General features: G+C 37.0%; 53 protein-coding genes, 1 riboswitch and 2 other annotated features (2 of these 56 cut by a window edge). Of the genes, 29 read left to right on the top strand and 24 right to left on the bottom strand.

Going from position 1 to position 57,671, the window contains the following annotated elements:
• The 8 genes from HWQ49_RS10455 to HWQ49_RS10420 all read right to left on the bottom strand — a co-directional run.
• Positions 1-1,602, bottom strand: partial view of a b(o/a)3-type cytochrome-c oxidase subunit 1 gene (locus HWQ49_RS10455; RefSeq protein ID WP_188207562.1) — the 5' portion only. It extends 27 nt beyond the left edge of the window; only the first 1,602 of its 1,629 coding nucleotides appear in the window; its start codon is at positions 1,600-1,602; the stop codon falls past the left edge of the window.
• Positions 1,603-2,076: a cytochrome c oxidase subunit II gene (locus HWQ49_RS10450; RefSeq protein ID WP_188207561.1), complete on the bottom strand. Its 474-nt coding sequence runs from the start codon at positions 2,074-2,076 to the stop codon at positions 1,603-1,605. It lies immediately after the preceding gene.
• 30 nt (positions 2,077-2,106) lie between these two features.
• Positions 2,107-2,280 carry a cytochrome c oxidase subunit 2A gene (locus tag HWQ49_RS10445; RefSeq protein ID WP_188207560.1) on the bottom strand — a complete coding sequence of 58 codons (174 nt, stop codon included), beginning with the start codon at positions 2,278-2,280 and terminating at the stop codon, positions 2,107-2,109.
• Between the two features lie 185 nt (positions 2,281-2,465).
• Positions 2,466-3,152, bottom strand: a complete 687-nt coding sequence (locus HWQ49_RS10440) for a Crp/Fnr family transcriptional regulator (RefSeq protein ID WP_188207559.1) — start codon at positions 3,150-3,152, stop codon at positions 2,466-2,468.
• Between the two features lie 89 nt (positions 3,153-3,241).
• Positions 3,242-3,874, bottom strand: a complete 633-nt coding sequence (locus HWQ49_RS10435; protein ID WP_188207558.1) for a trimeric intracellular cation channel family protein — start codon at positions 3,872-3,874, stop codon at positions 3,242-3,244.
• 30 nt (positions 3,875-3,904) lie between these two features.
• Positions 3,905-4,111: a hypothetical protein gene (locus HWQ49_RS10430; RefSeq protein ID WP_188207557.1), complete on the bottom strand. Its 207-nt coding sequence runs from the start codon at positions 4,109-4,111 to the stop codon at positions 3,905-3,907.
• 279 nt (positions 4,112-4,390) lie between these two features.
• Positions 4,391-4,567 carry a hypothetical protein gene (locus HWQ49_RS10425; protein WP_188207556.1) on the bottom strand — a complete coding sequence of 59 codons (177 nt, stop codon included), beginning with the start codon at positions 4,565-4,567 and terminating at the stop codon, positions 4,391-4,393.
• Positions 4,568-6,523 (bottom strand): aconitate hydratase, encoded by a 1,956-nt coding sequence (locus tag HWQ49_RS10420; protein ID WP_188207555.1) that lies wholly within the window; start codon positions 6,521-6,523, stop codon positions 4,568-4,570.
• Positions 6,524-6,785: 262 nt separating this feature from the next.
• Between HWQ49_RS10420 and HWQ49_RS14850 the strand changes: the two genes are divergently transcribed.
• The 3 genes from HWQ49_RS14850 to HWQ49_RS10405 all read left to right on the top strand — a co-directional run bounded on the left by HWQ49_RS14850 (position 6,786) and on the right by HWQ49_RS10405 (position 9,442).
• Positions 6,786-6,893 carry a putative holin-like toxin gene (locus HWQ49_RS14850; RefSeq protein ID WP_188207554.1) on the top strand — a complete coding sequence of 36 codons (108 nt, stop codon included), beginning with the start codon at positions 6,786-6,788 and terminating at the stop codon, positions 6,891-6,893.
• Between the two features lie 146 nt (positions 6,894-7,039).
• On the top strand, positions 7,040-7,594 hold the full coding sequence (locus HWQ49_RS10410) for an LOG family protein (RefSeq protein ID WP_188207553.1): 555 nt from the start codon (positions 7,040-7,042) through the stop codon (positions 7,592-7,594).
• A gap of 132 nt (positions 7,595-7,726) precedes the next feature.
• On the top strand, positions 7,727-9,442 hold the full coding sequence (locus HWQ49_RS10405; RefSeq protein WP_188207552.1) for an aromatic amino acid hydroxylase: 1,716 nt from the start codon (positions 7,727-7,729) through the stop codon (positions 9,440-9,442).
• A gap of 145 nt (positions 9,443-9,587) precedes the next feature.
• Here the strand turns inward: HWQ49_RS10405 and HWQ49_RS10400 are convergent, their stop codons facing one another.
• Together HWQ49_RS10400 and HWQ49_RS10395 are read right to left on the bottom strand one after the other, a co-directional pair.
• Positions 9,588-10,283 carry an aspartate/glutamate racemase family protein gene (locus HWQ49_RS10400; RefSeq protein ID WP_188207551.1) on the bottom strand — a complete coding sequence of 232 codons (696 nt, stop codon included), beginning with the start codon at positions 10,281-10,283 and terminating at the stop codon, positions 9,588-9,590.
• Positions 10,284-10,336: 53 nt separating this feature from the next.
• Positions 10,337-11,245 (bottom strand): cysteine hydrolase family protein, encoded by a 909-nt coding sequence (locus HWQ49_RS10395; protein ID WP_188207550.1) that lies wholly within the window; start codon positions 11,243-11,245, stop codon positions 10,337-10,339.
• A 173-nt stretch (positions 11,246-11,418) separates the two neighbouring features.
• Here HWQ49_RS10395 and HWQ49_RS10390 point away from each other — a divergent pair, with 173 nt between their 5' ends.
• Positions 11,419-11,628 carry a YfhD family protein gene (locus HWQ49_RS10390; RefSeq protein ID WP_188207549.1) on the top strand — a complete coding sequence of 70 codons (210 nt, stop codon included), beginning with the start codon at positions 11,419-11,421 and terminating at the stop codon, positions 11,626-11,628.
• 30 nt (positions 11,629-11,658) lie between these two features.
• Here HWQ49_RS10390 and HWQ49_RS10385 read toward each other — a convergent pair whose 3' ends face one another.
• On the bottom strand, positions 11,659-11,841 hold the full coding sequence (locus tag HWQ49_RS10385) for a hypothetical protein (RefSeq protein WP_188207548.1): 183 nt from the start codon (positions 11,839-11,841) through the stop codon (positions 11,659-11,661).
• Positions 11,842-12,093: 252 nt separating this feature from the next.
• Here HWQ49_RS10385 and HWQ49_RS10380 point away from each other — a divergent pair, with 252 nt between their 5' ends.
• The 7 genes from HWQ49_RS10380 to HWQ49_RS10350 all read left to right on the top strand — a co-directional run bounded on the left by HWQ49_RS10380 (position 12,094) and on the right by HWQ49_RS10350 (position 19,307).
• The gene (locus HWQ49_RS10380) at positions 12,094-13,155 is read left to right on the top strand and encodes an amidohydrolase family protein (protein ID WP_188207547.1); all 1,062 of its coding nucleotides are present in this window, start codon (positions 12,094-12,096) and stop codon (positions 13,153-13,155) included.
• A gap of 12 nt (positions 13,156-13,167) precedes the next feature.
• Complete coding sequence (locus HWQ49_RS10375) at positions 13,168-13,527, top strand: Rieske (2Fe-2S) protein (protein ID WP_188207546.1); 360 nt, start codon at positions 13,168-13,170, stop codon at positions 13,525-13,527.
• Between the two features lie 21 nt (positions 13,528-13,548).
• Positions 13,549-14,550 carry an NAD(P)/FAD-dependent oxidoreductase gene (locus tag HWQ49_RS10370; RefSeq protein ID WP_188207545.1) on the top strand — a complete coding sequence of 334 codons (1,002 nt, stop codon included), beginning with the start codon at positions 13,549-13,551 and terminating at the stop codon, positions 14,548-14,550.
• Positions 14,551-14,567: 17 nt separating this feature from the next.
• Positions 14,568-16,037, top strand: a complete 1,470-nt coding sequence (betB, locus tag HWQ49_RS10365; RefSeq protein ID WP_188207544.1) for a betaine-aldehyde dehydrogenase — start codon at positions 14,568-14,570, stop codon at positions 16,035-16,037.
• Between the two features lie 680 nt (positions 16,038-16,717).
• Complete coding sequence (locus tag HWQ49_RS10360; RefSeq protein ID WP_188207543.1) at positions 16,718-16,906, top strand: DNA modification system-associated small protein; 189 nt, start codon at positions 16,718-16,720, stop codon at positions 16,904-16,906.
• Between the two features lie 9 nt (positions 16,907-16,915).
• The gene (gene dndD / locus HWQ49_RS10355; RefSeq protein WP_188207542.1) at positions 16,916-18,931 is read left to right on the top strand and encodes a DNA sulfur modification protein DndD; all 2,016 of its coding nucleotides are present in this window, start codon (positions 16,916-16,918) and stop codon (positions 18,929-18,931) included.
• A 7-nt stretch (positions 18,932-18,938) separates the two neighbouring features.
• A complete protein-coding gene (locus tag HWQ49_RS10350; protein WP_188207541.1) occupies positions 18,939-19,307 on the top strand; it encodes a hypothetical protein in 369 nt (122 codons plus the stop codon).
• 31 nt (positions 19,308-19,338) lie between these two features.
• Here the strand turns inward: HWQ49_RS10350 and dptH are convergent, their stop codons facing one another.
• The 3 genes from dptH to dptF are packed head-to-tail and all read right to left on the bottom strand — an operon-like array spanning position 19,339 to position 28,343.
• On the bottom strand, positions 19,339-24,612 hold the full coding sequence (gene dptH / locus HWQ49_RS10345) for a DNA phosphorothioation-dependent restriction protein DptH (protein ID WP_188207540.1): 5,274 nt from the start codon (positions 24,610-24,612) through the stop codon (positions 19,339-19,341).
• A complete protein-coding gene (dptG, locus tag HWQ49_RS10340) occupies positions 24,593-26,002 on the bottom strand; it encodes a DNA phosphorothioation-dependent restriction protein DptG (protein ID WP_188207539.1) in 1,410 nt (469 codons plus the stop codon). Before dptG ends, dptH begins: the two co-directional genes overlap by 20 nt.
• A 4-nt stretch (positions 26,003-26,006) precedes the next feature.
• Complete coding sequence (dptF, locus tag HWQ49_RS10335) at positions 26,007-28,343, bottom strand: DNA phosphorothioation-dependent restriction protein DptF (RefSeq protein ID WP_317450926.1); 2,337 nt, start codon at positions 28,341-28,343, stop codon at positions 26,007-26,009.
• A 205-nt stretch (positions 28,344-28,548) separates the two neighbouring features.
• On the opposite strand from dptF, the gene dndB reads away from it, so the two are divergent.
• Genes dndB through HWQ49_RS10310 form a run of 5 tightly spaced genes read left to right on the top strand, consistent with a single transcriptional unit; the run spans position 28,549 to position 34,731 of the window.
• Positions 28,549-29,649 carry a DNA sulfur modification protein DndB gene (gene dndB / locus HWQ49_RS10330; RefSeq protein WP_188207538.1) on the top strand — a complete coding sequence of 367 codons (1,101 nt, stop codon included), beginning with the start codon at positions 28,549-28,551 and terminating at the stop codon, positions 29,647-29,649.
• Positions 29,646-31,211, top strand: a complete 1,566-nt coding sequence (gene dndC / locus HWQ49_RS10325) for a DNA phosphorothioation system sulfurtransferase DndC (RefSeq protein WP_188207537.1) — start codon at positions 29,646-29,648, stop codon at positions 31,209-31,211. Before dndB ends, dndC begins: the two co-directional genes overlap by 4 nt.
• A 23-nt stretch (positions 31,212-31,234) precedes the next feature.
• Positions 31,235-33,217, top strand: coding sequence for a DNA sulfur modification protein DndD (gene dndD, locus HWQ49_RS10320; protein WP_188207536.1), 1,983 nt, complete (start codon positions 31,235-31,237; stop codon positions 33,215-33,217).
• Positions 33,218-33,613, top strand: a complete 396-nt coding sequence (dndE, locus tag HWQ49_RS10315; protein ID WP_188207535.1) for a DNA sulfur modification protein DndE — start codon at positions 33,218-33,220, stop codon at positions 33,611-33,613. It abuts the gene before it with no gap.
• Positions 33,613-34,731 carry a cysteine desulfurase family protein gene (locus HWQ49_RS10310; protein WP_188207534.1) on the top strand — a complete coding sequence of 373 codons (1,119 nt, stop codon included), beginning with the start codon at positions 33,613-33,615 and terminating at the stop codon, positions 34,729-34,731. Before dndE ends, HWQ49_RS10310 begins: the two co-directional genes overlap by 1 nt.
• A gap of 74 nt (positions 34,732-34,805) precedes the next feature.
• On the opposite strand, the gene HWQ49_RS10305 is transcribed toward HWQ49_RS10310, so the two are convergent.
• From HWQ49_RS10305 to HWQ49_RS10295, 3 genes are all read right to left on the bottom strand, one after another.
• Positions 34,806-37,214 carry a heavy metal translocating P-type ATPase gene (locus HWQ49_RS10305; RefSeq protein WP_394810773.1) on the bottom strand — a complete coding sequence of 803 codons (2,409 nt, stop codon included), beginning with the start codon at positions 37,212-37,214 and terminating at the stop codon, positions 34,806-34,808.
• Between the two features lie 12 nt (positions 37,215-37,226).
• Positions 37,227-37,559, bottom strand: a complete 333-nt coding sequence (locus tag HWQ49_RS10300; RefSeq protein WP_188207532.1) for a metal-sensing transcriptional repressor — start codon at positions 37,557-37,559, stop codon at positions 37,227-37,229.
• Positions 37,560-37,634: 75 nt separating this feature from the next.
• On the bottom strand, positions 37,635-38,252 hold the full coding sequence (locus HWQ49_RS10295) for an NAD(P)/FAD-dependent oxidoreductase (protein ID WP_188207531.1): 618 nt from the start codon (positions 38,250-38,252) through the stop codon (positions 37,635-37,637).
• A gap of 216 nt (positions 38,253-38,468) precedes the next feature.
• Here HWQ49_RS10295 and HWQ49_RS10290 point away from each other — a divergent pair, with 216 nt between their 5' ends.
• Positions 38,469-39,011, top strand: a complete 543-nt coding sequence (locus HWQ49_RS10290; protein ID WP_188207530.1) for a hypothetical protein — start codon at positions 38,469-38,471, stop codon at positions 39,009-39,011.
• Positions 39,012-39,015: 4 nt separating this feature from the next.
• Here HWQ49_RS10290 and HWQ49_RS10285 read toward each other — a convergent pair whose 3' ends face one another.
• The 4 genes from HWQ49_RS10285 to HWQ49_RS10270 all read right to left on the bottom strand — a co-directional run bounded on the left by HWQ49_RS10285 (position 39,016) and on the right by HWQ49_RS10270 (position 42,823).
• Positions 39,016-39,669, bottom strand: coding sequence for a permease prefix domain 1-containing protein (locus tag HWQ49_RS10285; protein ID WP_188207529.1), 654 nt, complete (start codon positions 39,667-39,669; stop codon positions 39,016-39,018).
• Positions 39,656-40,006 (bottom strand): PadR family transcriptional regulator, encoded by a 351-nt coding sequence (locus HWQ49_RS10280; protein ID WP_188207528.1) that lies wholly within the window; start codon positions 40,004-40,006, stop codon positions 39,656-39,658. Before HWQ49_RS10280 ends, HWQ49_RS10285 begins: the two co-directional genes overlap by 14 nt.
• A gap of 666 nt (positions 40,007-40,672) precedes the next feature.
• Positions 40,673-42,106 (bottom strand): aldehyde dehydrogenase family protein, encoded by a 1,434-nt coding sequence (locus HWQ49_RS10275; RefSeq protein ID WP_188207527.1) that lies wholly within the window; start codon positions 42,104-42,106, stop codon positions 40,673-40,675.
• Between the two features lie 69 nt (positions 42,107-42,175).
• Positions 42,176-42,823, bottom strand: a complete 648-nt coding sequence (locus HWQ49_RS10270; protein WP_188207526.1) for an HD domain-containing protein — start codon at positions 42,821-42,823, stop codon at positions 42,176-42,178.
• Positions 42,824-42,904: 81 nt separating this feature from the next.
• Positions 42,905-43,007, top strand: a riboswitch (TPP riboswitch).
• An 83-nt stretch (positions 43,008-43,090) separates the two neighbouring features.
• Here HWQ49_RS10270 and HWQ49_RS10265 point away from each other — a divergent pair.
• Genes HWQ49_RS10265 through HWQ49_RS10250 form a run of 4 tightly spaced genes read left to right on the top strand, consistent with a single transcriptional unit; the run spans position 43,091 to position 46,654 of the window.
• The gene (locus tag HWQ49_RS10265; protein WP_188207525.1) at positions 43,091-43,678 is read left to right on the top strand and encodes a Ykof family thiamine-binding protein; all 588 of its coding nucleotides are present in this window, start codon (positions 43,091-43,093) and stop codon (positions 43,676-43,678) included.
• 13 nt (positions 43,679-43,691) lie between these two features.
• Positions 43,692-44,300, top strand: coding sequence for an ECF transporter S component (locus HWQ49_RS10260; protein WP_188207524.1), 609 nt, complete (start codon positions 43,692-43,694; stop codon positions 44,298-44,300).
• A complete protein-coding gene (locus tag HWQ49_RS10255; protein ID WP_188207571.1) occupies positions 44,284-45,888 on the top strand; it encodes an ABC transporter ATP-binding protein in 1,605 nt (534 codons plus the stop codon). The genes HWQ49_RS10260 and HWQ49_RS10255 overlap by 17 nt, the downstream gene beginning before the upstream one ends.
• Positions 45,872-46,654, top strand: a complete 783-nt coding sequence (locus HWQ49_RS10250; protein ID WP_188207523.1) for an energy-coupling factor transporter transmembrane component T family protein — start codon at positions 45,872-45,874, stop codon at positions 46,652-46,654. Before HWQ49_RS10255 ends, HWQ49_RS10250 begins: the two co-directional genes overlap by 17 nt.
• Positions 46,655-46,689: 35 nt before the next feature.
• Here the strand turns inward: HWQ49_RS10250 and HWQ49_RS10245 are convergent, their stop codons facing one another.
• Positions 46,690-48,447, bottom strand: coding sequence for a glycerophosphoryl diester phosphodiesterase membrane domain-containing protein (locus HWQ49_RS10245; protein WP_188207522.1), 1,758 nt, complete (start codon positions 48,445-48,447; stop codon positions 46,690-46,692).
• Positions 48,448-48,711: 264 nt separating this feature from the next.
• Positions 48,712-48,965, top strand: a binding site (T-box leader).
• A gap of 258 nt (positions 48,966-49,223) precedes the next feature.
• Positions 49,224-49,509 (top strand) — a binding site (T-box leader).
• 58 nt (positions 49,510-49,567) lie between these two features.
• On the opposite strand from HWQ49_RS10245, the gene trpE reads away from it, so the two are divergent.
• From trpE to HWQ49_RS10205, 8 genes are read left to right on the top strand one after another with little or no spacing between them, the layout of a single operon-like run.
• Positions 49,568-50,944: an anthranilate synthase component I gene (gene trpE, locus HWQ49_RS10240; RefSeq protein WP_223155122.1), complete on the top strand. Its 1,377-nt coding sequence runs from the start codon at positions 49,568-49,570 to the stop codon at positions 50,942-50,944.
• On the top strand, positions 50,945-51,556 hold the full coding sequence (locus HWQ49_RS10235; protein ID WP_188207520.1) for an anthranilate synthase component II: 612 nt from the start codon (positions 50,945-50,947) through the stop codon (positions 51,554-51,556).
• Entirely contained in the window at positions 51,528-52,559 is a 1,032-nt protein-coding gene (trpD, locus tag HWQ49_RS10230) for an anthranilate phosphoribosyltransferase (protein WP_188207519.1), read from the top strand. The genes HWQ49_RS10235 and trpD overlap by 29 nt, the downstream gene beginning before the upstream one ends.
• Positions 52,556-53,335 carry an indole-3-glycerol phosphate synthase TrpC gene (trpC, locus tag HWQ49_RS10225; protein ID WP_188207518.1) on the top strand — a complete coding sequence of 260 codons (780 nt, stop codon included), beginning with the start codon at positions 52,556-52,558 and terminating at the stop codon, positions 53,333-53,335. The genes trpD and trpC overlap by 4 nt, the downstream gene beginning before the upstream one ends.
• 48 nt (positions 53,336-53,383) lie before the next feature.
• Positions 53,384-54,022, top strand: a complete 639-nt coding sequence (locus tag HWQ49_RS10220; RefSeq protein ID WP_188207517.1) for a phosphoribosylanthranilate isomerase — start codon at positions 53,384-53,386, stop codon at positions 54,020-54,022.
• Positions 53,998-55,188: a tryptophan synthase subunit beta gene (trpB, locus tag HWQ49_RS10215; protein WP_188207516.1), complete on the top strand. Its 1,191-nt coding sequence runs from the start codon at positions 53,998-54,000 to the stop codon at positions 55,186-55,188. Before HWQ49_RS10220 ends, trpB begins: the two co-directional genes overlap by 25 nt.
• Before the next feature lie 17 nt (positions 55,189-55,205).
• Positions 55,206-55,994, top strand: a complete 789-nt coding sequence (gene trpA / locus HWQ49_RS10210; RefSeq protein WP_188207515.1) for a tryptophan synthase subunit alpha — start codon at positions 55,206-55,208, stop codon at positions 55,992-55,994.
• Positions 55,995-56,021: 27 nt separating this feature from the next.
• A complete protein-coding gene (locus HWQ49_RS10205; protein WP_188207514.1) occupies positions 56,022-56,762 on the top strand; it encodes a sulfite exporter TauE/SafE family protein in 741 nt (246 codons plus the stop codon).
• 194 nt (positions 56,763-56,956) lie between these two features.
• Here HWQ49_RS10205 and HWQ49_RS10200 read toward each other — a convergent pair whose 3' ends face one another.
• Positions 56,957-57,343 (bottom strand): hypothetical protein, encoded by a 387-nt coding sequence (locus HWQ49_RS10200; protein ID WP_188207513.1) that lies wholly within the window; start codon positions 57,341-57,343, stop codon positions 56,957-56,959.
• A gap of 183 nt (positions 57,344-57,526) precedes the next feature.
• Positions 57,527-57,671, bottom strand: the 3' end of a protein-coding gene (locus HWQ49_RS10195) for a nuclease-related domain-containing protein (protein WP_188207512.1). Its footprint extends 254 nt past the window's final position; 145 of the gene's 399 nt are visible here — the last part of the coding sequence; its start codon lies beyond the right edge, outside the window; it ends in the stop codon at positions 57,527-57,529.

Raw genomic sequence — 57,671 nt, 5'->3', positions numbered from 1 at the left:
TGGAGGGGAATGCTGAATAATATCAATCACAGGGATCGTATATGCGAATAAGATTAACACGATGGCAATACCAATCCACAACTTCCAATTCTCTAGAAGCTTAGGCATCTTCTCTTCACGCATAGATTCACCAATTGGAAACTCTTCTTGACCTTTTGGTGCAAAGAATGCCAAGTTGATAATAATTCCAATGAATAAAAAGATAGAGAATAATAAAAGGGTTCCTCCGACAGCCATAGCTAACTCATAGCTTCCCCAAGAAGCTGCAACTTCATGACCACTATAACTAGTTTCTTGTGTACGTCTTGGGTTACCCGACAATCCTGAGAAGTGCATAGCCGCTGACATAATTGACATACCTACAGTCCAAAGTACTGTCTGATAAATGCCAAGACTGTTTAAACGATTCGTTAATACACGTCCTTTTAAATGAGGAATAATCCAATAGCTAATACCAAAGAACGTTAGAATAACAGTAGCACCAATCGTAATATGGAAGTGCCCTGTGACCCAAATAGTGTTATGGATAACTTGGTTCATTTGGTGACTGGCATTAATAATTCCCCCGGTACCAGCTGGGATAAAGAATAACATACCGATGAACGGTGCTAAGAAACGAACATCCTTCCATGGTAACTTCTTGACCCAACCAAATAATCTTGTTGCTCCTTTTTCTCTACCCGTAATTTCGAAAGTTGCAAACATCGCAAACGCAGTCATTAATGATGGTAGAATGACCGCAAAAGTTAAGATTACTTGAACAAATTTCCATCCTTCACTAATACCTGGCTCCAACAACTGGTGGTGGAAACCAACAGGAATAGAGAATAGGATAAACAATAGAAACGCCAAACGCGCTAACGAGTCACTAAAGATTTTCCCACCGATGATTTTTGGAACCATGATATACCATGCCATATAAGCTGGAAGTAACCAGAAGTAAACAAGTGGGTGTCCAAAATACCAGAATAACGTACGACTTAATGCAACATTAATTGTTTCTGACCAACCTAAAGACCAAGGGATAAACTGTAGTACAACTGCTAGAACGACTCCAACGGTTGCGATAATCCATAGAACTAAAGTTGCCACGGTCATAAATGCAAATAAAGGACTTTTACTTCCTTTATTCTCTTTGCGCCAACCATTATACTGAGCAATAAGTGCATAAGATGCGAAATAAGTTCCGATAATGATTAATGCTAAAGCTATATAGAAAAATGGATGCGCTTGTAATGGAGCATAAAATGTATATAATACAGTTGCCTGATTAGCAAGTATTAAAATAACAGCTGTAATCGTACCAATCGTCATTAATAAGTAGCCGATCCATGCTGCTTTACGGCGACGATTTGTAAATGAACCTGTTGTTTTGGATACCCCCGCATAGAGGAAACCAAATATGAAAAAAGTTGTAAAGACTAAAGCCAACAACACACCATGTGCCGTTAGGACTTGATAATAGTTAAGCTCAACTGGTAATGTAATAGACTCACTACGTACAAGTGTTTGTAGTAGACCAAACGAACCACCAATAAGTAAAGCTATAAACGCTGTATAAAAATGATATAAACTTAACTTGGAATCTAGTTGATTAACCATTTATATAACCTCCAATTCTGCGCTCATATAGTGGTGACCCGTGCCACAATATTCATTACATAAAATCAAGTAACTGCCCTTTTCCTCAAAAGTATAAGTCATTGAGTTAACATGTCCTGGAGTCGCCATCATGTTGACCGTCGTCCCCGCAATTTCAAAACCATGAACAACATCTACTGAAGTAATTTTAAAATGGACTGTTGCTCCTTGTGGAATTTCGATTTCATTAGGTGTAAAACCATAAGATTCTAAAACCATCACTAATTCATACTCATTTTCACCAATTTGATGTAAACCTGGGTCATCAAATGGCTCTGTTTCATGAACTTTCTCTGGGTCCACAACCGTCAAATCACTTGGCGCCCCGTGATGATTGTCTGAAGCAAAAGCTTGAATTCCTACAGTAGTTAAAAATGCAATAAGTGTGATAAATCCAATTATTAACCAAAGCTTTTCAAGTTTATGAATGTGCATCAAACCACTCCCTTTATCAGTTCTCTATGTTTACATAAAAATAAAAAAGATTGCTAACCACGAAAGTACAATGAAACCACCTACAGCTAAAACCGCAATAAATGTAGCATGCAATTTGTGCTCTTCATGATGATCTTGCGATTGACCCTGTACTTGATTAGTTGATTGACCTTGTGATTGTTTCGGTTTAACCTTTGTGCTCATAAGCAATCCTCCTATCTACTTCACTTATTCTAATAACATATTACGAAAGACCTAAGTGATAAAATGTGATATAGATCACATTTTCACCGTGAAAGATTGACGTTTCAGTGAAGTAGTTCACAGTTTTTGAAAAAAATTAGACAAAAAAAGAACACTTTCCTTTGAAAGTGCTCAGAACCATTTATTTAGAATTCATATGTTTGCAATTTTTCTAAATCATGAATGATAATTTTCCTTCGGTTATAACTCATAATATCTTCTTTCTTAAGCCTATTAAAAGTACGATTGACAGATTCACGTGTCACACCAATCATATTGGCTAGATCCGTATTGGTAATCGGTATATTAACATAAACAGACGAATCTTCACGTTCCTCTCCTAATTCCTCTGACAACCGTATGAGTGTTGAAACGGTTCGTTGTGAAACAGTTTGTGTACTCATATGTTGGATCCGTTCTTGTAAAGCTAGTAGTTTTTTTCCTATCACTCGCATCACTTTAATGGATATTTGTGGTTTTTGTAACAGTAACAATTCAAAACCTTCAATAGGAACCACAATTAACTCTGCATCTGTTAATGTCAAAGCAGTCGCAGGGTAGGGAGTGTCATCAAAGAAACCAACGTGAGGAAACATTTCATTTGATTTTAGCAGATTAATCACTTGCTCCTGCCCATCTTCACTAACCTTATAGATTTTGATTAAACCGGAGACCACAAAGTAAACAGCCGTACGTTCTTCACCTTCATTAAATATCCGCTTCCCCCTCGAAAGAGATCTCTGATGTGAGATTTTGCCAACTTCTAATAACTCCTCATACGATAAGTCCTTAAAAATAGGAAATTGCTTAAAAAATTCAATCGAGCAAGCCATTAGTTCCGCCCCCTTATTCACTACTACTCCTTTAACACAATTATAAAATAAACAAAAGCGGGGCAACGTTGGTAATTATTAAAATTTTATTACTTTCTACTTATTCGTTTAACAAATTTTAGCCAATCGGCCCGACTCGGCAATCTCCAATTATAAACGTACGAGACCATGCGAAGAGTAATAATTATCACTAATAACGCCATTAATTCAAGCATCGTCTCGGCGAAGCCTAATCCAATCACTAAAGCACCGAGTACTGCCCACATTGCGTATATTTCCTGGTGTAGGACGAGTGGCTTACGACCTGCTAAAATATCCCGCAGCATTCCACCACCTGTCCCCGTTAATACACTGCCTACGATGACAGCTGGCAACGGATACCCAGCAGAAACAGCAAACAAAGCACCTTGAATCGCAAAAGCCGATAAGCCAATCGCATCGAAGAATGCACCCCATCTTTCCCAACCTCTGAAGAACCAATGGAACGGGATGAAAAATAAAAGCGTCAAGGTGATAAAGGCAATCAGAAACAGCATGCTCTGCTCCCATACTTCAGATACTGGAAGCCCTAACACAACATGCCGGATTAGCCCCCCACCAAATGCGGTTGTAAAACCTAATAAATAAACACCAAACAAATCATACTTTTCATCTAAAGCAACAATCGCTCCACTTATAGCAAAAGCCATTGTACCAATAATATTTAGAATTTCCCATGTCAACTCAGTCACCTCAAATTAGGACCATCCTAATCACACTTGTAAGTAATGTTCAATATCTTGAATCCGTTTCCCGGTTGTTTGAAATTCCGTAACTTGAATTTCATAACCTTCGTATAAGGGGAATTTTTCTTTAAATAAATTAAGAATCTTTTTTAGTTGCGTTTTATTTTGAATGCTCTGTGCATCGGTTGAGAAAAGACGATTACCTTTCTGAACGATCGTAATTTCGTAGTACATATGTATCCACTCCTTTAAATTCGATGATGTTTTTTAAGCCTCTTATTTCCTAATTTTCCCATCCCCACCAAGGCTTAAATTGCCGAATATAACCTGTTCATACATTCTGCTATCCACCAAATTTTTCCCTTTTCCTTTATCATTCGCTAGAATGTATGATAAATCCTTCTTTATAAAATATAAAAAAACATATAAAGACAAAACACACCCATCGTGATATTTAGTTATCACGATGGGTGTGTTGTTTATTTATGGGCTTTAGAACAGCCTATTCTTTACTTAGTCCAATATTCGATTGATATCATCAACATCACTAACCTGGTCTTGCTCATTACTTTCTAACTCGGAAACATATCCGTCGCCTCTACACACCGTACATGTGTAGCGCCACTCTTCATCATCCATGAGTAAGCCATAACCATCACATGCTTTACATCTGAATTCTTGTGATCCCATTTAGACACCACTTTCCTGTTTGTTTTTAATCCAATTGATAATTCCACCTGCTAATATTATGTCCAGGTGTCGTTCAGTTAAATCATGTCTGACACGAATTTTTTCTGATTTGTCTTTTACACCAACTTCGAATTCATGGTGGTGACGAATGGTCTCTCTTACATTTTCAAACTGAAGAACGTCCCCTTGCTCTAGTTTGTCATACTCACTTTCATCAACAAAAGTTAACGGTAGAATGCCAAAGTTAATTAAGTTTTGTAAGTGAATACGAGCAAAGTCTTTAACAACAACCGCTTTAAGCCCTAGATACCTTGGTGCTAAAGCTGCGTGTTCACGGCTTGAACCTTGGCCATAGTTATACCCAGCTACGACTGCATGACCACCTTCATCTCGTTGCTTCATCGCTGTTTCGTAATAATTATCATCCACAATTTCAAATGTGAACGTACTTATCTTCGGTAAATTACTGCGGTAAGGTAAAACCTTTGATCCACCAGCTAAGATCTCATCTGTAGAAATATTGTCACCCATCTTCAGTAATATGGGTACTTCAAAGTTATCTTGTAAAGCCTCCATACTAGGGATAGAGCTAATATTCGGCCCCTTCTCAAGCTCAAGACCACGAGCTGTAGCTGGATCTACAGGAGACTCTAGCATCCCTGGATCATTTTCCACTTTATCCGCATCTTTAATACGAGGATACTTCATAGCTAATGTTCTCGGGTCAGTAATTTCACCTGTTAATGCAGATGCAGCTGCTGTTTCTGGGCTACACAAGAACACACTATCCTCCCTTGTACCTGAACGACCTGGAAAGTTACGTGGAGTCGTTCTTAGGCTATTACGCCCTGTTGCCGGAGCTTGCCCCATACCGATACATCCATTACAACCAGCTTGGTGAAGTCTTGCTCCAGCAGAAAGCAAACTTGCTATATGCCCTTCATTTACTAATTGTGTCAACATTTGACGTGAAGATGGGTTAATATCAAAGGATAGCCCTTCAGCAATTTGTTTACCTTTAACAATTTCTCCAGCCACTGCAAAATCACGGTAACCAGGATTAGCTGATGATCCGACATAAGACTGGTAAATTGGCTCACCTGCTATCTCACTAACTGGTACAACATTACCCGGACTTGATGGTTTAGCAATTAACGGCTCAAGCTCTGATAAATTAATTTCCTCGTGTAAATCATAAGTTGCATCGTCATCAGCTTTAATTTCTTTCCAATCATCCACTCGACCTTGGGATTTAAGGAACCTCTTTATCTCCTTATCAGATGGGAAAACCGTTGCAGTTGCACCTAATTCAGCACCCATATTAGCAATGACATGACGGTCCATAGCCGATAGCTCATCTATACCAGGACCATAATACTCGATTACTTTGCCAACTCCACCTTTAACATCATGACGACGTAACATTTCTAGAATAACGTCTTTGGCACTGACCCAATCAGGTAACTCGCCTGTTAGTTTCACACCCCACACTTTAGGCATTTTAATATAATAAGGTTCACCGGCAATGGCCATCGCGACATCAATACCACCAGCACCCATAGCTAACATTCCCATACAACCATTGGCACAAGTATGACTATCTGAACCTAATAACGTTTTTCCAGGCTTAGCAAGTTTCTGCATATGCACCGGGTGACTTACCCCATTACCTGGTTTACTATAGTAAAGCCCAAACTTTCTAGCTGCACTTCTTAAAAATAGATGGTCATCAGCATTTCTGTAGTCCTCTTGGATCACATTATGATCGACATACTGAGCAGAAGCCTCTGTTTTCGCCTGTTCGACCCCCATCGCTTCTAACTCCAACATCACCATCGTTCCAGTTGCATCTTGTGTTAAAGTTTGATCAATTTTTAATCCAATCTCCTCACCTGGGTTCATATCCCCAGAAACTAAATGTTCTTGGATCAATTTTTGTGTCACATTTAAACTCACAAGCATGACTCCTTTCTTATTAATAATGATCGTACATATTACGTTTTCAAACGTACTATGTAAAAAATACCCACTAGTCAAAACCCACTAAACGTTGGGATTTATTCCTTACCATTCTTATATTGCTCAGTTGTCACTTTTTTACGCAAAAAATAGACCGTTCGATACATTTTCTCTAGGTTCAGTTTACGAACATATGTTCTTATTCTATAATGTAGACAACTTTATTTTGATAGCACTGACTATAGAGGTGGTGAGTTTAGTGGAAACATACGGGTATATTTTAATCGCGATTGCTTTTGGGTCATTCATTGTAGCGTTACTATCACTTATCGTTCAAATCATCCAAGCAATTAACAAAAAGAAGTAGTTCCTAATTATGAGGTTAGGAACTACGACTTTTTTCTTCCCTTTTTTTAGAATTCATTTAAAATAAAGGTCATCATACAGTAACTACATATTCACACTAGTTAATGAATATTTATATCTACAAACTAAACAGAATGGAGTTTTTATATGAAAAGGGTTGCCGTTTACTGTGGGTCTAGAGAAGGGAAAAACCCTATTTATATGGAGAAAGCAAGAGAACTCGGGAAGTGCCTAGCACAAGAAGGGATTGAGTTGGTTTACGGTGGCGCAGTCGTCGGATTGATGGGAGCTGTAGCTAAGGGTGTTATGGACCATAACGGAGTTGCTATCGGAGTCATTCCTGAAAAATTAAAAACCGTGGAAGTTGCTAACCATCAATTAACTGCCTTACATGTAGTCAAAACCATGCATGAACGAAAAGCAATGATGGCTGATATGGCTGATGCCTTTATCGCGTTACCTGGTGGTGCTGGAACATTAGAAGAACTGTTTGAAGTCATTACTTGGGCACAAATTGGCTATCATCAAAAACCATGTGCATTGCTTAATGTCAATAACTACTACACCCCTTTATTATCCCTTTTTGATCATATGATAGAACAAGGATTTGTTGACGAACAACACAAACAACTAATCCTCCATGACCATGATCCGAAAACTTTAATTCAAGGCATGTTAAAAACGACCCCTCAATCAGAATAACTAACTTATTTAATTATCGAAAAAAACTTGAATTAAATGGATATCCGTGTTAAGTTAACTAATAACTTTAATAAATAAAAGCGTTTAAGCGTGTTAGTATAAAAGCGCTAAAATTAAGAGAGGGGATTTAATATGGTAGAGAAGAAAGTAGTGCCCAAACATTTAAGAAAGTACACAGCAGAGCAGCACTATGATTATTATTCAGCAATTAACCATTCTGTTTGGCGCTACGTCATGCGTCAAAATCATCATTTACTGAAGGATACAGCGCATGAAGCATATACTGATGGGTTAAAAGCTTCATCAATTTCAATTGAAAAGATCCCAAATGTCGATGAAATGAACGAAAGCCTTGCACCATTCGGATGGGGAGCCGCAACCATTGATGGGTTTATTCCTGGAGTAGCCTTTTTTGAATTTCAGGCTAAAGGTATTCTACCTGTTGTTAATGAAATTCGTAAACTGGAAAACGTACTTTACACTCCAGCACCAGATATAATCCACGAAGCAGCTGGTCACGCCCCCATTCTAGCTGACCCTGAGTATTCTGCCTTTGTTAAACGCTTTGGGGAAATTGGTATGAAAGCTCTTGCTACCAAGGAGGAGCATGACCACTTTGAAGCCGTGCGTACCTATTCCAATCTTTTAGAAAAAGGAGATGCAACAGAAGACCAAATTGAGGCTGCGAAACAAAAAGTTAACGAATGCGAAGGCAAAATTACTGATCTATCAGAGGCTCAAATCGTTGGTCGCTTCTATTGGTGGACTGTTGAATTCGGTTTAGTAGGTGACTTAGATGATCCGAAAATCTACGGAGCAGGTCTCTTATCCTCTGTCGGTGAAGGGGCTAATGCCTTAAGTGATCAAGTGGAGAAGATACCGTTCGACATGGAGAAAGTAATCAACACTGGTTTTGATATCACGAAACCACAACCACACCTCTTCGTATGTAAAGATTTCAAACAGCTACTAGATGCAGCTGAAGAATTTGCCAAGACAATGTCATTTGTAAAAGGTGGAACAGAAAGCTTAGATAAAGCAGTGAGGTCCGCTAACACAGCAACCGCTGTTTATAGCTCAGGATTACAAGTAACAGGTGTTTTCAATGAGATTTTAAAAGACGAACACGGAGAAGCTAAGTACTTAAAAACGAATGGAAAAACAGCCCTTGCAGTCGACGATCAACAACTTGAAGGACACAGCACTGATACACATGCCGATGGTTTTGGCTCCCCAATTGGATGGCTTAAAGGAATTGAATCCCCTCTTGAAGATTTAACTGAGTCGGAACTAAGTGACCTCGGAATAATTACAGGTGAGCGTGCTGAATTAATTTTTGAATCGGGAGTTCAAGTGTCTGGCCAGGTCAATGAGATCGTTCGTCACCAAGATAAAGTTATCTTAATCTCATTTACCGACTGCTCGGTTAAAGACGGAGATGATATTCTGTTCGCACCTGAATGGGGTACGTTTGATATGGCTGTCGGTTCTGAAATCCTATCTGTATTTGCTGGTGCAGCAGATGGTGAAAATTATCACACGGCTGAAGAACAAGAAACACCGATCCCAGAACCTGAACAATTAGAGCTTAACGAATTATACTCACAAGTACGTACCATACGTGAAAACGGAACAACTGATTTACAAAATCAACTCGAACCTATAGCTAAAGAACTACAAGATAAACACCAAAAAGACTGGTTATTACGATTAGAAATCTTTGAATTACTTAAAAATAACTCACCTCACTCCTCTCTAATAGATCGAGTTAAAACAGAACTTGAATCATTAAAAAATGAAAATGAAGAATTCGAAACTTTAATTGAACGTGGATTAAAAATTGCTTAAAACTTTTTAAAAGAGGAAAGCGCTAAGTTGCCTTTCCTCTTCTTAGTTTATCCACTTAAGATTTCAAACGAACAACAGACATTGATCGAAAACAATATAATAGCTTTCCATAACGACATAAGACTAATTATGAGGTAAGGAAAGATTAAGATGACATAAGAGCTTCATTCACAGCTGCTTTAGCATGAATGTCTGTCGTATCAAAGACTGGTATCTCCAAGTCCTGTTGACTAATTAATAATCCAATTTCCGTACACCCTAAAATAACAGCTCCTACACCTTCAGATCTTAGATGATTAATCACTTTTAAATAAAATGCTTTCGAACTTTCCTTAATTTCGCCTTGAACCAACTCTTTAAAAATTATGTCATTAATTCGATTACGTTCATCCAAATTAGGCACAGTAACTTGTAGCCCCTGATCAAATAACCTTCCTTTATAAAAGTCTTGCTCCATCGTATACTTTGTACCTAATAATGCCACGTGATTAATTCCTACTTTCCTAATCTCTTTTGCTGTTGCGTCTGCGATATGTAAGATCGGAATCGACACTGCTTTTTCCATAGTCTCGATTACTTTATGCATCGTATTAGTTGCCATAACCAGAAAACTAGCACCTGCACGTTCTAGTGATTGTGCAGCATCACTAAGAATAGCCCCAGCTTTTTCCCAATCCCCACTTGATTGATACTTTTCAATCTCATCGAAATCGACACTATAAATGATACATCTAGCAGAATGCAGCCCTCCTAATTGCTGATTCACTTCTTGATTGATCAATTTGTAATATGTTGTTGTCGATTCCCAACTCATTCCCCCAATAATTCCTATTGTTTTCAACAACCATTCTCCTTTCACCAACAATTTCGCATCATTTCCCGGGAAATTGACAATTATAATTTTAACTTCGTCGAATCAAACAACTGTATGCCGTATTGTTCAATTAAATGGAGCCATTCCTGATTCGATTCATGTTCATATCCTGGAATACAGCTCATACAATCCGTTAACACATAAATATTCTCCGTAAAATAACGCTGATTAGAAAAGTGCTCAGCAATTTGTTTAACGGATTCAATGACACAGTGAGATTCTGCTTCACCACCGATTACAACTTTATCGAACCCACTAATGTATTGCAGTAGTTCATAATCTGTCTGATCATCTGGGCTGAACTCAGGTTTTACAATTCCATACTTCTCACTTAATAAATCCTTACCCTTGACAATTTTCTTGATCGGTACTCCTTTTACAAAGGAATGGAAATGGATCATCCGAGAGAATTGGCTCTCTAAAGCTGCCCCTGGAGTACCCTCAATACAGTGGTAAGGCCATATGCATAATTGCTTTTGCCCCTTCTGTTCTAACCCTTTAACATATTGTAAGCTTTCCGACTGATTCTGAATCGCCTGCCACTTACCATTTTCTACATCTTCTAATGAGATCACCGTTAATGGTTCAGGATGCTTTCCATTTTGATCCACCCACCACGATGGGTGAAATATTTGCTTTAGATAGTGTGTATCCAAAGAAACAGCTATATGGGTAATACGATCAAAGTTTTGATAAATAAAATGGTTAATATTCATAATATCTTCATGGGCACCAGGAACTCCGAGTGCGCCATTATCCATAAAGTCATTTTGAATATCAATCCCTAAAAACAGCACTTTTTCAGAATCATTTTTAATCACTTGACTATTCTCTCTGTCAGCTAACCCTTGAATTTCATTTAAATCAACCTTCTCATACCAACCAATCTTATCCGAATTGACAATTTGGTTAAATGAAGTATTAAGCATTGGACACACTCTCCCTTTACTTCTTACTTAATAACAATTATAACGAAAACCAAAATATATTCATACTATTCGAAATTAACTGTCATTCGGTTAAAATTGTCATCCAAACCACAACATAATTAACTAAATCACATCACATACTAACATCGAATACTCACAAATGAGGTGACAACATGGGAAGAGATGAACACAAACGTAAGAGCAGAAATCCACTGGCTCAAACGCCAGATAACCAACTGTCAGATGGTATAGACGTTGAATTCGCAGAAGACTTGGCTGATAGCGCTGACCTAGAAGCAATCGCAAGAAGTCAAGCTGCTGATGAACGCAACAGACAACACCAACATCATAAAAAAAGAGCAGACGACGCGGAAGAATTATAAAAAAAGTGATCGCCTTTGGGCGATCACTTTTTAGTATAAACCTTTTGTTCTCATCGCAATTTTCACACGTTCTTTTGGATCCCAACAATTGAACTGGTAAGTCGGTTTCGTGTCATACCCTAACCTTTCACAATAGATCCTGCGCCCAGTCCCCTCTTGTTTTTCAATTCGAAAATGCTTACAAGTCGCACAACAATGAAATCTGTTAGACATCTCCAATCCCCCACCAAAACTGAACATAATTAATTAAATTATAATGGAATTTTTAGCTTTTGACTATGTATAGAAAGGTTTTACTCCCTAAAAATCAATTTTTTAAAAATCTATCACTGACGATTACTGAGCTTCACTGAGCTTCACTGAAGCATCTAAATGGCCGTCATCGCTTCTCAGACAGTTTTGTCATTCAAAATGATACTGGTACAATTCCAATATTCAAAATATTCATGAATGGGGGAATACACTTTGTCAAACAGTAAAATTCCACTTGTTGACACAGATATCCATGAACGAGTTCAATACCAAGAGATCCTCGAGTATCTTGATGAGCCGTTTAAACATTACATTCAAAACTGCCACTGGATGCAAGAAAAACACATGCCCTATACACAACCATCTGTTGCTGGGGTTGACCGGGCTGATGCCGTCGTACCAGACGGGAGCCCAGCTGGTTCAGACCTAGCATTTATGCAAGAACAATTACTAGATGATATTGGACATGAATTCGGTATTTTAACAAGTGCATTAGACCCATCGCCATCATCAATGCATGGCTGGCATGAGATGGCAACTGCACTGGCTACAGCCTACAACGATTGGCAAATTGAAAATTGGTTAGAAAAAGATGAGCGATTGTACGGATCTGTTCATATTGCCGCGCAAGATCGTGATGGAGCTATTAAGGAAATTGAAAGGGTTGGCTCTCATCCCAAAATGGTTCAAATTCTTCTTCCTATTGATGACATTATGTGGGGAGACCCGTACTATCACCCAATTTTCGAAGCTGCAGAAAAACACCATTTAATGATTGGTATGCATCATAATGAACCACCTGTTTATTACGGAAAATGGCCAAGGTACTTTATTGAGTGGCACACATTAATATCGACGGCACATATGAAACAAGTTACCAATTTAATTTTTAATGGCGTTTTCGATAAGTTCCCTAACCTTGGACTCATGATGATTGAAGGGGGATACACATGGATTCCACACTTGATGTGGAAGATGGATCAACAATACAGAGATTTACGACATGAAGTTCCCTGGCTAAAAAGAAAACCAAGTGACATTTTCAAGAATCAAATTAGAGTGACAACTCAACCAGCTGAAGAGTTGACAAAAAAAGAATTCATGTCTCTTATAGATCAAATGGGTACAGATGAAATACTTTGCTTCTCGACCGACTATCCACATTGGGATTATGATTCACCTACACGCGCTTTACCAAATTTAGACCCTGAACTGAAGAATAAAATCTACTCAGAGAACGCCAAAGCCTTTTACCCTAAACTACCAAATGAATAGGAGGGAAGATATATGAGAGAACAAGTCGTTTGTAAAACCACAGATCTAAAACCTGGAGACATGAAATCGTCCTACTTTGGTAAGCAAAATGTGCTCATTTGCCGAACACTTGATGGCGAATTTTACGCCTTTTTAAATCAATGTACTCACCAAGGTGCTCCTTTAGATAAAGGAATGATATGTGGGGCAACTACCCATACGAGTACGCCAGGGGATTATCATTACTGCCGAAAGGGTGAAATCATCCGTTGTCCATGGCACGGACGTGAGTTTGATATAAAGGATGATGGTAGAATGCTAGCTAACCCAACTAAAAAATTACCTAGCTTCAAGGTAAGAACAGAACATGATGATGTCATTATTTACAAATAAGTAACAAGTAGGTGATAACATATGAACGATTCAGAGCAAATTGTTGACTCGGTGATTATTGGGGCCGGTCCGACCGGTCTATTTACCGCTTTCTACGGTGGCATGCGAGAAATGTCTGTTAAGGTCATTGATAGCTTACCACAAGTTGGTGGTCAACTAATGGCATTATATCCTGAAAAATATATCTATGATGTTGCCGGCTTCCCCAAAGTACTAGCCAAGGATCTTGTTAACCAGCTTGAAGAACAAGCGAAGCAGTTTGACCCTGAAATCTGCCTTGAGGAAAATGTCGAAAACATCGAAAAGTTAGATCAAAACCTGTTTAAAATAACGACGACTAAAGATATCCACTACTCGAGAACAGTAATTATCACTAGTGGTGCTGGTGCCTTTCAACCAAGACGACTTAAACTTGGAGAGGCTTCTAAATATGAAGGAAATAACTTATTTTACTCCATTACAGACCTCCTTTCATTTAAAGGGAAAAATGTATGTGTTACTGGAGGTGGAGACTCTGCAGTGGACTGGGCACTCATGCTCGAAAATATCGCAAATGAAGTAACCCTAGTTCACCGAAGAGACCAATTTAGAGCACATGAGCATAGCGTGAATCAACTAAAGGAATCTAGTGTTCAAATTAAAACGCCTATGATCATCGATGAGTTAATAGGCAATGGTCATCGGATTGAAGAGGTTTTAGTAAAAGAAAACAAAGGTGACAATATTGAAAGATTGAAAGTAGATGCTTTAATTGTAAATCACGGTTTCCTCTCTAGTCTCGGGGCAATTAAAGAGTGGGGATTAAACCTAGAGAAAAACTCAATCGTTGTAAATGAAAAAATGGAAACCAATATTTCCGGTATCTATGCGGCTGGTGACATTACCACACACCCAGGTAAAGTTAAACTAATAGCTTCTGGATTTGGTGAAGCATCAGCAGCCATTAGTCAGGCAAAGCATTATATAGACCCTAACCAAAAGGTCCAACCACCCCATAGTACCAGGGTGTTAGGTGGTGCATAAGGAAGGAGCTCAATCAGATGGAAACTAAAAGAATGTACATCAATGGAAGTTGGGTAAAAGCCACTTCTGGAAAATCACGAGATATCATAAATCCGTTTAACCAAGAAGTCATTGCAACAGTTGCTGAAGGTGATGAGTCCGATGCAATATTAGCGATCGATGCAGCAAGAACAGCATTCGACAGAGGAGAATGGGCATCAATGCCGGTAACTGATCGCAGCACATTAGTTAGAAGAATAGCTGAGCTCATTGAGAGAGACAAGGAAGTATTAGCTAACCTAGAAACTTTAGATACAGGAAAAACAGTCATCGAAAGTCGCGATGATATGGATGACATCGCGAGTGTTTTTCGCTATTATGCAGAAGTTGCCGATAAAGACGGTGGTGAATTAATCGACTCCCCCATCCCAAATTCGATAAGCAAAGTCGTTCACGAACCTGTTGGTGTTTGTGGACAGATTACACCCTGGAACTATCCATTATTACAAGCATCTTGGAAATTAGCTCCCGCTTTAGTTACTGGCAATACACTTGTCATGAAACCAAGTGAAATCACTCCTTTAACAACGATTAAAATATTTGAACTAATCGATGAAGCGGGAGTTCCAGCCGGGGTCGCTAACCTCGTATTAGGGGCAGGTAGCACAGTTGGTGCAGAGCTTTCTAATAATGAAGATGTCGATTTGATTTCATTTACTGGAGGTATAGAAACAGGTAAGAAAATCATGCAAGCAGCTAGTCGTAACGTTAAAAAACTAGCCCTTGAGCTTGGTGGGAAAAACCCAAACGTCGTCTTTGCCGATGCAACCTTTGATACAGCCGTTGACCAAGCTATGAATGCTGTTTTCTTCCACGCAGGGCAAATTTGCTCAGCAGGAACAAGACTAATCGTTGAAGACACTATTCACCACAAATTTGTTGATGCATTAGTTGAACGAGTTAGCAACATTAAAATCGGTAATGGTTTCGATGAAAATACACAAATGGGTCCATTAATTTCAGCTGAACATCTAGCAAAAGTCGAAAGTTATGTAGAATCAGGTAAATCTGAAGGTGCAAAACTAGTAGTTGGTGGGAGACGACCTACCAACCCCGAATTCCAAAACGGATTTTTCTATTTACCTACTATCTTTACAGATTGTACGACCGATATGGACATCGTACAAGAAGAAGGATTTGGTCCAGTTATTACCGTTGAAACGTTTTCAACAGAAGAAGAGGCAATCATGCTAGCAAACGACTCCATTTATGGACTTGCTGGTGGAGTATGGACAAATGATTTGGCCAAGGCAGAACGCTGCGTTGCTAAAATGCGCATGGGGACAGTATGGATAAATGATTTCAACCTGTACTTCCCACATGCACCCTGGGGTGGCTTTAAACAATCAGGAATTGGTCGCGAACTAGGAAAATTAGGTCTAGAAGAATATCGGGAGACAAAACACGTATTTCATAACTTGAAACCTAAACCGATTAATTGGTTTTAAGTTATCTCAAAGAGATCGCAGTTATTTGCGATCTCTTTTTGAATAGTGTGTTTGCCCATAAAACAGATGGATGAAGGCTTTTTATGTTAACTATTCATTTTCTATAGAAGAGAGTATAAACGAGTCCACTCCCTTTAAAGAGTAGACTCGTCAAATCGTTTAAACACGAAGCACTTTGAATTGACCACCACCAAATAATGCCTTTGTATAATCAATCTTCGCGTTCGTGAAATATGGAGCGTCTTTAGGACTGACTAAAAACTTGATTCCATCTATTTCAGTGATCTCATCATTATCTTTTTCTGACTCTTCCAGAGCCAGTCGTAATTGTGGTCCTCCTCATCCAACACCCATAGATAGTCGGATGATCGGTTGTTCACCTTGATCAATCATGAATTGTACTTCTTCTTTGACTTGATTGATTGCCGCTTCAGTTACTTTAACCATTTTGTCTAACCTCCCTTGGACAGTAGCATAATATGACCTAGTTATATATTCCACGGTATATTGACTTTTTATCACATCTTTCTTTTCAAATGGAGCAACTGAAATAATCCAACAAACCCTAATTTCATACAAATATTATATATAGATTCCATTTTTTAAATAAGTATCCTATAATTATTCTTTTATTTATTGTAAAATATCTATAGTGATAAATTTTAAAAAAGGTGATTATAATGAAGGAAATCGAACGCAGAGAAATAGAGATACTTGCAAATATCTGTTATAAAAATGACGTACCATTAAAATTAGGTAAGGACCTATTGAAAACAGCCAAAAACCTATCCTATGAAAACCATAGCGATCGTGCCAGAGTTAAAGAGTATCAAGACCTTATCTATTTTCACTCAAAAAAATCAAATTAAGGTGATGTTATGATCTTAAAAAAGCTAATATTTGATAACTACAAGACGTTTTATGGGTATCAAGAAATTGATTTAAGTATCCCTAAAGAAGTTAGGGATGAAGAAGGAAAAAACATTATTCTCCTAGGTGGATTAAATGGTGCTGGTAAGACAACAATATTAAAGGCGATAATTTATATACTTTTTGGAAAAAGAGGTATGTCAGAAACAGAGCACAAAAGGCTATTCTCAAATGTAATTAATAATACATTCTTTGATGAGGGTGGTCGAGAAAGTTCCGTGATCCTTGCTTTGGAAACTGATTCTGGTGAAGAGTGGCAGTTAAAAGCCAAATGGTACTTTGATCAGTATAAAAGATTAACACGTGAAGAAAGAGACTTAATTGTTACAAGACCTGGTTCAAGAATGAACAAAAAAGCTAAGATAGACAATATTGAAGTTTACAACAAGTTTATTGATAAAATTATCCCTTATCACGCTGCACCATTTTTTATTTTTGATGGTGAAGAGATAAAAGAAATTATACTACGACAAAATAGTAGTGAAATGAAAGAAGCTATCCACAAAATTACTGGTATGGAATCTTATACTCAACTAATCACCGATTTGAAATCACTTCAGAAAACATTTGAAAATAAATTAGCCAGCTCAGCAAATAATTCAAAAATTAAAAAGTATCAAGAGGAAATTTCTGAGATAGATAAAAAAATCGAAAAGCTTGAAGCACAGAAAGAAAAGGTTGACTCAGAGGGAGAACAACTAAAAAATAAATTAGAGAAGGAAAAAGAGCAGAGAAATGAAAAAATTTCTCTTAATAACAATTCCAGAGAAAAGTTTGTAAAAAAACAATCACAAAAAGAAACCGAACTTGACTTAGCGAGGCATGAGCTTAACCAGCTTTATAAGAATAATGTATTAAGCATTATTTTATCAAGGAAAATCAATAAACTCCAGCAGCAATTGAATCTTGAAAATGAAGTGAAGCGAAAGAGACTAATTGAAGAAACGTCATTAGCACCTTACAGGGATTTTATGAAACAACTATTAAATAAAAACATAAAGCCTCCCTTGACCGAGAGTCAACTTAATCAAATAAAAGAATTAGGCCAGGAAATATGGGTGAAGGAAAATAATATTGATATTAATACTTCTGAGGGTTTCGAAGAAATCCATGACCTTTCCAGTAAGGACCAAAATATACTTATAAATTATAAAGCAGCAGACAAAACCCTTATTACTAACCATATTAATAAAATCGAAAAATTAGAAAGAGACCTCAGGGAACTTGAGGTTGAAATTAGAAATGCCCCTACTGAAGTTGATATTTCAAAAGAAAATGAGAGAATTGACTCTCTAACAAAATTAATAGGCGAAAATAACCTTAAACTACGTTCTGTAAATATAAAATTAACCAAAACAAAGAATGAGAAATCAGAAATCACTAACAAATTAACTCGATTATCAGGAAAAGAATTAAATGTTGAGGAAATAAATGATCAGTATAAATTACTACAAAAAACCATTAGTACAATGGAAGAATATATAGAAGAAGTAACCACAATGAAAGCACGTTTTATTCAAGAAGAATTTTCAAGCATGCTTAATAAACTTTTTAGAAAGCAGGATGAATTTGGGAAGATCGATTTCGACATTGATTCCTATACCATCAGATTGTACAACGACAAAATGCAAGAAATTAGCATTCAAGACAGATCTGCCGGAGAGATGCAAATGATCTCATCTGCATTAATATGGGCATTAACAAAGGTTTCAGACCTTACATTACCTATTGTTGTTGATACTCCATTGGGGAGACTTGATAGTCATCATCGTCAACAATTGATTAACCACTATTATAAGAATTTAAGTGACCAAATCATTATATTGTCAACAGATACAGAGATAACAAGTGAGTATGTTAAATTAATGGAGGACCACTCATATAAACAATATATGTTGGATTATGATGAGGAAAAGAAATATACCATTATACGAGATGGGTATTTCGATTTCATAACGGAGTGATAATACGATGTCTAACCGAAGAATGAAACTATCAGTAAAAGGGAAAGAGCTATTGGACCTAATAATGGAAAACCTTGAAGTAGAACGACCATTGGCTATAAAAATAGCATTAGCTAAAGGTTTACAAAACTCAAATAAAGAAGTTCCGCAGAGTTTCTTAGATGGTAAACAAGGCTGGGTTATACCTGATAACATAATTAAGGATAATGAATTTTTACTTTTTAAGCATTTAATCTTTGAAGAATTGAATCAATCAACTGACGATGAATCATTACATGATATTATGAGTAATTATATCGAAAAAGGTTTACGAGATATTTATGAAGTTTACCAACAAAAAACATCAATGGAAGATCTAAAAATAGCCATTTTGTAATATAAAAGAACCCCACGATTGTGGGGTTCTTTTATATTCTGTCAGAAAGTGGTGTAATATTCACTACATTAATTGTTGGATTAGTAAGTTCACCGTTTGCTTTCAAGATCGGTCCATGAACTATACATTGACCTTTTCTCAGGTCAGAAAGCTTATGTTCCCACTGTTTTTTCTCATGTGGTTCTTTAGATAAGCTTGAAGCAATATTAGAGAGTTCTTGTTCTGGAGGAGCAAAGTAAACTTTTTGCGATGAGTTCTGCAGCCTTGCTAATTCATCTGCATTTAATTGTGATTTTAGAAATTGTGTTGCATACCATCCAGACCAACCAAATTTCCTGCCTTCAGTCAAAATCCTTGCTGATGGAGATTTTTCTGTATGATCAAGGTTTTGAGCTTCATCCATAATTACAGGCATTGGATTTTCTTTATCACCAAATTGAACTGAATAGTTCCATAGGTCCCAAAGAATAAATTCAGTTATCATTAATTGTACATCTCTTGGGAAAGCCGTTAATTGAATAATGAATACTTCTCCATCACTGCTGATAATATCCTCCCAATTAATTGTATCATTATGACTAAAAGGGTTACGATCAAGTAAAGGCCTTATTTGAGATAGAGCTGTTTTTGAATAATTAGATCCGTCATTCTCTAATAATTCTTTTAGCCTTTCTAGGTTCATCTGTTCTCCATACAACTCTAACCCACTAAGAGTTGCATCATAGATTGCATTTTGTTGTTGTATTCCTAAAGAACTATATACAGCAGAGAATACACTTTTAATACGTTCAGCTACATCAGTGTCAGATTCAGGAAGTTCAATACCACCGATATCACGAACATTCTTAGAAAATGGGTTGATAGGGAATTTCTCATTATAAACTATCTTTTGTTTTATTTTATGACCAAGGTATTCAACAAACTCTGGTTCTAGCTGATTAGGTAAGAAACCTTCAGTATAATCAATAACGATACTTGGAATTCCCCTTTTTGCCTTTTCTAACAACAAACACTGCATAAAGTAAGTTTTTCCTTGGCCTGATTTACCTGATATTAACAAGTGTCTATTAGCTAACCCTTTATTTCCATACTCCCAATATATATACTTGTTTGAATTTTCTGCCTTTCCTATTAATAATCTTGTATCATGTAAATGAAGTCTCTTACCAGTTATACTGTCATCAATAGTTGAGTGAATTTCCTGTTCGTCCATTTCGTTTGTTTCGGATTCATTTGATATTCTGTTTTCATTATTAGATAGTGAGACATTCTCTTTAAAATTAATATCAACTTTTTCTTCTAGCTCCACCTTAGATTTAATTTCTCCTACTAATTCTGAACTCTGACCCTCCACATGACCAGACCTGTAATCTTTAGGATTTTCACTGTTTATACCTTCTCTTTTACCCTCTGGTCTATAGTTGTATGAAATCATATCCTCTTTAATAAAGTCATTAGGTTGCTCTTGAATCCAATGTCTCATATCTTTAATTGGATAGACTAACCCATTATACCCATCATATTCTGTTAAATTTATCTGTAATACATCATCATTAAGGTCTGCACTACGATAATGCGCATCCTTTTGGAATGATAATATAGCGCCATCTCCTATATGCTCCTTCAACTTATTTGATACAACATATTCATCTTTATTTAGTTTTTCAATGACATCATCGCTTAATCCATAACCCTTTTCATTCCAAAATTCACTTTGGTCTAGCTTTTGAGAATTAGAAATTAATAATTGAGTAAAGAAGTTTCGGTAAAATCTTCCCTTAAAAGTTTCTCCCATTTCATCTGTTAAGGTATTCATTAAAAGTGATTTTGTTTGTTTCACTTGATTCTTTGCTTTATCTAAAACTGCCCCTCTGTTAATTCCGATTTTGACCTCTACTGGATAAAAGTGTAATGACAGTTGTCCCTCTTCTTCTTCAATACCAATAAGAAGTAAATCATCACTATGACTTCCTTTTACTCCTAAATTTTTAGCAGTAAATATTCCCTCTGACTTATTAAGGCTAACTGTTCCTGCCACCCTTAACACTTCTTCTAAAGATATAGGGATCCATAATATGTTAGGATGATCGAGATAAGAGACAGAGTATTTAATTGCAGATATGATACTTAACTTCTCTCGATCGAGGTGACCACTACTTCCTATAATTCGTAATAACCATTCACCATTAAATGTATTAAAAGCTTTAATCGTGTTATGGACGTTTTCATTTGTACCTTCTACATCTTTTTGTTTTAAAAATTCCTTAATAACTGCAAAATACTGATCAGACTTATCCGTAACAGTTATAGCATCATATCGACTAGAAGAGGAATATTGATCACTATAATGAATAACAACCAAATTACCATCATAGTTATTGAAATAATCTAAATCTATCGTAGGATCTAAAAATGTTACCCAGTAGGAAGCTTTAAAAACTTTCTCCAATTCTTTATCATCCGTATTTGATGTTCTAGAAAAGATAACCTCGCCTTTGCGATAACTATCATTCCCACTATTACGAAGATTAGCTGCGAGTTCATTCACATAATAAGCAGTCGTTGTTAGAGGATTGTCATCAGTAATACTATAGGTTTTCGTTCCGAAACCACTTCTATAGGTTTCCTCATCTTTCATCGAAGGAACACTTGAATAAATTCCATCAATTGCAATACCGGATTTCATATCTTTCATTGGTTGCACAGCTTTATGTTCTTGTGCATTCATTTTATAAAAGGAAATATGAGAATATCGATACTCAGTTTTTGGATCTCTTTTAAAGAAAAAAAGTTTTTCCCTAATCATACGCAATACATCTTCTGATTCATATTGGTCTGACTTCAGTTTAATGTCAAAATTATCCTCAAACTCAGATACTGTTTCTGTTCTAGCATATAAATCAAAAGAGCTCTCCAATAGCTTACTTTTGTACAAGGTAACCTCTATTGGTTTTAGGCTTTGAGGGCCATAATCATCAATAACATCAATCATCCATTGCAGCAATCCTCTTATCACCTCATAGTCATTAGAAATATTGATAACGTTTATTTGTAATGGAGCTTGCGACTTTTCAATAAACAAGTAAGAGAAATGCATTTTAAATTGATTAATCTTATCTTTCACAACTTTAGCCAAATACTGATTAGCATCAGAAACTGTGACTTCACTCACCGGCTTGAATATCATCCATTCTGCTGCAGCATTTTGATGATCTGGTTTATATAATACCTCTTTATCATCATAGATAAACGGTATCAATGAATTAGGTGAAAGACGACTAATAATGCTATTTTCAAGTTCTTCAGATCCAAGTAAATCAAAATATTTTAATTTATAAGCAATCATTAGTGGGTGGAGTGGAGAAAAATAAACTGCTCCATTAGTTTGAATAGTACCCAACTTAAACAAATCTAGTCCCTTTTTGCCTGCGGCAACTCCATTCTCAAACGACTCAATTTCTTTTTGGTACTGATTAATATATTCTATTGCACGTTCCTTAAGATCCTCTGTCACTGTACTTAAACTAGGAATTGAATTTCTACTTTTAAAGTAAGTAATAAAACGGCTATATGACTCTCTTAGATTTTCACTTAATTTAATATCGATAGGCGAAAGCTGGTCTGAGTCAAAATATCCTGCTTTAATACCCCATTCAACCATTTCCTGCTCCCACTCAAAATATGATCTATACTCTGAGTGAAAGTAGAATTCTTGATTTTCTAGTATTAAACGGTTATTTTCCCTAATCCATTGAAAGTCCCTTCCATTTTCGCGAATAAGTTTCCATATTCTTTGTCCGGTAATTGGGGTGGAATCTGGTAATTCGTTTCTAAAAAGAAACGGAATAGGAATATTGTTAAAACGTATCTTTAAGTACAATTCATCATTATCATTAAAGACTTCCGGCTCAGGTACTATAGTTAACTTATCATCTTCCGTGTATTCTACTTCTTGGTCTTGCTCTGTAACCTCTACTACACTCTGGTTCATGCCATCGCCGAAAATCAATTCGCTGTCTTCATAATTAATATCAATAACTTCTTTTTTGTGATCTACAAGATATTTCGATTTATAGTTATCAATATCAATTGGATAGATTGGAAGAACAGCAATGTTCAGTTCTACACCAAGAGACGCCTTATTATCATGCTTATAGGTATATTTTACAAACACTGGCTTACTTTTAGGTGGTTTTATTGTGCCAACTATATTTTTTTTCTTAGTTTCAACATCAACATACTTTTGTGATTTTTTGTCTATTTTTAAAAAGGAGTTCTCCAAGCTTGATATATTTCCACTTAAGTTAAATGTAGTAGTAATTTCTATTTCAGGTAGTAGTTCAGGATTGAATATAACAATGTGTCGTTTTCTCTTACCAGCAGCATTATCATTAAACGGCTTATCCCAGTACTTAAGCTTATCTTTTACTTTTAGTTCTTCAACTTCAACTTTCAGTTTCTTGTTTAACCTTTTATACTCTTCATGAAACCTGTCTACCTTTGGAAATAAGGTTTGATGCCAATCTTCTTTTTCTAATTGATTTACACCTAAAGGTGAAAACATATTCTCTAATTCATCTTTATCTAACCCATAATCATGAACCCTTTTAACATAATCAAACAACTCTCTATTCATTTGCAACCTTTTTTTCTGTTCATTTCCAGGAAAACTTCCAAGGTCTGGGTCTCTAAAAATACCAAATTTATAATACTCGCTGTCATCAATAAAACCCTTTTCTAAAGTAGAAAAAATATCCTCAAATTCAAAGAAAGTGGTCTGTTGAAAAGGCTGATCTTTCATTAAGCTATCTAGGTTTTCCCGTAATATAATCCTATCCACTTTTTCTAATGTACTACTCTCTATTTCTTCTTTTAAGTTCTTAAAGAGCTCCTGAGGATGCAGTGGCATTCCTTCTTTTTCAAGGTCACTACTTCCTCCTTTAATTGAATCTAATTGCTCTGAAACAATACTAATGAGTGAAGTGTTCTTAAATTTCTCTTCTTTTTGTTCACCAACTAAATTTCTTAATGTAACCAAAAAGTCAGGCTTTACATTCTCTGAAGTATGTGCAACAACTAGTTTATGGTCACTAAATTGAATAGCAAAGGTTTTATACTCTTCACCGAGCTCATGTTTATAAGTAAATGGTACTGTATCTGTAACGTTTAAAATTGAGTTAATTAACTGTTCGACTTCTGAATCGCTATCTAACTGTAAATAATAACGTTCTCCAGATTTTACGTTAATATTTTTAAAATAATCTAATAGTACCGTAACAATGTAATTATAGAATTGGTTTGACATATTGCGCATCACCACTATCACTTTTTTTATCCAAAATATTGAGATTATCTAGTAAGCCTACAACTTCTTGTTTTGAATTATTATCTAACCTAATTCCCCTTTTTTCAAATTCACTAAAAAGCACATTTAAAGGGATCCTATTTTCCTTAACAGATACCGCAGTTAATAGAAGTAAAAAATCATGTTTAATATTAAATACTTGACCTAAACTACCTCTACTCTTTATAAATTGGTCGACTCCAAGGTCTTCTATATTGCCTCCAAATTTCTTACTTACATCTGTACTTGTCCCCTCTTTTAAACAGTCAAATAACCCTTTAAAATGTTCTTCCAAATTATTAGCCACAATTTTACGATTCACTTTAAATATTTCCTTATACTCCTCCATCCATCCCTCTAAATCGTTTAAAAATTGACCTTCGTCTAATTCCCCATCATTGACTAACCTTTTTAGATCACTATAGGTTAGTAAATCAATCTCTTTACGTTGGTCAATTTCTTCTTCGTTAGTGTTTGCACGGTTGTGACTTAACTGAGATAAGGTATGAATGTGCGGGAATAGATTCACCAATTTACCCTTAATAAACTTAAAGCTTTCCAATTCCCCAGCTGCTTTTCTCCTCTTACTCAATGATTCCCACTCTAAAGAAAAATAAAGTGGATCTAGTTGTTCATAATTTGCTTCTGTAAACTGTTCAAACTTCACAACTAACTGACAGGCATACATAAAAACATAATAATGTGTAATTAAAGGAAAAGCCGTCAAAAAATAATCTTTATACTTACTCAAATACAAAACATCTTCTTGATATAAATTAGCTATTGGATTTAAAAGAGGCATATACTGCCTTTTTTTAGCTTTAGTTGACTTCAAAATATCTAACCGACTTAGAACTAATTCTGTAATGATATCCTCGGTTTCTTTTTTACTAAAGATAGATTGCAATTTTCCTTGTTCTTCAACCAGCGTATCAGTCATGAATTTAGCATACTTACTAAACTCATTCTTATTTTTACCTTCTACTTTTATATAATTGAATAAGTAAGGGTGAATAAGCTTGATGTCTTCATTGTTAAACAAATACTGATTCAAAAACCTTTTAAAATCATCCTGATCATCATAATTATTAAATTCCACTTGCTCTGCAATATGATGACTAAAAATATGATCGTGGTCTGAACTATAGAATACTTGATCACTTAGAGTAGAAGTATCCAACTGAAGATTACAAATATTTCTAACATAGTCACCTAAGACTTTGTTAAACCTCCCCCTTATTGCTCTAGTTCTCTTTGATAAAAAGGGCAAAGCATCAATAGCTAGCCCTTCATTATGCTTTTCCTTCTTCGATAATAAAGTTTTTAGGTAATCTTTGTATAATTCAGGCATGTGATTACTCCCTTTCAAATACGAATGCTCCAAAGTCATCTTTTTTCAATGTATAGAAGCGTTGGTCAGCTTTGAAAAATACTAATAATTCCTCCCTTTTATTACCAAGTCCCATCAGTTTATCAATAAATTCGACAAATTTTATGGCATCTTCTTCATCTTGTTTATTTGGACGATAACCTTCAAGCACTTTTGACAACAAATTATATAATGGATAATCAATCTCTAACTGAACTTTATTTAAACCGTCACCGTCACGATAAGATACATGTATAATAGATTTAAATGACTCTAAGACTTCACCCTCCATTGGTTTTAAATGGTCAATACTAGGCCTTAACGTCACTCTTTGTGCTATTCTATATTTTTCTGATGGCTTATTTAGATATATATAATCCTTTCTAGGAGAGCCTTTCCACGTAAAGATCGCTGTTTTTAACTCTTCATAGAATTTTTTAATATTTTGTTTATCTCCTTTATTAAAGTAATAAAGGTATTTCATGAAGTCTATATAGCCTTGTTCAGATACATTTGATTCGAATTTCTTATTTGTTAAATAAGTGATCCTAATAAATGATTCAAAAAATAGGTTGAATGAATAGCCCATTAAATTATCCTTTGTTAAAAATGGTTTTAACCAATTGATTGGTATGCGATCATCAATATTTCCATTAACAACCGTTTCCCAATCACTTAAAGTATTCAGATCTATTACTAACTGATCTATATGAACAGAACGGTAATGGAGTGGATCAAGGTCGCTCAAAGCACGTAATATTTCTGATCTATCTACTCGGTTAAAAAGTAGGTTAGGTAACGAATCTTCTAAGACATTGAACTCGGACATTAAATTATAATTACTAACTTGATCAGGGATTACAATATCCGCTATAAAGTTAAGGAAAGCCCTTGCAGAAATAACCAACTTTTTCTTCACGATACCTTGAATGACTAATTGAACAACAGTTTCTTGCACTACATCATTTTGCAAAAGCTTGAAATTTTCATGAACCATTGTATGGACTTCATTTTTTTCGTCTTCCATTAAAGCCATATAGAACGGATTATCGTTTGATGGATTTGTTACTTTTTGCAATAAACTAGAATAAAAATTAGATATCGGACCATTTTCAGTTAATTCGTATGGGTGATAATCTCCAAAGCTTAGTAAATCAAAATTGCCACTTCTGTAATGTGTTGTTATAGATGGCGTGAATAACTGACTTTGCTCTACAAACTCTTTTAAATAATTATAAGTATACCTCTTGTGATCTGTTGTGATAAAGTTATGTAAAACCCCCATGTTTATAGCTAAAATCACTTTTTTATTTGATTTACCTAAACTCTGGTCAGAAAAATCACTTAAAATTTCAGTTAATGTCTCCATTGCATCCTTGTTGGGCGAGAAACTTTCTGTAGCATCATTAAATATAGTATACTCTTCTATTAAGTCTGGTTTCTTTTCTTTTAGATAAGCTAAGATATGAGATTTTCCATCCCCTACATTTCCACAAAGTAAAATTAGATTACTCTGATTACGAGCATTTTCACTCAATATACTTTCAAGGTCTAACTGGATTTTACGGTCAACATGCAAATAATCCTTAAAGTTACTAAACTGATTTGCATTCTCTATAGCTTCTTGTGATGAATCTTTCAATCTCCGAATTTCTCTCAAAAGGTAACTGTCTCCATGATCTAAATTTTTCTCAAGAATTGTAGGTTTTTCAGCAATGACACCCTTACTCGAGGATAATAAAGAAGAATTATGTCTCTTTAAATTATTTTCATATGAGTCGTTGCCGTCCATATCTTCTTCAGTTTCTTTAACATCTTGTTTATTAATGAAATTATTGAACTCAGCTTTTCCTATTAACTCCTGTAGTTTTTGTTGTACTAGCTCTTCTATATTTTCATACTTTGGAGGTTGAGGCGATTCATAAGGAGGTATAGTTAGGTCTTCAATAATATAAACTTCATAAAACCAAACAGCAATATTATACATTTCTTTATGAAGTTTATACGCCTCCGCTAATTCATTATACTCACTTGGATGAGCAGATTTATTACCAGAGATACGTATACTATCGAATGATTTCTGTATCCAAGGTTCTTCTAAATAATCCTCCTTAATTAAGTATGAAATTTTTTCATAAAAACTTGATTTATACGGTAAATCAAGTTTTTCTTTTTTAAATATCTCACTCAGAATGACCTCGGCAAATTTTCTAGCTTCAACATTAGCACTACTTGGGTTATGGAAGATTATTCTTTCCATATCCAATGCATATTGAGCCGCAGTTGTATTAATTCTTTGTAGAAACTCAATAAACCTACTCACGTATACCACCACCACAAAATTTATTCTAAAGATAATTTTACCATAAATTATCTAAGTTTATTAGTATTTGACAAAGCCTATGTTGTTTCATACTAAAAAAGATAATTTTTTCTAATTATGATTTCTCAGTTTTAAATTATTGTACTTCAATAACAAAAGATTTATAATAAAAACACAAAATACGTACGTAAAAAGGAGATTTTATATGGAACATGGGTTTAGTTATAACTTTCCTGCAATAAGAGGTGTCCAAGCTGGAAAAGAGTATTATATCGCCATGTGCCCGTTGCGAGTTATACCTAAAATTTTCCTTTTTGATGAGGATGAGATCCCACCAGACCATAGGGCGCAAAGGATCTTAAACAAGAATAGGATTCCAGAAATGACCAACTATATTGTCGATAACCCTAATGATTATGTATTTTCTTCCCTTACTGCATCGGTTGACGGAGAGGTCCAGTTCACCTCAATTTCAGAACAGCTTACTTTTAAGGAAACTGGACTTTTGACTATCTCCTTAGATTCTCGGTTCCTTATAAACGATGGACAACATCGTCGTGCTGCCATAGAAGAAGCACTAAAAATAAACCCCAACCTTGGTAGTGAGACAATTTCAGTTGTGTTCTTTTTGGATAAAGGGTTAAAGAACTCACAGCAAATTTTTTCAGATTTAAACAGACATGCTGTGAATACTACCTCGTCCATAGGAATTTTGTACGACCACAGGGATAAATTGGCTATAGCAACAAAAACAATTACTGAATCAATCCCTTTTCTAAAAAGGTATACTGATAAAGAAAAAGTTTCGCTTTCAAAAAACTCTCCAAAAATAATAGCCCTAAACCACATATTCAACACTAACTTAAGGGTGTTAGGTGTATCTAAGGGAGACTCTATTTCAAAACAGGATGAAGATTTCCTTATGAAGTTTTGGAACTCTTTAACTAATTCCATTATGGAGTGGAAACAAGTAATGAATAAAGAACTCACACCAAAAGAACTTAGAATGAATTACATAGTTGGACATGGAGTCTTTTTAGAAGCTATAGGACTAGTTGCTAATTACTTACGTAAATACCACACAGATGAATGGTCATCGTATATAGAAAAACTTGGGTACCTAGATTGGTCCCGCACAAATACTCAACTATGGGAAGGACGAGCCATTAGTAATAACGGAAGAGTACAAAAAAACACTAATACTGTTAAACTAACAGCTATTCAAATAAAAAAATTATTAAACCTCCCCTTAACTAAAAGGGAAGAGGCGTTAGAAAATGAATTTATGAAAGGAACATCAAAATGACTGGTATAATCTCTGATTTATATAAAGATAATGTAAACCTTATTGACCAAGCAAAAGAGGAAATTAAAGAGGTTTATTTGAATGACGATCGTCCTTGGGTTCTAGGTTATAGTGGGGGGAAAGACTCCACTGTTGTAGTTCAATTAGTATTTGATGCACTATCTGAACTAGACTCAAATTTACTAACAAAAAAGGTATATGTGATTTCATCTGATACGCTAGTAGAGACCCCATTAATTATACAATCCATTAATACAACCTTGCGTAGAATAGAAGAAAAAGCAATTGAATTAAATTTACCTTTTGAAACACATAAGGTACAACCTATAGTAGAACAGTCCTTTTGGGTAAACATTATTGGCAAAGGTTATCCATCGCCTAATCAACAATTTAGATGGTGTACAGACCGATTGAAAATTGACCCGGCTAATCAGTTTATTAAAGACAAAGTGAATTCGTTTGGTGAAGTAATAATGGTCTTAGGTGTTCGGGAAAAGGAAAGTGCAACTCGTGCAAATGTAATTAAATCCCATTCAGTTGAAGGAAAAGCATTGATGAGACACTCTACATTAACCAACGCCTATGTTTACGCACCTATTAAGAGCTTTGATCTTGATGACGTTTGGAATTATTTATTAAATACAGAATCTCCCTGGGGAGATGATAATTACGAACTTTATAGACTATATAGCGATTCAAAGAGTGGAGAATGCCCATTAGTAGTAGATAAAACCGTTAAAGAATCTGCTGGTTCTTGTGGCAATTCCCGTTTCGGTTGTTGGGTATGCACAGTTGTAAATGAGGATAAGGCTCTTTCAGGTTTTATTGATAGTGGACACGACTGGATGAAGCCACTTCTAGATTTTCGCAACTGGTTATCCTCAATTCGTGATGATCGTACAAGAAGAATGAAGTATAGAATGAATGGTCAAATTTACTTCTTACCTGTAACAATTAAAAAAATAGATCAAACTGATTTTGTATTGATACCTAAAAAGGGAGGAAGAAAAAAAGATTTAATACCTCTTAATAATTTTACTATTCTTGAAAGAGGCGAATTAAAGTCCTACTTAAAGAAGCATGACATTGATTTATCGTCCTCTCAAGACCCTGACATCTTAATAAAAGATGACCAAGGAAACCTTTGTAGATTAGGATTAGGCGCTTTCACATTAGAAACAAGAAAAGAAATTTTAAGTAAATTATTAGAAGTACAAAAAAATTTACATCACCCTCATGATGAAGGATATGAACTCATTCAGAACAATGAACTTAAAGAAATTCGAAAGCACTGGTTTAATGACGGTGATTTTGAAGACAGTCTACCAAGTATTTTTAAAGAAATTATGGAAGATGAGCTTCATGTTGAAAAAGATGAAAGACTCTTATTTGATCAGGAAGAACTTTTACAACTTGAGATGTTATGTAAAGAAGAAGGTATTGATTTCAAATTAGTTAAAAAACTACTACTTGTTGAAAAAGATTATGCTGGCTTAAAAGTACGAAGAGGTTTAATGGACCAGATTAGCTCTGCTCTTAAACAAGATTACTTACATTTATAAGATAATGAAAGGAATAGCACATTATGCTTTTTAAAAAAATTATTCTAAACAACATTGGTCCTTTTGAAGGGATAAACAGTTTCTCTTTTGATTCTGAAAATGGAGGAAACTGTACTTTAATAGGGGGGAATAATGGTGCTGGTAAAACTACACTACTAACAAGTGTTCGTTTAGCACTTTATGGTCCACTAGCTTATGGATTCAAAACGGTTTCAAGTGAATATATCAAAAAAATTACTACACTATTAAACAAAAATGCATCGAAGGGTTATGACAACAATTTTAAAATACAATTGAATTTCTCTTTAGTAGAGAATTTTAAAAGGATAAGTGTTTCTATTATAAGAGAGTGGATTCCTTCAGAAAAAGGGCTTAAGGAGAGAGTTACAGTCGTGAAGGAAAATAGACACCTGGATGAAATTGAAAAAGATCTTTTCTTTGAAGACCTTAGGATAAGCTTCCCTCCTTCTTTACTAGAACTTTGCCTTTTTGATGGAGAGGAAATTGCCAGTCTAACAAGCGAAAACAATTTATCCAAATATTTAAAAGAACTTTCAACTAAGATATTTAACCTAGATCTGTTTCAGAACCTAGAGCATGATCTACTAAATTATATATCTCAAAGTTCACGTTCTAAAGAGGAAAATAAATTAGATCAAGAGAAAACCGAAATAGAAGCAAATCTTAATTATAAAATAAGTTCTCTTACAGACATTAATAAAGAAATTCAAGATGTTAACGATAGGCGTAATTCAATCCAACAAAAGTACGATACATTAAAGAATGACTTTTCATTGCATGGTGGCTTAGTAATAGAAGAACGGACGAAAATTCAAGAGAAAATAAATGAAATGGAAGCTAAAAGAAAGCACTTAAGTGAACAAATAAAAGACTTCATCGCTAAGGACCTCCCTTTCTTTATAGCATTACCAAAATTAGCTGAGCTGACAGAACAACTAAATCATGAGGAGGAATATCATGTATCAAATGTACTTAAGAATAAAATAGTTAATTTACCTATTGATGAAATAATTGAAAGCTTAGGTATAAAAAGTGATAAGGCAATAGAAGAGAACTTAAAAGCTAAATTAGTGTCTAATTTAGCTTCAGTAAATGAAACATCTATAATCCATAATGCTTCAAAAACAGAAGCACAACAAGTCTATTCACTAAGGTCGACAACAAATGAAAAAAAACTCTCTGATTTCCTTAGTCATATAGAATCCAACAAAGAACTATTAAGTCAAATTAATGCTCTTAAGAAAAAACTAAAAGACAGTGATTCCTCCCCAGAGTTTGAAGAAATGTTAACAAAAATGGAAGAATATAATACACTCGATTCAAACTTGGAGTCTCAATTAGAAGCCCTAACAACAAGGCAAGTTCAAATACAAGATGAGATTGACGTTCTAAATAATAAATATGAAAAAATAAAAAATGACCTATACAATATCCAAAAAACAAAATCTTCCTTTGAGGAATCTCAAAAAATAATTAATATCAGTAAACAATTCCAAGAAAAGCAACTTCGTAATAAAGTAAAAGATATTGAATATTTTGCTTCATTAATGTTTAAAGCATTACTAAGGAAAAAAGATTATATTAAGCAAATACAAATAAACCATAAAGATTTTAAGCTTAAAATACTTGATTATAATAATGAACAGATAAATAAAGACATATTATCTGCTGGCGAAAAGGAGTTGTTGGTATTATCAGTTATTTATGGCACTCTTTCCTCTTCGAAAAAAGAGTTGCCTTTTATATTAGATACACTTCTTGGACGATTAGACAAAAAACATAAACAGTCAATAGTAACTACTCTATTACCGAAATTAGGTGTTCAAACAATTATACTCTCTACTGACTCAGAAATTGATATCGAACTATATAATTTACTATCAGACTCTGTTGCTAACGAATATACATTAAATTATGACACTATCACCAAGAGAACTAGTATAGAAAAACATTTCTTTCATTTAGAAAAGGAAGGTGTTAACTAAATGAACTTTCGATTAAAAACCACTGCATACACCGGTGCAATATTAAAAAATTTACAAAATTCTACTGGATTGACACCCAACCTTCTGGCACGTATTGCGATATCATTATCAATATTAGAGCCTTCTATGCCCGATGAAGTACAATCAGAAAGTGATGGGATCGAGTTTAACCGTAATACCCTAACAGGTGAACAAGATTATTTTTACAAATCACTCATTCGACAACATGCAAAAATGGAAGTCCAGGAAGATGATTATTTTCCAAATTTATTTAATGCCCATCTTCATCGTGGTACAAAACTATTAGAAAATGAGTATAAGCATGCTGGTAATTTTGATAAATTATTAAAAAATCTAATAAAACTTTCTCAGGAAAATGCTAAGGAGGTATTATAATGCTATATCTAGATAATAGTGCTACCACCTCCATTCTTCCAGAAGTAAGAGATAAAATGTTAACTTACCTAACTTCTGAATTCGGAAACCCATCTGGAAAGTATTATGATTTAGCAAAAAATGCAGACTTAGCTATTAATGAGGCTCGTACTCATGTAGCAAACTTACTTAGTGCTAAGGAAATTGAAGTAATATTTACTAATGGTGCTACGGAAAGTAATAATATGGTTTTAAAAGGAGTTGCTGACCAATATAGTGATAAAGGGAGACATATAATAACTTCCAAAGTTGAGCACAAAGCTGTCTTAGATGTGTGCGAATATCTTGAAACAAAAGGGTTTGATGTAACATATTTAGATGTAGATCAATTCGGGAGAGTTGATCCACATGATGTTGAAAGAAATATCAGAGAAGATACAATTCTAGTAAGTATTATTTGGGGAAATAATGAGCTTGGTTCATTAAATGACATCCCTTCAATATCTAATATTTGTAAAAACAAAAGTGTCTTTTTCCATACTGACGCCACTCAAGTCATAGGGAAAGTGGAAGTAAATTGGAACAACCTATCTGGCATTAGTTTCTTATCCTGCTCAGCACATAAATTTCATGGTCCAAAGGGCGTCGGTGCAGTAATTATAAGAAGTGATCAATATGGAAAATTAATTCCTATTACCCCACTTTTACATGGTGGTGGGCAAGAGAGTCATATAAGAAGTGGCACATACTCTGTTCATAATATTGCAGGCTTTGGGGAAGCTGCGAAAATTGCGTACAAAAATTTGGAAATAAATAGGTCAAAGCTAGAAAAACTAGAATTAAAATTAAAGGATCTTTTAACCGATCAATTTTATGACAAAGTTTCGTTTAACTCAGACAATAAAAACAAAATTCCTGGGATTATAAATGTGCGTTTCATTGGTATTAATAATGAAATACTATTAAAAAAACTTTCTCCTATTATTGCAGCATCTACAGGTTCAGCTTGTAGCAGTACAGAACCTTCATATGTATTACAAGCAATCGGATTAGACCTTAGAAGTATCAGGGAATCTGTAAGATTTTCTTTGTCACCACATAATTCTATGAAAGAGCTTGAAGTCTTCAAATCTTTATAGTCACACCTAGTGTTTGACAATATTTATAGGTAAAGCCACCCCCTAAGTTAAAGGGGGGGCTTACTTATTTTTATTTAAACCTTCTGCCCTTTCAACCTCAACGAATTGGTCAACACTGATACTGAGCTAAAGGCCATCGCTGCGCCGGCTACCCATGGGGCGAGTAAGCCAAAAGCCGCAATCGGAATGCCTGCACTGTTATAAATAAACGCCCAGAAAAGGTTCTGACGAATATTACGCATCGTTTTCTTACTGAGTCGGATCGCTTTAGGGATGTTGCTTAAGTCTCCACCAACAAGTGTTACATCGGCTGCTTCTATGGCAACATCTGTACCTGTACCAATAGCCATTCCGATATCAGCCATTGCTAGGGCTGGGGCGTCATTAATTCCGTCTCCGACCATGGCGACTTTTTTGCCTTCTTTTTGTAGTTTCTCGACTTGATCGGCTTTGTGTTGTGGAAGGACTTCCGCAAGAACGTGCGATTCAGGAATACCCACCTCTCTTGCTACTGCTTTAGCAGTACGAGTGTTATCTCCTGTCATCATAAAGACTTCAATATCGTCATTCTGTAACGTTTGAATAGCTTCTTTTGATGTTGATTTAACAGTATCAGCTATTGCAATCACAAAACGTAACTCATCGTTAATTGCAGCAAGGACTGCCGTTTTACCGTCGTCTTCGAACATTGTTAGTGTATCTTCAGCAGCTTCAACATCTATCCCTTGTTCACGCATGAGCTTTCTAGTACCGACAAGAATCTGTTGTTCATCGATAGCTGCTTGAACACCGTGTCCAGAGATCGCTTCAAAAGACTCAGGATTTTCTACATTTACACCTTGCTCAGTTGCGTAAGAGACAACTGCTTGAGCTAATGGGTGCTCAGAACGTTTTTCTGCTGCTGCAATATACGCAAAGTCCTCTTCTTGCCCTGATAATGTTTTGACATCGGTTACTCGTGGTTTACCTTCTGTGATCGTTCCGGTTTTATCAAGTAGCACAGCTTGAATAGCATGTGTTCCCTCAAGGTATTCGCCACCTTTAAACAAAATGCCGTTTTCTGCACCACGTCCAGTACCAACCATAATTGAAGTCGGTGTCGCAAGCCCTAAAGCACATGGACATGCAATTACTAAAACGGCGACTGATGCAGTTAAAGCTGTTGGCCATACTCCTGGGTTTACTAAGAAGAACCAGACAAAGAAGGTGACAATTGCCACGACAACGACGATCGGGACGAAAACACTTGAGATTTTATCGACCATTCTTTGGATCGGTGCTTTTGAACCTTGAGCATCTTCTACAATTTTAATAATTCCAGCTAAAGCTGTGTCTTTTCCTACTTTTTCTGCAACCATGGTAATCGTTCCGTTATTATTAATCGTTGATCCAATAACTGAATCATTTTCTTGTTTATCAACTGGAATAGCTTCACCTGTAATCATCGATTCGTCAACTGAGGTGGTTCCTTCAATCACTTCACCGTCAACAGGTATTTTTTCACCAGGTCTAACAACGATCTGCTCACCAACTTGAACTTGATCAACGGGAACTTTAATTTCTTCACCGTCCCGTATAACAGTTGCCTCTTTTGCTTGTAAATTTAATAACTGCGTAATGGCTGCAGTGGTTCTTCCTTTTGCATTAGCCTCTAAATATTTACCTAGAATGACTAATGTAATAATAATCGCACTTGCCTCATAGTAGAGTTCTGCATGTTGTACGACACCCATTTGCCATAAAACTGTTTGAACAAAGCTGTACATAAAAGCAGCTGTTGTCCCTAAGGCCACAAGTACATCCATATTGGCACTCTTATTGATTAACGCACGGTAAGCTCCTTTATAAAACTGCAGGCCAATATAAAATTGAACGACTGCTGCTAGGACAAATTGTGTCCAAGGATACTCAATAAAAGTCGGGGCAGATACATTCACGTCAAAAGGAAGGTGACTAAGCATCGTCAGCAATAACGGCACTGAGAAAATAGCACCAATGATAAATTTCCTTTTCTGATCTTTGATTTCTTTTTCTTTGGTGGATTCCTTTTCTTCATTGTCTTGCTTAAGTACCGCTTCGTAACCAAGTTTTTTCACCTTTTCTTGAATCTCTTCAATAGAAGTCATTCCAGGTGTATATGAAATCGTACCTGACTCGGTTGCTAAATTAATATTAGCTTGATTGACCCCTTCCATACGTGAGAGGCCTTTTTCAATTCGTGTTGAGCAGGCTGCACACGTCATACCTTGAATATCTAACTCTACCTTCTCTTCTTTAACTCCGTAGCCAAGTTTATCAATTTTCTCAATTACATCATCAACAGATACTTGGTCTTCATCATACTTGAGGTCTGCCCGTTCTAATGAAAGGTTTACATTTGCTTCCACACCGTCCATCTTGTTTAAAACCTTTTCTATTCTAGTTGAACAAGCTGCACACGTCATGCCTGATACATCTAGTCTTGTTTCTTTCATTTGTTGCACCACCTTCACCTATTATTTCGTAAACTGCTGCACGACTTTCATCAATTCATCCATATAAGCCTCTCCATCACCTTGTTTAGCCGCTTGGTTCACACACATCCGTGCATGACGTTCCATCATGGAATAACCAACTTTATTTAAAGCTGCATTAACAGCAGAAATCTGAACTAACACATCCACACAATAACGATCGTCTTCGATCATCTTTTGTAGGCCACGAACCTGTCCTTCAATTCGCTTTAAACGGTTTAGCATTTGTTCCTTTTCCGATTGCGATCGTGGGACAACCGGTTCTGAATCTTGGACAATCTTGGCGTCTATTTGATGGCTTTCTTCTTTGGCCATTTGATACACCTCCTATAAGAGTTACTTACATTATCACTATACCCCCCTATAGTATATATGTAAACCTATTTGCTTTTACAATTCTTCTTTGATTTTTTCCATACCATACCGATTGACAAACTTAGAAAACTTTTCTCTTTTCCTTCCCTTTTCCCGGTATATTTCGAGAATTCGATCCACTAGGGAATAAAGATCCTCAGGCTCCAAGTCATCCGCGAACAGCTTTCCAACATGGGCATTATACCCCTTGGCCTGACCTCCAATATATAGTTGGTAAAGATCTTTCTTTTTCATGACACCGATATCGTTTACCAGTGATTCACCACAACCAACCGGACAACCTGTATAGGCAGGCCTTAATGTGAAAGGGACTTCTTGACCTGCGATACGTTTGTTCAGTTCCTTGGCTACAGGCATACCTTCTTCCTCTTCCCCCTTACAAAAGTTGCACGTTCTTAAACTTTTGACGAAATTACCGACTTTATAATAATGTAAACCCACTTCATCAAATCGCTGTTTCGCTTCTTCTAATTGAGTTTCAGGAATCTTTATAATTAATTGCTGTAAAGTTGTTAGCTCTACTTCTTGATCATCTTCTAAGTATTCTCCTAATACCATTAATTGCTTTGGTTTCAACCATGACCCAAAACCTATACCTCCGTTAACGGCTATTGGAATATATTTCTCCTTCATTTTAAACCCCCTTTTATTAAATATTAAAAATAATATATCATACCCCCGTACCGTATGCAATCCATAAAGTTACAAACCTAAGATATTTTAAGTTACAACAAGATAATGGTTAAAAACGTGTTAGAGGAAAAGTATTTAATAGGAATTTTACTATAGATACATATATTACAGTTTTCTTCATAGATTAGTACAAGCAACTATAGGGGGAGTGGGTATATGGATTCTGAGATATTTTCCGTCATGATTATCGCCCTTAACCTAGTCATAATCACCACCTTTATGTATCGCTGCAAACTAGAGCAGTATCGTATGGAAGTGATGGCTTTAATTATGGCTACGAGTACGTCGTTCGGTCTTTCGATTGGATCCTTAATGGCTACCATGTTTACGGACCAACTTCTATTAGCCACCTTACTTAGTTGTGGGATTTCTGCTTTACTAGGGCTTATGTTAGGGGGTTTTTATGGAGTTTTCACCCAAATTGAAGGTGTCTTCACAGGTATTATGGCCGGGATGATGGGGTCTATGTTAGTCGTAATGCTACCACCGATAGAAGGCTTATTTCTACTAAGAATGTGCTTATTACTTCTAACCGGTACAACGATGTTTTCTGTAATGATGCTATTAAAAAGAAACAGTCCACGTTTCCAAACGAAACACGAACTGCTTTTTTTAACGACGGCTTGTTTATTGATGGTGATGATCTTTATTATGTTTCCAGAACAATCGATTCCTGAACAGGACCATCATTTTCACTGACTAATTAGTTATTTTTCCTACGACTAGACTTGGTGGTTAATAGTAATCCTAACAGTAACCCAAACCCAACGACAAAAAACACAGTGAATGAAGAAATAGCAATAAATACTTCTCCTGTTGCTAACCCAGAAGTTAATGAGACAAAGATCGCAAATAAAATGATGCCAACAGCTACAGCATAAAGAGCGGCACGAATTCGGTTCATCGCAAATACTTTAGGTGTCTCTCGTGTCAGAATACTATAAGTAATAATAGCTCCGCCAATCACGGCGAAGATCCCTGTACCGGGTACTGCCACTGCTTCTACCTCCATAAACGACATGCTTAAAGACATCAGTAAACCAAATAGAATGAGTACCGAACCTATCACTATTCCACCAATAGAAATACGGTTATTCATAGATGAATATACTTGTTGGCTTGCCTCGTTTCTTCCATGTTCACGCATATCATCAACTAACCCGCTTAGATCTCCCATCGATACCTTTGCTTCTTTAAACGCTTCTTCATCAGTCATACCTTGGGCTTTATAGTCTTTAATTCGTTCATGCATGTTGGTGATAAGCTCTTGTTTTAGATCGAATAGTTGTTGACTTTCCCCAACATCTGAAAATAAATCATGAATATAAGTCTCAACCTTTTGATTATTCTTCAACATTTTCCCCTCCTGTTATTAATTGATCTAACACCTCTTTGGCGAATTCCCATTCCTTCTTACTTTGCTCGTAACGTTCCAATCCTTCTTCTGTAATACGATAGTACTTTCTACGACCACCTTGAGTTTCATCACCCCAATATGAGTCAATCATGCCCTCTTTCTGTAATCTTCGAAATGCTGTATAGAGTGTTGCTTCCTTAAGTTCATACTGATTGTCACTTAACTCGATAATTTTTTTGTAAATCTCGTATCCATAACTGTCACCTTGTCTAAGGATATTTAAAATAATAGTGACAGTATGGCCACGAATGAGATCTGTTGAAATGTTTGCTCCCATCATCTTCACCTCTTTAAGTACATCTTATAACATATTACTGTGTGTGTCAAAGTAATATGTTATAAAAGTTAATTTGATTGTTCATAAAATAGTCCGGGTTGCTCTGATGGAATGTTTGGTGCTTAATGAGGCAGTGAATTCATCCTTCTTTTCCTGTGTAGCTAGAGTGAGGGGGATATTACCTTGTAAAGGTGCTTGAGATATGATCCGGGAATAGAAACCCACTCTCTTTGACCAGTGACAACTCGTTCAACCTCATCCCGGGAATAGAGACCCATCCTCTTTGACCAGTGGCAACTCGTTCAACCTCACCCCGGGAATAGAGACTCACTCTCTTTGACCGGTGACAACTCGTTCAACCTCATCCCGGGAATAGAGACCCACTCTCTTTGACCGGTGACAACTCGTTCAACCTCATCCCGGGAATAGAAACCCACTCTCTTTGACCAGTGACAACTCGTTCAACCTCATCCCGGGAATAGAGACCCACTCTCTTTGACCGGTGACAACTCGTTCAACCTCACTCCGGGAATAGAGACCCATCCTCTTTGACCGGTGACAACTCGTTCAACCTCACTCCGGGAATAGAGACTCATCCTGATATAAAAAACTACCCCAAAAGCCAGTCTAACCCCTGACTCTTAGGGTAGTTCCTTCAATATACAATTAAAATGAATAATTAAGGCTAATCATTTTACGGTTAACCATTTCCTGAATCGCATACTTCACGCCTTCGTAACCATATCCAGAGTTCTTGCGACCACCGTACGGCATATGATCAAAACGAAGGGTCGGTAGGTCATTAATTAAGACTTGTCCGACATTTAACTTGTGTCCGAATTGCAGTGCTTGTTTCATGTCGTTAGTAAAGATTCCCGCATTGAGTCCATATTGACTGTGGTTCATCGATTCAAGTGCTTCTTCACCATCTTGGACAGTATTTACAATAACGACAGGTCCAAATGCTTCTTCCTTATAAATCTTAGCCTCAGGTGAAACATTTACTAAAACAGTCGGCTCAAGTCCACCTTCGTATGACTTACCACCTGTAACCACACTGGCTCCTAACTCTTTAGCTTCTGCAATCCATTCAAGTAACCGATTTTGTGAGGTTTCATCAATTAAGTTTGAAATATCAGTTGTGGAATCTAATGGGTTTCCATAAATGAGCTCTTTTGTCTTCTTTTTGAATAGCTGGATAAATGGATCGGCAATCTTTTGATGAACATAAATTCGTTGAGTACTGATACAAACCTGTCCGTTATAGGAAAAGGAACCAGTGACAGCTTGCTGTGCTATATCCTCTAATCGCTGTTCCTGGCTGTGGTCAATATACAGTGCCGAGTTATTACCTAATTCTAAGGTGACCTTTTTTAAACCGGCTTGTGATTTGATGGTTCGGCCTACTTCTGGACTGCCAGTAAATGTGACCTTTTTAATTTGCTCACTATCTAACAATACTTTCCCTAACCTTGGGCCATCTCCGGTAATCACAATCAATGCTAGTTCAGGTAGGCCCGCTTCTATTAAGGCCTCCCTTAATAAGATTGAGGACAATGGTGTTTTTTCGGCTGGTTTAACAATGATGGTATTACCAGCTGCAATCGCAGGTCCGACCTTATGAACAACAAGATTTAACGGAAAATTAAAAGGCGTGATTGCTCCTACGACACCAATTGGTTCAAAGATAGTATAAGCATCGCGCCCGGCTCCATTTGGTGCTGCATCTAACGGAATGGATTCCCCTTCAAGTTTTCGAGCTTCAATAGCGGAAAATTTCAATGTTTCAACCGTACGATCCACCTCACCTAGGGCATATTTGAGTGGTTTCCCCGCTTCTTTGGCGATCGTCTCAGCAAAAAATTCTTTATAGTGGTGAACGACTTCACTAGCACGATCTAATATTTGTGAACGCTCATGTGCGGTCATTCGCCTTAACGTTTCGAAAGCCTGGTTAGCTTGATTAATAGCTTGTTTCATCTGTTCATCCGAGCATTCGGATATTCGTTCAATTTCTTCTTTCGTATGTGGATTGATTAATGGGTATGACCCGTCAGCAGACTCGGTCAACTGTTCGAGATAACTTTGATAATTTAACATCTAGGTCACTCCTTTTCTTATCTATTACTATTTTCTCATACACAGGTTGAATTAACCTAACCATACAGTTTACCTTCTACCATCCCATTCTGCATAAAACTGCTCCAAGAAATCCTGCATAAATCGATGACGTTCTTTTGCTAACTCTTTCCCTGTTGAGGTATTCATTAAGTCTTTTAATTTCAAAAGCTTTTCATAAAAATGATTAACGGCTGTTCCATTTCTTTTTCGGTATTCTTCTTCTGTCATCTGTTCTTTTGGCTTTTCCTCTGGATCGTGCATTAAATGCCCCTTTGATCCACCAAAGGTAAAACACCTAGCAATACCGATGGCTCCGATAGCATCAAGACGATCGGCATCTTGAACAACTTGTGCCTCGATGCTTGTTAACTCTTTACCGTGTCCACCTTTAAAAGAAATGGTTTGAATGATTTCTATGATCTCGCCTTGTTGGTCTAAAGGAATTTCTTGTTTAGTTAACCACTCACGTACCGTTGCTAACCCTTTTTCTTCACTTCCGGCTACCTTTTCGTCAGCTAGGTCATGTAATAGAGCTGCCATAGTACAAATAAACTGGTCTGCGCCTTCTTCTTGCGCAATAGTTTTAGTCATTTCAGTTACGCGATAAATATGCCACCAGTCATGACCACTACCTTCACCTGATAGCTCTTGTCTGACGAATGTAATTGTTAATTCTATGACTTTTTCCTTATTCATTGAAAAAACCCTTTCATAATCATTTACAAAGCTCATATGATTTATTATGCTTTAAGTATAACAAAACTGCATAACCGTCTAAATACGCACTAGGGGAGCTACTTTAAGTGGCTGAGAAGGCTAAGCCTGACCCTTACTACCCGATCTGGATAATACTAGCGTGGGGAAGTGCAGTGAAGCTGTATGTCTTTAAAGTTTACTTTTAACGTACTTGCCAAACTGCATTCCCACGGGAGTGCAGTTTTTTATTTTAAGGAGGAATTATTTATGACAAACCATTGTGGAACAAGTAGAATCGCAGGGTGCCAATTCACCCTTTACCCAATGAGTGACAACTTTGTCGACATTATTTTAACGGCATTAGATGAGGTGGATAGCTCAAAGGTATGGAAGGACACAGATGATGTTAGTACATGTATTCGAGGGAAAATGGTTCACGTATTTGATGTGACCAAAGCGATCTTTCTACATGCTGCTAAAACAGGTGAACACGTAGCGATGAGTGGGACTTTTTCAATCGGCTGTCCTGGAGATAATGAAGCGGATGTTTATATGGCTGAAACTGATGAACCAGTTAATCTAGCAAACTCTCAGTCTATTGAACAACAAGCGGGTTGTAAATTCGCCTTATATCCTATGGGGCGTGAGGATTATATGGACAAAATATATGAACAGATCGACCTCTCTAAAGCACGTGGAGTTGAAGTGAGTGCTGCTCACTATGCGACACGCCTAGATGGTGATGTAAAAGATATTTTCCATGCACTTGAAGAATCATTTGATAAAGTACAAGAAGCAGTATCTCATGTAACGATGACTTTTACGATTTCAGCAAATAGTCCATCAAATAAATAACTTGGAGGTTATTATGACTAATCAATGGAAGCTTAAAGAGATTGTGTTAATGTCCGTTTTAGGCGTTGTCTTTGCGGTCATTTATTTAATGTTTTTCTTCTTCGGCCAAGGGCTTCGCAACTTTCTAATGCCCTTTGGTCTAGGAGAATTTGGTTATGAAATTATATTTGGCATTTGGTTTATTGTATCGATCATTGCTGCTTATATTATTCGAAAACCTGGTGTTGCGTTTACTTCAGAATTAATTGCTGGAGTTGTACAAGTACTATTAGGAAGCCCAGCTGGCCCTATGTTAATACTAACAGCAGCGATTCAAGGAGCTGGTGCTGAATTTGCCTTTGCCATTACAAAATGGCGTGACTACCGCTTACGTGTTCTTATTGCAGCAGGTGTATTCGCAGCGGTCTTTAGTTTCGCATGGCACTTGTATTCATCAGGGAATATTGCACTAGCTACTTGGCTTATTATCGCCACATTTGCCGTACGTATAGTTAGTGGAGCGCTTTTAGCTGGTGTACTTGGTAAATGGATTAGTGACCAATTGGCTAAAACTGGTGTTCTTCGTGGTTATGCACTCGGAAAGGAGCAACAAGAACAACGTGAACATGATCAAGCAGTGTAACTCTTCGAAACTTGAACCACTTATACGAGTTGAGAATCTATCTTTCGATTATGACAATTTAAAAAATCCACTTATCTCTGATATTAGTTTTTCAATCGACCATGGTGAAACGGTGTTACTTATGGGAGGTAGTGGGTCTGGTAAAAGTACGATTTCCCTATGCTTAAACGGATTATATCCTGATGCTGTTGAAGGGTTCTCATCAGGAGAAATCTATTTTAAAGGTAAACAGACCACTGAATTTAATAAAGGTGAACTTAACCAACAAATTGGGGTAGTTTTTCAAGATCCTGAAAGCCAATTTTGTATGATCACGGTTGAAGATGAACTTGCTTTTACGTTAGAAAACTTAAAAACACCACGTGAGGAAATTGGGTTACGTATCACTAAAGTTCTTGAAGAGGTAGGTTTAAGTGACTATCGAAATCACAAAATCCATGAACTTTCAGGTGGACAAAAGCAGAAGGTTGCCCTTGCATCAGCTTTAATACAGCAACCTTCGTTACTCATACTGGATGAACCGACTGCCAATCTTGACCCTGTCTCTAGTATAGAGTTTATCACCTTGATTAGACGATTGAAGGAACAACATCATATCGCCGTTTTAATCATTGAACACCAGGCCGACGACTGGTTGGCCCTAATTAATAGAGTACTAGTATTAGGAAAAAATGGCGATATCATAGCTAACGGGACTTCAGAACAGGTGTTTAACGATCAACGGGAGCGACTTATCCAGGAGGGAATTTTTATACCGAAAGTTTTTATGAAGGCGAAAAAGTACATCACCAAGTCATGTGAAGAAATTTCATCATCAACTAAGCCGTGTCTAACTGTTAAAGACCTGACGTTCAAACGAAAAGGTGATGTCATCTTAAATAAGGTAAACCTTTCCTTATATGAAGGTGAGTTTGTTGCAATTACTGGTGAAAATGGGGCTGGCAAATCAACTTTACTTCAGTTGATGTCAGGCATTCTTAAGCCCAGTCAAGGCAAGATCGAATTCCTCGGCCAGAGTTTCACGAAATGGAAGGAACAACAGCTTAGAAAACAGATGGGATTTGTATTTCAAAATCCTGAGCATCAATTTATTACGGATACGGTGTTTGATGAGGTTGCGTTTGGAATGACTTTAAACAACTATGGTGAGGAGCTCACTAGTCAAAGAACAAATGACTTACTTAAGCACTTTCAATTAAGTGAACTCAAATGGAGGAACCCTTTTTCATTAAGTGGGGGCCAGAAAAGACGACTAAGTGTTGCTACCATGTTGGATGAAACACCTGATCTATTACTATTTGATGAACCGACATTTGGGCAAGATGCTCAAACCACTGAGGAGCTGATGTTCTTTATTAAACATCTACAAGAACAAGGCACTACGATCGTGTTTGTCACCCATGATATGGATTTGGTCGATACTTATTGTGAAAGAGTGTTTGTCTTAAATAATCAAAAAATAAAATTTGAAGGCTCCCCTAGTGAGTTATGGGAACAAACCCAAACACTTAAGGAAGCTAGATTACGACTACCTTATAGAATTCGCCATCAGAAAAAGGCGGGTGAACCATATGATTTCGTCTATTAATCCTAGTGTGAAAGCTGGTGCGATCTTAATCCCTGGTGTTTTACTGGGATTAATGTTCGATATCTTCACACCACTGATCTATTTAATATTTATTATTATTGTCACGTTTGCTTTTAGCCATATATCGATTAAAAAGTGGCTTCTCATTTTTTCTCCTTTCGTATTACTGGCATTAGGTTTTGCTTGGATGAGAATGTTATATACGAGTGAAGCTTTTGACAGTGGTCCGGTACTGATTCAATTTTGGCATATTGAAATAACTAAAGGGGCGATGGAAGTTGCAGCAAGCTTAGCCTTGCGTTCATTATGTTTTGTTGCATTATCACTATTATTTGTCTTAACAACCGATTCGACGAAGTTCATGTTAAGTCTTATGCAGCAATGTAAACTTTCACCAAAACTAACTTATGGGGTATTAGCAGGCTATCGTTTCTTACCAACTTTTAAACATGAACTAGATGTTCTTCGCCAAGCGCATCGGATTAGAGGTGTTGGTCGTGCGAAAGGGATTCGTGGGCGTATTCAACAATTTCGCCGATATTCGATCCCATTATTGGCTAATGCCATTAGAAAAGCTGAGCGTGTAGCCATTGCCATGGAATCAAAAGGGTTTACCGGGGAACGAGAACGAACACATTATCATGAAATGAAAGTCACTAAACGCGATTGGTACTTTTTCGGTACGCTAGTGGGTACCTTCTTCCTTGTTGTCTTTCTTTCCTACTCCCTTGGTTTTTTAAACATTTTCGGTAAAGATATTAATTGAGGCTGAGACAATTAATCATGTCTCAGCCTCGATATTTACTCACTAACTTCAAGCATTTGTAGGAATCGTTCCGGATTCTTGGTTATAATTCCATTTATATCGTACTGTAAAACTTGATTCGCTGTTCGGTTACTCACTGCCCAAACCCAAACTTCACGATCTAGCTCACGGGCTTCACTAACAAAGTCACTAGATAACATGGTTTGGTGAATCGTGTAAAAATCGACATCTAAATTAGAGACATTCCCGACAGCGGTAAACATCAGTTGCCCAACTTGGACCTCATCATTGATCCGGCGTATTTCTTGTAACATCTCATACTCAAACGCCATCGCATAAACATTCTCTTCCATTTCATATTCTTCTATTAAACGAGCTACTTCTCGTGCTAGCTCCTCTACTGTTCCATCAGGTTTAAGATCCAAAAACAAATTAATTTCAGCTTCTTTAGCTAAAGCTAGGGCATCTTCTAGTTTTGGAATTTTCTCACCTGCAAATTCTTCCGAAAAGGCCGAACCAATCTCTAATTCTTGTAACTCATCATATGTTAGATCCTTAACTCGATCCGGTACCCCTGCCATTCTTAGTAGATTTAAATCATGGTTCAAAACAGCAACACCATCTTTAGTAATTTGAACATCCACCTCTACATGTCCTACCCCCATCTCAATAGCCGACTCTACAGCACTCAATGAATTCTCTGGGGCATTGGCAGAGTCGCCACGGTGAGCGGCAATGTCTACATTCCACTTTAAATAAACTAGATTTTCATTCACATTATGGTTTAAAGCAAACATTCCTGTTACGTAAGCCACCAAAATACCGATCAAAAGGTAACGTCTTTTATGGAAAAACTGGTTAACTCTCTTCTCCCCTCTACCTAATCGCTTACTTTTAACGACAGCTAAAGTATCTTCAATGTCATCTTGTTTTCGAGCTTTAAACTGATAAAATAATCGTGTCAAAATAATCATATTTATAGGTATTAAAAGTAATGTAAATGCTAAAGCAATAAAACTTGAGAACGTGACTAAATAATAGTCAATTAGATCACCAATAACCCCGGTTATTACTGACGGAATTAAAGAAATCAAATAAATAATAGTAGCACTTAATAAAAACATAAGAACGTTTAGACCGACTAAACTCAATAAGATGGTCATTTTATTTCTTTTAGTCAAGATCAAGCTTTCCTTGATCGCTTTCCTAATCGATTTCCGTTCGATGATAATAAAATGAATCGTAAAAACTAATCTTATTAATACATAAATTGCTAAAATAATAATCGCCAAATAGACTGTTATCAAAAACATTGATAAGTTCTCAGAAACAAAAATTGGTACATTAAAATCAAATATAAATGAAGTCAAAGGTGAATTAAAAAATGGCTGTATGATTAAGTATAAAATCATGAAGGGAATCAAACTGAATCCAATCAGCTTTGGTGTTTTGGTTAATGTTGTTAAAATCGCATCAGATATGAGTATATCTTTGCCAAAATATTTCTGTTGCGCAATACTAATAATGACACCTAACTGTATAAACAGGATAATGATCGCCACAAGTCCAATAGCAAACAAGCTGGCTAAACCAACATAGCTTAAGGCAATATTGTAAACCTCATAGTTGACGATAGCAGGTGTACCTAATACTAATAATAACCGGTTAAAAATAAACGATGAAATCGGAACAAATAAAATACTAGTTAACATCATGAAGATCAAAGCAAAAGTCAGATGTTTTTTATAAGTTAATTTAAAATCATTAAAGCTATTTTTTAATAATAGAAACATAGAATCCCCCGTTGTTAAACACATACTTATAACTTTAAACAGTTTGTAAATGTTAAACTACCATATATTAATACCCTAATTCAAAACAAAATAAATATTATCCAAAAAAAAATTAAAATCTATATTTTTAAAAGTTAAAAACGTTATCGTCCTCGGGAATCATACACTTTCTAGTCAATGTTATTTTTCTTTTTGAAAAAAATAATCATCCTCCCCTTGACAGGACATACCATAGTATCATAAGATGTTAAACAAATCTTAAAACGGTCGGCTTTGATGAAGAGGAGTAATTCAGTCGAACACTTCAGAGAGCTAGTGGTTTCTGTGAACTAGTGTGGACGATTGAACGAATGGACTTCTGAGCCTCCAACCGAACGTAACTCACAGTTATTATTAAGGTTGGCGAACGTCTCATCGTTACAAGAGACGCGTATTACAGCCTAAGGGCTTCGATACGTACTGAGTGGACTGCTAGATGCAGTCAATCAAGGTGGCACCACGGGTTTCCCGTCCTTATTTTAAGGATGGGAAACCCTTTTTTTATTGGATTGGATTATCGTTTGATCAGTGGGAGTAGAGATACACAGATTGACGGTGTACTTTTACGGATTAAGAAGCCTTTCTCACGGATAGAGATCCTATTTTCACTGATTAGAGATTCATTCTCACGGATTGAGGAGCCCTTTTCACGGATTGACGACTCATTTCCACGTATATTGGAGCACCCATTCTACGTCGGACTCAATCCTAACCGGCCGATTTTAAAAAATAAAAATGATAAATCGTTGAGTAAGAGGAGTAGGCTGTGTGGAGTCTTTACAGAGAACTAGCGATGCTGAGAAGCTAGTATGATACACATGGTTGAATGGACTTACGAGAGGTTGCTTGAAAATATTAGTATGGCAACTCGGCTTCCACCGTTAACAGGATAGGGTATCGGAAATACATGAAGTTCTTCCCCTTTTTTCAAAAATGTTGTTCCCTGTACCCGAACATAGAGTGGAAAAGCTTAACTTAAATGCTTTTCAATAGAGGTGGTACCGCGAGTAAGTCGTCCTCTGTATACACATTTTTTGTGTATGCAGGGGATTTTTTTATTTCAAAATTGGGAGGTTTAGTTATGATTCATTATCGTTATGAAACGATTGAAGGCGATCACCACACACCTATATCGATATTTTTGCAGCTTCAAGGTGAAAACAAATTCTTACTCGAAAGCTCATTAAAACATGAGGATTCTGGACGTTATTCACTGGTAGGTGTGGACCCTTATTATGAGCTAATAGCATACAACGACGACATTTTGCTAAACGATCTTGTTCAACAAACATCAATAAGAAAAAAACAAAACCCAATAGATGCATTAAAACCATTAATGAATGAGGAGTTAGATCTGCCATTCGAAATTCCATTTCCATCTGGAGGTGTTGGCTATATAGCTTATGATGTTGCTAAGCAATTTGAAGTGATTGGTCAAGATCATCCAGATGAACTCAACATGCCAGATGTTCACATGATGTTTTACGAAAAGGTCATAGTTTACGATCACTTATTACAGCAAGTTCACTGTATTGTTTTCGACCGTTGGATTACTGGTGAGTCAGGAGACCATGAACTTGAACTTCGAAAACTTGTCAACCAAATCGAAACAGGAACTTTTACTGAAACAACGACATTCAAACTTAAGCAATTTCAATCCAATCTGACACAGTCCGATTATGAACAAATGGTCATTAAAGCTAAACAACATATACAAGAGGGAGATATCTTTCAAGCTGTTTTATCCCAGCGTTTAACAGCTGATTACGAAGGTGACCCTTTTGTTTACTACAGAAAGTTAAGAAAAAGTAACCCATCACCTTATATGTTTTATATTGGTTTTAAGGATTACACGATTCTAGGTACATCACCGGAAAGCTTAGTTAAGGTTCAAGACCGACAAGTAACCACTAATCCAATTGCCGGGACTCGAAAACGAGGTGCTTGTGCCTCAGAGGATCAACGTTTAGCTGAGGAGTTATTAGCAGACGAAAAAGAAATTGCTGAACACCAAATGTTAGTTGATCTTGGCCGAAATGATATCGGTCGCGTGGCAGAGCCGGGGTCGATTTCACTCAGTAAGTACATGGTGATCGAGCGCTATCGTTATGTCATGCATATTGTTTCAGAAGTAACTGGTGAGTTAGATCATGACACCCCTTCTCTAGAGGCATTAAAAGCTTGCCTCCCTGCTGGCACAGTAAGTGGGGCTCCGAAAATAAGAGCGATGCAAATCATCAATGAATTAGAACCGTCAAAACGAGGGGCCTATTCAGGGGCAGTTGGCTACTTATCGATTAATGGCAATCTAGACTTTGCCTTAGCGATTCGAACCATGATCTTAAAAGATGCTAAAGCACATGTGCAGGCTGGAGCTGGAGTTGTCTATGATTCTGATCCCATGAGTGAATATGAAGAAACATTAAATAAAGCCAAGGCTTTAATGGAGGTGATCTAAGTGATTTTGCTGATTGATAACTACGATTCGTTTACTTACAACCTTTATCAATACTTAGCTGAACTTGGTGTACACGTCATCATCAAACGTAATGATGAAATATCGATTGAAGATATCGAAAAGATGAATCCTAAAGCGGTCATTATTTCGCCAGGGCCTGGAAAGCCAGAAGATGCTGGTTTAACAGTGGCGATCATCAAACAATTTTACTCAAAGATCCCGATTTTAGGCATTTGCCTTGGTCACCAAGCAATCGGCGTAGCCTTTGGCGCTAAGATTAAGCAAGCACAACATATTCGTCACGGCAAGAAATCACTCATTCGTCATAAAGGTGGAGGGATATTTCAGTATTTATCTCAACCTTTAGAAGTGATGCGATACCATTCTTTAGTTATTGATGAAATGACCTTACCACCCTACTTTGAGCGATTAGCCACAGCAATGGATGATGGTGAGTTAATGGCGATTAAACATTATCACTACCCTGTATATGGATTGCAGTTTCATCCTGAATCGATTGGAACTGTTGATGGAAAGACGATTTTAAATCAATTTTTAAAAGAATTTCGAAAGGAGAATGAACATGAAACAGCTTCTTCAAAAATTAGTTGACGGAAACAAATTAACACAAGATGAAATGACGGTAGTGGCACGTGGTTTATTTAACGAGGACATTTCCGACAGTGAAGTCGCTTCTGTTTTGACAGCATTAAAGGTTCGTGGTGAGTCTGTCGAAGAAATCACCGCTATTGTCGAGGTCCTACGGGAAAAAGCGATGCCCATCCAAAAACAAATACATGGCGTGATGGATAACTGTGGAACCGGTGGCGACGGAGCCAAAAGCTTTAACATTAGTACAACATCCGCTTTTGTATTAGCTGGGGCCGGTGCAAAAATTGCTAAACATGGAAACCGCAGTGTGTCGAGTAAAACCGGTAGTGCAGATGTGTTAGAAGAACTCGGTGTAGCACTCGATTTTTCTAGTGATGAGGTAGAGGAACTGCTTGAAACGAATGGAATTGCTTTTTTGTTCGCCCCTCATGTTCATCACCAATTAAAACGTATTATGAAGGTGCGTAAGGAATTAGCCGTACCAACTATTTTTAATTTAATCGGTCCACTTACCAACCCGGTACAGCTTGATACACAATTTTTAGGTGTCTACAGGCGTGATATGTTAATGAAAATGGCGGCTGTACTTCAGAAGTTAGGTCGTAAAAGGGCGATCACCATTAACGGGGCTGGTCATATGGATGAAGCTTCTTTAGCTGGTGAGAATCACTTAGTCCTTCTTGAAGGCGGCGAGTTCATTCCATTCACTTTAAGTCCTGGGGATGTCGGGTTAAATACCTATACGAATGAGGAGATCAAAGGTGGAGATGCAAAAGAAAATGCCAAGATCCTCCTAGATGTCTTAAACGGTAAGCCTGGCGCTTATTTAGATACAACATTATTTAATGCAGGGATTGGACTGTTTTCAGCAGGGATTGCGACTACCATACAAGATGGAGTTAATCAGGCTAGAGAAAGCATTGAATCAGGGCGTGCATTAGAGAAATTAAATTATTTAATTGAATTCAGCGACATTCATCGAAAGAAGGCGATGTCATCATGACGGAAACGATTTTAGATCGAATTTTACAAAAGAAACGTGATGAAGTTGAACAGATGAAAAAAGATGCTTGCGTGACGGATAATAGTATTAACAAAAAGGCCCCATCACTACATCAAACTCTATTAACGACAGAACACCTGTCAGTCATTGCTGAGATCAAACGCGCTTCACCTTCTAAAGGTGATATAAACGTAGGGATGGAACCTAATGAACAAGGAGCATTATATGAGTCAAGTGGGGCGAGTGCTATTTCCGTATTAACCGACACGCCATTTTTCAAAGGTACCATAGATGATTTACGGGATGTTCGTGCAGAAGTGAGTATTCCCATCCTCTGTAAGGACTTTGTCATTGATGAAGTCCAAATTGACCGAGCGAAGCAAGCCGGGGCGAACATTATATTGCTAATCGCCGCTGCCTTGCCAGTACAACGATTGAAAGATTTATACCGGTATGCAGTTGATTTAAATCTAGAAGTTTTATTCGAGGTACACAACGAGGATGAGTTGGATGTTGCTTTTGATGTTGGGGCTAACATAATCGGCATTAACAATCGTGACCTAAAAACGTTCAATGTTGATTTATCGGTTACCGAACGGTTAGCTGCCAACATTACTGACCCTAACACGGCGATCATCAGTGAAAGCGGCATTAAACATCAGTCGGATGCCGACCGCGTCGCACGGGCAGGCGCACACGGTATTTTAGTTGGTGAAACGTTGATGCGAAGTAAGGACGTCAAGGGCGTTTTAAACCAATTGAAAGTTTCTCAATAAACGTACGTCATTTTTTCTGGAGTTAACTAACAAGGAGGCGCATTTAACATGACTTTAGTGAAAATTTGTGGCATTCAGGAGGTTAAGCACGCACAAATAGCAGCTCAAGGTGGGGCAGATGCAATCGGTTTTGTCTTTGCACCTAGCAAACGACAAATCTCAGTAAACAAAGCAGCCGAGATTGCTAAACAACTTCCATCCACCGTTAACAAAATCGGCGTGTTCGTTAACGCGTCCAAACAAGAGCTGGAAACGACGGCTCATGCGGTTGGACTTGATTTTGTTCAACTTCACGGGGATGAAACACCCGAGTTCTGTGAACAACTCGATCTACCTTATATAAAATCATTTCGTATCCAATCTGAAGAGGACCTTCAAGCATTGAATCAATATGATAGCGCGACATACTTCCTTTTAGACAGTGCTAGTGGACCTTACCGTGGTGGAAATGGGACTCAATTTGATTGGTCGATATTAGACAACAACGACTTTAACCATGAGAAGTTCATTCTTGCAGGTGGCCTCAACCCTGACAATGTTCAACAAGCTATTAAACAAACACAACCAATGATGGTTGATGTTTCAAGTGGTGTTGAAACAGATGGGCAAAAAGACGAAACGAAAATCAACCAATTTATTAACCTTGTAAAGGAGCGATCAACATGTCATACGCACAACCAGATTTAAATGGATTATTCGGGGATTACGGGGGACGCTTCATCCCTGAAACATTAATGGCAGCTGTCCAAGAGTTAGAGCAAGCATACGATCAAGCCATTCAAGATGAAGCATTTAATGATCGTTTAAAGCAATTACTCAAAGAATATATAGGAAGAGAAAATCCACTTTATTATGCCGAAAACCTAACCGTCGAAATGGGTGGAGCCAAAATATATTTAAAACGAGAAGATCTTAACCATACCGGAGCGCACAAAATTAACAATACGATCGGCCAGGCGCTACTAGCAGAACGAATGGGCAAGCGAAAAGTCGTTGCTGAAACCGGTGCGGGTCAACATGGTGTAGCTACAGCAACCGTCTGCGCTCTTCTTAACTTAGACTGCGTCATTTTTATGGGAGCTGAAGATATTAAAAGACAGAAACTTAACGTTTTCAGAATGGAATTATTAGGCGCAAAAGTGGAATCAGTCGAGCAAGGAAGTGCGACTTTAAAAGATGCGGTTAACGAGGCCTTAAGATATTGGGTGTCCAATGTTGAGGATACTCATTACATTATGGGATCTGTCCTCGGCCCTCACCCATTCCCAAAAATGGTCCGCGATTTTCAAAGTGTCATTGGTAAGGAAACCAAACAGCAAATCATCGAAAAAGAAGGCCAATTACCTGATGCTGTCGTTGCCTGTGTAGGTGGTGGCAGTAATGCGATGGGGATGTTTTACCCATTTGTCGAAAATAACGATGTCCAGCTCTATGGGGTAGAAGCAGCAGGTAGTGGTGTCGAAACTAATAAACACGCTGCAACTTTAACGAAAGGGTCAGTTGGAATTTTACATGGGTCGATGATGTATTTACTACAAGATGATCACGGACAGATTCAAGAAGCACATTCTATTTCAGCCGGTCTTGACTACCCTGGAGTCGGCCCAGAGCACAGTCACCTTAAAGATATCGAACGTGTCGAGTACCGTGCCGTTACAGATGATGAGGCACTTGAAGCCTTCCAACTATTATCACGCACAGAGGGGATTATTCCTGCACTCGAGAGTTCACACGCAGTTGCTGAGGCAATCAAACTCGCTAAGCAAATGTCACCAGATGAAACCGTGGTAATATGCTTATCCGGTCGTGGTGACAAGGACGTTGAAGCCGTTAAACAACATCTCGGCTATTAATCTAGGAGGTTATGTTCATGCAAACAATCACTCATGGTAAAAAATATTTACAATCCAATTTAAAGGAAACCTTAGACAAAAAGGAAAAAATATTTATTCCGTATGTGATGGCAGGTGATGGTGGTCTGGAAACACTCATCCCTACCTTACAACGATTAGATCGAGCAGGTGCCACAGCCATTGAAGTCGGCATTCCTTTCTCCGATCCTGTTGCTGATGGGCCAACAATACAAGAAGCCGGAAAACGTGCTCGCGCAGCCGGAGTGACCCTTACTTCTATTATTGATATACTAAAGCAAGAACGTGCTTCGATTCAAGCGCCCATTATTTTTATGACTTATATCAATCCGATCTTCAAATATGGTATTGATCGATTCATGAAAGATGCTCAAGCGGCTGGCGTTGATGGTCTAATTATCCCTGATCTCCCTTTAGAACAAAAGATTTTAATTGATTCGGCTCTAACCAATTCAGGTCTTGCCCTTATTCAGCTTGTGTCGCTGACCAGTTCCAAAGAGCGAATGGAAAGAATCGCAAACGCTTCTGAAGGCTTTCTTTACGCCGTTACGGTTAATGGGATCACAGGGGCACGTAGCGAGTTTAATGATCACCTCGAAAATCATTTTTCCTATCTTAAACAGGTCAGTAACGTCCCTGTTTTAGCTGGGTTTGGAATATCAACACCAGATCATGTCAAACAAATGGCTAGCTTTAGTGACGGGGTCGTTGTAGGCAGTAAAATCATCGAACTCTTACAACAGGAAGATTACCAAGCGATTAATGATATGATTGAAGCGAAAGACTAACTAACAGAATAGAAAGATGTGGATCACATGCTAGACTTAATCATCCTATTTTTCGTCGGATTAACGGCAACAACACTAGGCACTTTAGCTGGTGGAGGTGGGTTAATTAGTTTACCAGCCATGTTAACGCTTGGAATCCCCGTCCATTCAGCTATTGGAGCAAATAAAGTGACGAATTCTATTAGTTCATTTACAAGCTTTCTTATGGTTTACCGGCAAAAAGGTGTCACGATTAAAGAAGGCTTAAAAATCATACCCATTAGCTTAGGTGGTGGCGTTGCTGGAGGAATCATCGCCTCCTCCCTACCACCTGATTTAATGTACAAAATAGCTATTGGGCTACTGATTTTCGCCTTTTTGTTTTCTTTTATCAGTAAAGCTGACTTTTCAGGGAAAAGTACCTTTCACTTTAAAACACGTGGGACACCTTTTTTATTTGGTATTGGGATCTATGACGGTATGTTTGGCCCTGGCCAAGGAACGTTAATGCTTTATGTTTTTTCTTATTTAAAAATCTCTTATTACCGTGCTGTTGGCCTTATGCGTGTCGCGACTTTTGCTAGCTGTTTTGGCGCTGCCATTAGCTTCATCTCAGCAGGTCATATTATTTGGTCGTTGACGTTTGCATTAATAGTTGGTTCATTACTAGGCGCACAAGTAGGTGTTCGCCTAGCCGGAAAACTCAAACCACATCATGTAAAAATACTTCTAAGAGCTGTAACAGCCGCACTTATTCTTTATATTTTATTTGATAATCTTGTGATATAACAGCCACGCTAAAGGTTTAGTTACTGAGTGTTATAGGAAAATAGAAGCGTTTTATATGATTGATGAATGCCCATCATGACTTAAATACAGTTAAAATTTCAGAAATACGGTTAAAATTTTGGATTTACGGTTAATTTCTGAGATTTACAGTTAATTTAACGAAAATACGGTTAAAATCCTAAAAATACAGTTAATTACACTAAACCACCTAAGATATATCTAGTCCCCTTCCCTCTTCCGGCAGTAGGTAAGTTCATATTCTTCAATAAATATTTAATCACTTGAGGGTTATCGACTTTGAGGAACTCCCGTGCTTGTGCGTTCGTGATTTCCTCACCAAAAATTAATGCATAATCTCGTAAGGCAGGGATATGCGCGTGGCTTGACTTCCCCCCGCACTGAGTACACATCCACGTGCCCCATTGGCGTACCATTGGCAAAGCACCACAGTCTGGACAAAACACCCCAAAGCGTAGATCATCACTTTTCAACTGATATTTTTCAATCACGTCTTCAGAATAAGGAACATGATCAGCAACAAGAGCCTGACCCAGTTCTTCTAATCTACTATATTCAATCAAACTAGGTTCATCTCGCTTGTTAAACTGTCGATAATGATATAAAAAGGCATGAATTGGAATGACTTGACCACGGTGGAAATGGTTGTCTTGTTTAATATGGAGAATACTTTTCCGATTAGCAAAAACGACTAGCGTGTAAATCGGGATAGGAGGGTAACCGTTTTGATGAAAAACTTGTTCTAATTAAAATTGGTGTTTTTGAACTTGAAGGAGTGGGTCTGGAAAGGGTTCTGTGTAGTCTTCGATCGTGCGGAGCATTTGTTTAGTATCTTGGTTGAAATAAATATCACCAACCATATTTTTAACTTCGACGATCAACATCCAAGCA

The organism is Alkalibacillus aidingensis (assembly GCF_014595945.1).
GTDB classification, from domain to species: domain Bacteria; phylum Bacillota; class Bacilli; order Bacillales; family Alkalibacillaceae; genus Alkalibacillus; species Alkalibacillus aidingensis.
Note: the sequence above shows the minus strand (reverse complement) of the source record. Positions and strands in the feature narration are given on the sequence as shown.

Excerpts from the sequence above, each read along its gene's own strand:
- trpB (WP_188207516.1), top strand. The coding sequence starts at position 53,998 with ATGTCATACGCACAACCAGATTTAAATGGATTATTCGGGGATTACGGG.
- trpE (WP_223155122.1), top strand. The coding sequence starts at position 49,568 with ATGATTCATTATCGTTATGAAACGATTGAAGGCGATCACCACACACCT.
- HWQ49_RS10425 (WP_188207556.1), bottom strand. The coding sequence starts at position 4,567 with ATGGGATCACAAGAATTCAGATGTAAAGCATGTGATGGTTATGGCTTA.
- dptG (WP_188207539.1), bottom strand. The coding sequence starts at position 26,002 with ATGCCTGAATTATACAAAGATTACCTAAAAACTTTATTATCGAAGAAG.
- HWQ49_RS10410 (WP_188207553.1), top strand. The coding sequence starts at position 7,040 with ATGAAAAGGGTTGCCGTTTACTGTGGGTCTAGAGAAGGGAAAAACCCT.
- HWQ49_RS10360 (WP_188207543.1), top strand. The coding sequence starts at position 16,718 with ATGAAGGAAATCGAACGCAGAGAAATAGAGATACTTGCAAATATCTGT.
- HWQ49_RS10450 (WP_188207561.1), bottom strand. The coding sequence starts at position 2,076 with ATGCACATTCATAAACTTGAAAAGCTTTGGTTAATAATTGGATTTATC.
- HWQ49_RS10275 (WP_188207527.1), bottom strand. The coding sequence starts at position 42,106 with ATGTTAAATTATCAAAGTTATCTCGAACAGTTGACCGAGTCTGCTGAC.
- HWQ49_RS10285 (WP_188207529.1), bottom strand. The coding sequence starts at position 39,669 with ATGTTGAAGAATAATCAAAAGGTTGAGACTTATATTCATGATTTATTT.
- HWQ49_RS10245 (WP_188207522.1), bottom strand. The coding sequence starts at position 48,447 with ATGTTTCTATTATTAAAAAATAGCTTTAATGATTTTAAATTAACTTAT.
- dndD (WP_188207536.1), top strand. The coding sequence starts at position 31,235 with ATGCTTTTTAAAAAAATTATTCTAAACAACATTGGTCCTTTTGAAGGG.
- HWQ49_RS10265 (WP_188207525.1), top strand. The coding sequence starts at position 43,091 with ATGACAAACCATTGTGGAACAAGTAGAATCGCAGGGTGCCAATTCACC.
- HWQ49_RS10220 (WP_188207517.1), top strand. The coding sequence starts at position 53,384 with ATGACTTTAGTGAAAATTTGTGGCATTCAGGAGGTTAAGCACGCACAA.
- dptH (WP_188207540.1), bottom strand. The coding sequence starts at position 24,612 with ATGTCAAACCAATTCTATAATTACATTGTTACGGTACTATTAGATTAT.
- HWQ49_RS10430 (WP_188207557.1), bottom strand. The coding sequence starts at position 4,111 with ATGTACTACGAAATTACGATCGTTCAGAAAGGTAATCGTCTTTTCTCA.
- HWQ49_RS10310 (WP_188207534.1), top strand. The coding sequence starts at position 33,613 with ATGCTATATCTAGATAATAGTGCTACCACCTCCATTCTTCCAGAAGTA.
- trpD (WP_188207519.1), top strand. The coding sequence starts at position 51,528 with ATGAAACAGCTTCTTCAAAAATTAGTTGACGGAAACAAATTAACACAA.
- HWQ49_RS10250 (WP_188207523.1), top strand. The coding sequence starts at position 45,872 with ATGATTTCGTCTATTAATCCTAGTGTGAAAGCTGGTGCGATCTTAATC.
- HWQ49_RS10395 (WP_188207550.1), bottom strand. The coding sequence starts at position 11,245 with ATGCTTAATACTTCATTTAACCAAATTGTCAATTCGGATAAGATTGGT.
- dndB (WP_188207538.1), top strand. The coding sequence starts at position 28,549 with ATGGAACATGGGTTTAGTTATAACTTTCCTGCAATAAGAGGTGTCCAA.
- HWQ49_RS10255 (WP_188207571.1), top strand. The coding sequence starts at position 44,284 with ATGATCAAGCAGTGTAACTCTTCGAAACTTGAACCACTTATACGAGTT.
- HWQ49_RS10370 (WP_188207545.1), top strand. The coding sequence starts at position 13,549 with ATGAACGATTCAGAGCAAATTGTTGACTCGGTGATTATTGGGGCCGGT.
- HWQ49_RS10440 (WP_188207559.1), bottom strand. The coding sequence starts at position 3,152 with ATGGCTTGCTCGATTGAATTTTTTAAGCAATTTCCTATTTTTAAGGAC.
- HWQ49_RS10290 (WP_188207530.1), top strand. The coding sequence starts at position 38,469 with ATGGATTCTGAGATATTTTCCGTCATGATTATCGCCCTTAACCTAGTC.
- trpC (WP_188207518.1), top strand. The coding sequence starts at position 52,556 with ATGACGGAAACGATTTTAGATCGAATTTTACAAAAGAAACGTGATGAA.
- HWQ49_RS10385 (WP_188207548.1), bottom strand. The coding sequence starts at position 11,841 with ATGTCTAACAGATTTCATTGTTGTGCGACTTGTAAGCATTTTCGAATT.
- dndE (WP_188207535.1), top strand. The coding sequence starts at position 33,218 with ATGAACTTTCGATTAAAAACCACTGCATACACCGGTGCAATATTAAAA.
- HWQ49_RS10270 (WP_188207526.1), bottom strand. The coding sequence starts at position 42,823 with ATGAATAAGGAAAAAGTCATAGAATTAACAATTACATTCGTCAGACAA.
- HWQ49_RS10375 (WP_188207546.1), top strand. The coding sequence starts at position 13,168 with ATGAGAGAACAAGTCGTTTGTAAAACCACAGATCTAAAACCTGGAGAC.
- HWQ49_RS10295 (WP_188207531.1), bottom strand. The coding sequence starts at position 38,252 with ATGAAGGAGAAATATATTCCAATAGCCGTTAACGGAGGTATAGGTTTT.
- HWQ49_RS10300 (WP_188207532.1), bottom strand. The coding sequence starts at position 37,559 with ATGGCCAAAGAAGAAAGCCATCAAATAGACGCCAAGATTGTCCAAGAT.
- HWQ49_RS10260 (WP_188207524.1), top strand. The coding sequence starts at position 43,692 with ATGACTAATCAATGGAAGCTTAAAGAGATTGTGTTAATGTCCGTTTTA.
- HWQ49_RS10350 (WP_188207541.1), top strand. The coding sequence starts at position 18,939 with ATGTCTAACCGAAGAATGAAACTATCAGTAAAAGGGAAAGAGCTATTG.
- betB (WP_188207544.1), top strand. The coding sequence starts at position 14,568 with ATGGAAACTAAAAGAATGTACATCAATGGAAGTTGGGTAAAAGCCACT.
- HWQ49_RS10390 (WP_188207549.1), top strand. The coding sequence starts at position 11,419 with ATGGGAAGAGATGAACACAAACGTAAGAGCAGAAATCCACTGGCTCAA.
- HWQ49_RS10205 (WP_188207514.1), top strand. The coding sequence starts at position 56,022 with ATGCTAGACTTAATCATCCTATTTTTCGTCGGATTAACGGCAACAACA.
- HWQ49_RS10280 (WP_188207528.1), bottom strand. The coding sequence starts at position 40,006 with ATGGGAGCAAACATTTCAACAGATCTCATTCGTGGCCATACTGTCACT.
- dndD (WP_188207542.1), top strand. The coding sequence starts at position 16,916 with ATGATCTTAAAAAAGCTAATATTTGATAACTACAAGACGTTTTATGGG.
- trpA (WP_188207515.1), top strand. The coding sequence starts at position 55,206 with ATGCAAACAATCACTCATGGTAAAAAATATTTACAATCCAATTTAAAG.
- HWQ49_RS10405 (WP_188207552.1), top strand. The coding sequence starts at position 7,727 with ATGGTAGAGAAGAAAGTAGTGCCCAAACATTTAAGAAAGTACACAGCA.
- dndC (WP_188207537.1), top strand. The coding sequence starts at position 29,646 with ATGACTGGTATAATCTCTGATTTATATAAAGATAATGTAAACCTTATT.
- HWQ49_RS10445 (WP_188207560.1), bottom strand. The coding sequence starts at position 2,280 with ATGAGCACAAAGGTTAAACCGAAACAATCACAAGGTCAATCAACTAAT.